The sequence below is a fragment of the Streptomyces sp. NBC_00554 genome, assembly GCF_041431135.1.
GTDB lineage: Bacteria > Actinomycetota > Actinomycetes > Streptomycetales > Streptomycetaceae > Streptomyces.
Genome location: NZ_CP107799.1, coordinates 9,420,098 through 9,477,768, shown reverse-complemented (window position 1 = coordinate 9,477,768; position 57,671 = coordinate 9,420,098). Strand labels below are relative to the sequence as shown.

The following is a 57,671-nucleotide window of genomic DNA, read 5'->3' as shown; positions in this document are numbered from 1 at the left end:
GGAGGAGTTGACCGCCTTGACCGCGTCGTAGCCGGAGTTGAGCAGCCCCGCGAGCTGCGCCCAGTTGCTCGTCGAGCCCTCGGACCAGAGCATGCCCCCGTTGATCTCGTTCCCGACCTGCACCATGTCGGCCGTGGTGCCCTGCGCCTTCAGGGCGTTGAGGACGTCGTACGTGTGGTTGTAGACGTCGGTCTTGAGCTGGCTGTAGGAGTGTCCGGACCAGGCGGCCGGCTTGGTCTGGGCGCCCGGGTCGGCCCAGGTGTCCGAGTAGTGGAAGTCGACGAGCAGTTTCATGCCCTGCGCCTTGACGCGCTTGGCGATGGCCAGCACACGCGCCTTGTTGTTGTAGCCGTCGGCGGGGTTCACCCACACCTTGAGGCGGGCGTAGTTCTGTCCGGCGGACTTGAGGATGGCGAGCGCGTCGCCGGTCGTGCCCGAGCTGGTCTTGTAGACACCGCCGAGGGCCTCGCTCTTGGCGAGTGACGAGACGTCAGAACCCTTGATGGCGAGGGCTGTCGAGCCCGACGCGAAGGTCAGGTCGTCGACGTTGATCCAATTGCCCGCGTTCGCATCGGAGTTGATGCTGATCGTGCACTGGTTGCTCGTCACGGCGATCGACGTGACGATCCGGATCCAGCCGCTGGCGGAGACCGGCAGGTCGGTGCGCTGCTCCGAACTCCCGCAGTTCTTCAGGGCGAGGTAGGCCGAGTTCTGGCCGCCGCCGGAACGCACCCACGCGGTGAGGGTGTAGTTCCCGTTGGTCAGCCCGGAGAGGTACTGGTAGGTCTCCACCTTGTAGGCCGAGGCCGACCAGTGCGTGAGGCGGTAACTCCCGCCGTGGCCACCGGACTCGGTGTACGAGGCGGCGTTCTGCCCGGCCGCCGAGTACGTCGACCAGCCGGTCGGCGTCGCCGTGGCGGCACCGTTCGACTCGAAGCCGCCGTTGGTGAGAGTGCTCGCCGCGTGAGCGGTCTGCGCGGGCAGCGCGGTGAAGGCGAGCCCGGCGGCCAGCGGCAGCAGCAGGGCCCTGAGTGTGCGTCTGGGATGGAACATCATCGTCCGTCGTCCCTTCGACGTGATGGGGATGGGCGCCCCGGGGTTGGGGCTTGAGGAGGGGGTTCTTCGCCCCCGCCGCCCCTACCCGTCCCGTCTTTGGGGGCTCCGCCCCCAAACCCCCGTTCGGCCTGAACGGCCTCGTCCTCAAACGCCGGACAGGCCGGGTATTTCAGCCCCTCCGGCGTTTGAGGAGCGGGGGGTCGGGGGCTGGCCCCCGAAAGGATGGGACGGGTAGGGGCGGCGGGGGCGAAGGCAACAAACCGGCTCAGCCGTCGAGCCGTACGACCCGGACCGCGCCCGCCGGTACCCCGAGTCGGCCCGCGGCACGTTCGCCCGTGAGGAGTTCGGTGCCGTGTGCCTCCAGCGGCACCTTGGCGTCGGAGGCGGTGTGGTTGATGGCGAACACGTAGGTGCCGGACTCGCCGGTGCGGCGCACCACTTCGACGTCGCGGGGCAGGTCGGCGCGCGGCGCGATCCGCGCGTCGTCGGCCGCCCAGCCGATCAGGGCGTCCAGGCCCTGGGCGCCGAGGCGGGTGGAGACGTACCAGGCGGAGCCCTCGCCGTGGCCGTGCCGGGTGACGGCCGGCCGGCCGGCGGTGAGTCCGTCGGCGTACGTCCACACGGTCTCGGCGCCGCGCGGGACGACGAACTCGGTCCATACATCGCCGGTGAGTTCGGAGCCGTCGGGCCCCGTGATCCGGACGTGGTCGCCCTGGAGGAGGGGCGAGAACTCCTCGACGGTCAGGCCGAGTACGTCACGCAGGGCACCCGGGTAGGGGCCCTCGTGCACGGCGTCGTGCTCGTCGACGATGCCGGAGAAGTACGAGACGACGAGAGTGCCGCCGTTCTCGACGTACTCCCTGAGGTTGCTCCCGGCGGCCTCCGTCATCAGATACAGCGCGGGTACGACGACAAGGGGATACGCCGACAAGTCGGCTTCCGGGTGGGCGAAGTCGACCGTGAGGTGACGGTCGTAGAGCGCCTCGTAGAACGCGTCGGCGCGCTCGCGCGGGTCGTGGTCCTCGCTGGGCCGCCACTGGAGGTTCTGCGCCCACCAGGACTGCCAGTCCCAGAGCACGGCGACGTCGGCGACGGTGCGGGTCCCCTTGAGCGGGGCCAACGAGTCGACGGACGCGCCGAGTTCGACGACCTCGCGCCACACCCGTGAGTCCGTTCCGGCGTGCGGCAGCATCGAGGAGTGGAACTTCTCGGCGCCGCGCCGGGACTGCCGCCACTGGAAGAACATGGCGCCGTCGGAGCCACGGGCGACGTGCGCGAGGGAGTTCCGGGCCATCTGGCCGGGGGCCTTCGCGGGGTTGCGCGGCTGCCAGTTGACGCCGGACGTGGAGTGTTCGAGCAGCAGCCAGGGGGCGCCGGCGCCGACCGAGCGGGTGAGGTCCGCGGCCATCGCGAGGTTCACGTGGGTGCGGCGGCCGTCGGTGATCAGGTAGTGGTCGTTGGTGACGAGGTCGACCTCGCGGCCCCACGCCCAGTAGTCGATCGAGTCGCACTGGCTCAGGGCGGTCATGAAGTTGGTGGTGACCGGGATGCCGGGCGAGAGGCGGTGCAGGATGTCCCGCTCGGCGACGAAGTTCTCGCGCAGGGTGGCGTCGGCGAACCGCTTGTAGTCGAGCGCCTGGGCCGGGTTGCCGACGGTCGGGGTCACACGCGGCGGGTTGACCTGGCCGAAGCCGGCGTAGCGCTGGCCCCAGAAGGCGGTGCCCCAGGCCTCGTTGAGCGCGTCGATCGTCTCGTACGTCGTAGTCAGCCAACGGCGGAAGTGCGCGGCGCAGCTCTCGCAGTAGCAGGCCGAGACGGGCACGCCGTACTCGTTGTGGACGTGCCACATGGCGAGCGCGGGGTGGCCTGCGTACCGGGTGGCGAGCTGGGTGGCGATGTTCGCGGCGGCCGCGCGGTAGTGGGTGTTGCTGTGGCAGATGGCGCCTCGTGAGCCGAACTCGTAGCGGGTGCCGTCTGCGGTGACCGGCAGCGCGTCGGGGTGCTCGCGGTAGAACCAGGCGGGCGGTGCCACGGTCGGCGTACCGAGGTCGGCGCGTATGCCGTTCTCGTGCAGCAGGTCGAGCAGGCGGTCCAGCCAGCCGAATTCGTAGGTGCCCGGCGTCGGTTCGAGGAGCGCCCAGGAGAAGATCCCGACGCTCACCATCGTGACGCCCGCCTCGCGCATCAGCCGGACGTCTTCCTGCCAGACGTGTTCCGGCCACTGCTCAGGGTTGTAGTCCCCACCGAAGGCGAGCCTGGTGAGGCCCCTGGGGGTGGTCTCCGGCATGGATCTCTCCCGTTTAATCGATCATTTGGGAACGTGCACACACATCGCCATCGGCGAGAGCCCAACATAACCGCACAGCAACAACCATTGACAAGTGTCCGGGATGTTTCTCTACTGTGAACGCTCACAGAAGCATGGCAGGTCGTCCGCAGCAGGCGGAGACCCAGGTCAGGGGAGAACTATCCATGCCCATCACGAAGCACAGCCGCCTCGTGGCCACCACCATCGCCGTCGCGCTCGGTGCCACCTCGCTCGCCGCCTGCGGCTCGTCCGACGACGACAAGAGCGAAGCCCAGTCCGGTCCCGCGTCTCTGACGTACTGGACCTGGGCCCCGGGCATGGACAAGGTCGTGGACCTGTGGAACAAGGGGCCGGGGAAAGAGCAGCAGATCACCGTCACGGTGAAGAAGCAGGCGTCCGGCGACACACTGGTCACCAAGATCCTCACCGCGCACAAGGCGAACAAGGCCCCGGACCTGGTCCAGGCCGAGTACCAGGCGCTTCCGACGCTGGTCAGCAATGACGCGCTCGCCGACATATCGGGCGATGTGAACGGCGCGAAGGACAAGTTCGCCGAGGGCGTCTGGCAGCAGACGACGCTGGGCACGGACGCGGTGTACGCGATCCCGCAGGACATCGGGCCGATGATGTTCTACTACCGCGAGGACCTCTTCAAGCAGTACGGCCTGACGGTCCCGACTACGTGGGAGGAGTTCGCGGAGACCGCCCGCGCGCTCAAGAAGAAGTCCCCCGACACGGACCTGACCACGTTCTCCGCCAACGACTCCGGCCTCTTCGCGGGGCTGGCGCAGCAGGCGGGCGCCAAGTGGTGGACGACCGAGGGCGAGAAGTGGAAGGTCGGCATCGACGACGCGGCGACGCAGAAGGTCGCCGACTTCTGGGGCGGCCTCGTCAAGGAGGGCGCGATCGACAACCAGCCGATGTACACGCCGTCCTGGAACAAGGCGCTGAACACCGGCAAGCAGATCGCCTGGGTCAGCGCGGTCTGGGCGCCCGGCACCCTCACCACCGCGGCCCCCGACACCGCGGGCAAGTGGGCGATGGCCCCGCTGCCGCAGTGGTCGGCCTCCGACAACGTCACCGGCAGCTGGGGTGGCTCGTCCACCGCGGTCACCACTGACTCCAAGAACAAGTCGGCCGCCGCGAAGTTCGCCGCCTGGCTGAACACGGACCCGACGGCGGTGGCCGCGATGGCGAAGGAGGGTGGCATCTACCCGGCCGCCACGAGCGCACAGACCGGTGGCGCGTTCGCCACGCCGCCGGCCTTCTTCTCGAACCAGGCCGACTTCTACACCAAGGCCTCCGAGATCGCGAAGACCACCGCGCCGTCCGCCTGGGGCCCGAACGTGAACGTCGCCTACACGACCTTCAACGACGCCTTCGGCGCCGCGGCCAAGAACAAGTCGGACTTCGGTGCCGCCCTGAAGACCATGCAGGACGACACCGTCGCCGACCTCAAGAAGCAGGGCTTCGGGGTCGCGGAGTGACCAAGGCACGCCGGAAGTCGTACGGGGTCAAGGGGGCCCCGTACGCTTTCCTCATCCCCGCGACGGTCCTCTTCGCCCTCTTCTTCGCGCTGCCCATCGGGTACGCGCTCTGGCTGAGCCTGCACAAGGTCCAGGTCTCGGGCCTCGGGCTCGGCGCCGGTGCCCGCAAGGAAGTCTGGGCGGGCCTGGAGAACTACACCGACGCGCTCACCGACTCCGAACTGCTCGACGGGGCGCTGCGCGTGGCGGGCTACGGCGCCATCGTGATCCCGGTGATGCTCGGCCTCGCGCTGCTCTTCGCCCTGATGCTCGACACGGACAAGGTGCGCCTCGCCCCCTTCACGCGGCTCGCGATCTTCCTGCCGTACGCCATTCCGGGCGTCGTCGCCGCGATGCTCTGGGGCTTCCTGTACCTCCCGGACGTCAGCCCCTTCTACTTCATCCTCGACAAGCTGGGGATGCCGCAGCCTGACCTGCTGGACGGCGGTCCGCTCTACATCGCACTGTCCAACATCGCGGTCTGGGGCGGCACCGGCTTCAACATGATCGTCATCTACACCTCGCTGCAGGCCATTCCGGCCGAGGTGTACGAGGCGGCGAAGCTGGACGGCGCCACACCGCTGCAGATCGCGCTGCGGATCAAGATCCCGATGGTGGCGCCCTCGCTGGTGCTCACCTTCTTCTTCTCGATCATCGCGACGCTCCAGGTGTTCAGCGAGCCGACCACCCTCAAACCGCTCACCAACTCCGTCTCCACGACCTGGAGTCCGCTGATGAAGGTGTACCAGGACGCCTTCAAGAACGGCGACATCTACTCCGCCGCCGCGCAGGCCGCACTCATCGCCGTCGTCACCCTCGTCCTGTCCTTCGGCTTCCTGCGTGCCGCGAACTCCCGTAACAAGCAGGAGGAAGCACGATGAGTTCTCTTGCCCTGCGTAAGGCCGCACCGGCCGCGGGTACCACCCCCGGGACCGCCCAGGGGCCGCCGCTGCGCCGCCGGATCGCCCTCGTCCCGACGCTGACGCTGCTGCTCGGCGCCCTCTACTGTCTGCTGCCGGTCGCCTGGGTGGTGATCGCGGCCACCAAGTCGGGCAGCGAGCTGTTCTCCACCTTCACCTTCCTTCCGGGCTCCGGTTTCACCGAGAACGTCAAGGATCTCAACGCCTACCGCGACGGCATCTACTGGAAGTGGATGGGCAACTCCGCCCTGTACGCCGGTCTCGGCGCCCTCCTGTCGACGGCCGTCTCGGCGGTCAGCGGCTACGCGCTCGCGATGTACCGCTTCCGTGGCCGCGAGACGGTGTTCAGCATCCTGATGGCCGGTGTGCTGATGCCGCCGGTAATCCTGGCCATCCCGCAGTACCTGCTGCTGGCGAAGGCGGACCTGACGGACTCGTACGCGTCCGTGCTCCTGCCGCTCGTCCTCTCCCCGTACGGCGTGTATCTCGCCCGGATCTACGCCGCCGCGGCCGTGCCCGGTGACGTGGTCGAGGCCGGGCGGATGGACGGCGCGAGCGAGTGGCGGATCTTCACGCGGATCGCGCTGCCGATGATGGTGCCGGGTCTGGTGACGGTGTTCCTGTTCCAGTTCGTGGCGGTGTGGAACAACTTCCTGCTGCCGTACATCATGCTCAGCGACGACGAGAAGTTCCCGATCACGCTCGGCCTGTTCACGCTTCTCGAACAGGGCTCAAACACCCCGGCGTTGTACACGCTGGTGATCACCGGTGCGCTGCTCGCGATCATCCCGCTGGTCGCGCTGTTCCTGGTCATCCAGCGTTTCTGGAGTCTCGATCTGCTGTCGGGAGCCGTAAAGTCGTGACCATGACCAACGCGGGGGGCCGGCGCAGACCGCCCACGATTCATGACGTCGCGCGCGAGGCGGGTGTATCGAGGGGCACGGTGTCGCGCGTGCTCAACGGCGGGCACTACGTCAGCCCCGCGGCGCAGGAGGCGGTCAACGCCGCCATCCGCAGGACGGGTTACGTCGTGAACCGGCACGCCCGCTCGCTGATCACCGGGCGTTCCGACTCGATCGGCTTCCTGCTGACCGAACCTCAGGAGCGGTTCTTCGAGGACCCCAACTTCAACGTCCTGCTACGTGGTTGCACGCAGGCGCTGGCCGCGCACGACGTTCCCCTCCTGCTGATGCTCGCGGGCACGCAGGACGAACGGCGGCGCATAACTCGGTACATCACCGCGGGCCATGTCGACGGGGTGCTGCTGGTCTCCAGCCACTCCGGCGACCCGGTGGCCGAGCAGCTGCGCGAGGCGGGCGTGCCGCTGGTCGCCTGCGGCAAGCCCATCGGCATGGGGTCCAAGGTCAGTTACGTCGCCGCGGACGACCGGGACGGCGCCCGTGACATGGTCAAACACCTGCGGTCCCTCGGCCGTCGCCGGATCGGCATGGTCACCGGCCCGCTCGACACCCCCGGCGGTGTCGAGCGTCTCGCGGGCTACCGGGAGGTGCTCGCCGAAGCGGGCATCGAGGCCGACGACCGTCTCGTCGTCTCCGGCGACTACAGCCGGGCCAGCGGCGAGGCGGGCGCCGAGCAACTCCTCACCCGGGTACCGGACATAGACGCCGTGTTCGTCGCCTCCGACCTGATGGCACAGGGCGTGCTCGCCGCGCTGCGCAAGGCCGGCCGCCGGGTACCCGAGGACGTGTCGGTCGGCGGCTTCGACGACTCCCCCGCGGCCACCGCGTCCACTCCCGCCCTCACCACCATCCGCCAGCCCTGGGACCGCATCAGCGCCGAGATGGTACGGGTGCTGCTCGCCCAGATCGGGGGCGAGGACCCTGCCGCGGTGATCCTGCCCACGGAGTTGGTACGGCGGGAGTCGACCTGAGAGGTGCGGTGACCGCGCCGCGAACACCGACAGGGCCAGGAGACAGGCGGTCGGTCGCGGCGCGGCTGCGCTGCTCCGCGCCCCAGGCGTCCGCGCGCTCACGCGTCAGTGCACCGGCGCCGTGCGCACCCTCGCGAACCACTCCGGCCTGGCGACGCATGTGTTGCGGCACCGGGAGACGGTGGGCTTCTTGGCTCCCGTACGCGATTCCGCGGGCCGGCGCCGCTAGGGCCTGTCTGACAATTCCCGTCTGCCGCGCGACGCCATGCACGCGCCCCCACCCTCGAACCGGCTTCGCCCGACTCGGGCGGGGGGACCCCCTTCGCCGCACCGGGCGCAGACCCAAGTACGTCCAGTACGAGGGTCAACGCCCGGCACGCCGAGAGCACGCACCTACTGCGACACGAACTGCTGCCGCAGCGGGCGCGAGGCCGCCCTCCGGGCGACGACGGGAATTGCCAGACAGACCCTAGGAGCCGGCTGACGTCACACGCGTCGCGGTCATCCTCCGCGGCGAGGCCGAAGCCGTCCGCTCCCGCGTCGCCGCCGCGCAGGCTTCCCTCGCCCTGATCCAGTGCGCGCCTCTCCAACGGCTCCGCCCACGCGAGGCGCGCCCGCACCGGTCAGGATTCGAGAAGCCACCCGGCGCTCCCCCGCCTTAGCGTGAAACCACCGACGGAATCCGCGTCGGTGGGACAGACAACGCGACAGACACGAGGAGTCGTCATGACCGCAGGCCTGAAGACCATCATCTACCCCGTCAAGGACATCGCGAAGGCAAAGGCCCTGTTCAGCGCACTGCTGCAGGTGGACCCGTACGTGGACGAGGCGTACTACGTCGGTTTCAAGGACGCCGGGCAGGACATCGGCCTGGACCCGAACGGCCACGCCAAGGGCATGACCGGGCCCGTTCCCTACTGGCACGTCGCCGACATCAAGGGAACTCTGGCGGGCCTGCTCGAAGCCGGTGCCGAGTCGCTCCAGGAGGTCCAGGACGTGGGCGGCGGCCGGCTGATCGCCTCGGTGAAGGACGCCGACGGGAACCTCATCGGGCTCCTCCAGGACTCGTCCGCCGAGTAGCGCGGCGGGCACCCGCCGAGCAGGGCGGCAACTGAATGCACCTGCACTAGTTGCACAATCAATGACTGGCCGGATCTCTGTTACCGTTGTGTTATGGCAGCGAAGACGCCCGACGTCCGGCTCGAGGACCAATGGCGGGACATCCTCTCGGTGCACGCGCGCACGATGTGCGAGATCGACCGCGCGCTGCACCCGTACGGTCTCGGCGCCAGCGACTTCGAGGTACTCGACGTCCTCGCCTCCGGCACGGCCGCGCAGCCCGGTGCACTCTGCCGTGTGCAGAACATCGCCGACCGGGTCCATCTGAGCCAGAGCGCCCTGTCCCGCCTCATCGGCCGGCTGGAGAAGGACGGCCTGGTGGAGCGCACCGTCTGCGTCGAGGACCGGCGCGGAGTATGGGTCGCGCTCACCGCGAAGGGACACGACCTGCACGCCGAGGTGCGCCCACTGCAACGCGCCGTCCTCGACCGCATGTTGAACGCGTAACACAGGTAGTCCCCCACCCCGCGTCACCGCAGAAGATCCCGCACCGCGTCGAACGCGGCCGTGACGGTCGCCGGGTCCGCGCCGGGGCGGGCCAGCGCGCTCATGGGGATCGGGGTGACCGGGGGCAGCCCGTCGTACGGGGTCAAGCCGTCCGGTGCGGGCCCGACCGCGGCGAGCAGGGCCACGCCCTGGCCGGTGCGGGCGATGTCGAGGACGCCCGCGAGATAGCCGGCGTCGCCGACCACCGTGGCCGCGACGCCGTGCGCGGCGAGAGTCGCGATGGCCCGGCGGCGGATCGCGCAGGGGTCCTCGATCGCGACCAGCGGGACGGGATCGGGCGTCCCGGGCGGCGTCCAGCCGGGCGTGGCGTGCCAGGTCAGCGGCAGTCCGCCGACCGGGGTGCCCTCGGTGGCGGCGGCCTCGGTGACGTACACCGCGACGTCCACGCTCCCCCGCTCCACGGCCTCGACGAGGCGTGCCGAGCGGTCGATACGGAAGCGCACCCGGCAGCCGGGCCGCACCGCCTGCACGGCGGCGGTGAGCCGGGGCAGGAACTGGTCGGCGGCATGCTCGGTCGAGCCGATGGTGACGGTGTCGCCGTCCACGTCGAGGAGGGCACGCACGGCTTCGTCGTGGACGGCGAGGATACGGCGGGCCTGCTCCACCAGCAGGCGTCCGTCGGGGGTGAACCGCATCCCGCGGCCCTCGCGCTCGACGACCGGGCGGCCCAGCGCCTTCTCCAGCCTGCGCACATGCTGGCTGACCGCGGACTGGCTGAGGGCGAGGGAGTGGGCCGCGCGATGGAAGCCGCCGCAGTCGGCTATCGCGGTCAGGCTGCGCAGGGCCACGATGTCGAGGACAGGTTGGGGCATGCGGTGACGGTAGCCCGATTCCGGCACCGATCTCGATTGCTGATCGATTTCGATGCGGAATCGTCGTTGGACGTATCCGGCCACGTCCGGTCATGATGAGTCCATGCTTCACGCCACCGCTTCCGCTGCCTTTCTGACGCAGCGCCGAGTCATCGACTTCGGCGTGGCGAGCAGCGCGCGTTGTCGCTGACCTGCTGAAGCACTTCGCCGACCGTCACTGACGAGTACGGCCCACCGAGCTTCCTTCCCGTTTCTCTCCCGAGTCGCGCCCTGTCGTACCTGACACGTGACAGCGGGACCTGAGACGCGCGCTCGCACCCCTGCATGTTCGCCCCCCACGCATGCCCAGCCGTCCAAGGGAGTCGCCCCCTCATGCCCGCATCCCCGCCCCCGTCCTCCTGGAACGAACCCGAAGGCCTCGCCGCCCGCGGCACGCTCATCGTGCTGGCCGGGCGCGGTGAGCACGGCGGCGTGTACGAGCGGTTCGGCCGCCGGCTCGCCTTCGACGCCTACCGCGTACGCGCCCTCGGTGATCCCACCACCGACCCCTCGGTGCCCGACCAGGCCGCCAAGCTTCTCGCCGACGAATCGCTGCCCGGCCCGAAGGTGCTGGTCGGTTCGGACAGCGGTGCCCGGTACGCCGCCCACCTGGCCGCCGAGCAGACGCCGGGGATCGACGCGCTGATCCTCGCCGGACTGCCCACCGGCCCCTGGGAGTCGGGCAGTTGGGAAGCCGAGTTCGAGGCGCGCACCGCCTGCCCCACCCACCAGGGCCGGCTCGCGAACGACCCGGAGTTCCGGCGCGGAGCCCTCGGCGCGACGGCCGCTCTGCCGGAGCTGCGTCTCGATCTCGTAGGCGTCCCGGTGCTGGCCCTGCACGGCACGGACGACAAGGTCAGCCCCCTCGACCAGGCGCTGAGCGCGTACGCCGGCCATCCCGGAGTATGGACCGTGACCTTCAACGGCGGCCGTCACGACGTACTCAACGACGCGCTGCACCGCACGGCCGCCGCCGCGGTCGTCCTCTTCCTGGAACGCCTGCGCCTCTCCCCCGAACTGCCCCTGATCGCCGAGGGCCTCGCATGACCGCCCGGGTGACGACGACGGTCGCCGAGCTCGACACTCTGCTGCGCTCCGCCGAACCGCCCGCGGTACTCGACGTCCGCTGGGCGCTCGGCGACCCGCACGGCCGCGACCACTTCGCGGCCGGGCACGTACCGGGTGCGGTGTACGTCGATCTGGACACCGAGTTGGCCGCGCCGCCGAGCCCGGAGGGCGGACGCCATCCGCTGCCGGATCTCGCGGATCTGCAGGCGGCGGCACGGCGGTGGGGTGTGCGGGACGGGCAACCGGTCGTCGTGTACGACGACTTGGGGAACACGGCTGCGGCCAGGGCGTGGTGGCTGCTGCGCTACGCCGGAGTGGCCGAAGTGACGCTCCTGGACGGGGCGTTGGGCGCCTGGCGGTCGGCCGGACTGCCGCTGGAGTCCGGCGCCCCCGCCGATCCGTCGCCGGGTGATGTCGTCCTGCGTCCCGACAGGCTCCAGACCGTCGATGTGGACGGGGCCGCCGATCTCGCCGCGACAGGACTGCTGTTGGACGCCCGCGCGGCCGAACGCTACCGCGGGGAGGTGGAACCGGTGGACCCGCGCGCGGGCCACATCCCGGGCGCGGTCTCCGCGCCGACCGGGGAGAACCTCGCGGCGGACGGCACCTTCCTGCCCGCCGAGGTGCTGCGCAAGAGGTTCGCGGACAAGGGCGCCGACGCGACCTCGCGCATCGGTGTCTACTGCGGCTCCGGCGTCACCGCCGCCCATCAGATCGCCGCACTCGCCATAGCCGGTTACGAGGCGACGCTCTTCCCCGGCTCCTGGTCCGCCTGGTCCGCCGATCCCGCACGCCCCGCCGCGACCGGCCCGTTGCCGTCCTGAGGCGACGCGAGAGGAACCCCCGCCATGACGACGAAACCCCTGGCCACGGCACCACCCGTACCGGCCGGCCCGACCCCCGACGCACCCTCCGCTCCGGCCCCGAAGACCACACCCCGGGTCACCATCCGAGGCACCGCCCGCACCGCCCGCCGCTTCACCGTCCCCCGCTCCGTACGCCGCGCCTCCGGCCCCGTCGGCCTCGTGCTCCTGTGGTTCCTGACCTCGGCCACGGGCGTCCTCCCCGAATCCGTCCTCGCCTCTCCCGTCGACGTACTGCGCCAGGCCGTCGACCTGACCAGGAACGGTGAACTGCCCAGCGCCATCGCCGCGTCGGGACGCCGGGCCGCCATCGGCTTCCTGATCGGCGCGACGATCGCGCTGAGCCTCTCCCTGCTGGCCGGTCTCTTCCGGCTCGGCGAGGACGTCATCGACTCGTCGATGGGCATGTTCCGGGCGATCCCGTGGGTCGGTCTGATCCCGCTGTTCATCGTCTGGTTCGGCATCGAGGAGACCCCGAAGATCGCGCTCGTCGCCCTCGGTGTCACCTACCCGCTGTACTTCAACATCTACGGCGGCATCCGCTCCACCGACGCCCAACTCGTCGAAGCGGCACGGATGATGGGGCTCGGCAGGCTGGGCCTGATCAAGTACGTGATCCTCCCGAGCGCGCTCCCGGGGGCACTCGTGGGCCTGCGGTACGCGCTCTCCACCGCCTGGCTCGCACTCGTCTTCGCCGAGCAGATCAACGCCGACGCGGGCCTCGGCTATCTGATGAGCAACGCCCAGCAGTACTTCCGCACGGACATCATCGTGCTCTGCCTCGCCGTGTACGCGCTGCTCGGTCTGGCCTGCGACTTCGCCGTACGGGTCCTCTCGCGCCGTCTGCTGACCTGGCGCGCCAACTTCGAGGGCGAGGCCTGATCATGACCAACAGCGTGGAAATACGGGGGCTTTCGCGGGCCTTCGACGGCAACACCGTCCTGCACGACCTCGACCTCGACATCCGCGAGGGCGAGTTCGTGGCCCTCCTCGGACACAGCGGCTGCGGCAAGTCGACGCTGCTGCGCATCCTCGCCGGGCTCGACGACGAGATCGGCGGCGAGGTGACCGTGCCCGCGCGGCGCAGCGCCGCGTTCCAGTCGCCCCGCCTGCTGCCCTGGCTGAAGGTGTGGCGCAATGTCGTCCTCGGGCTGCCCGGCCGCCCCGACCGCGCGCTGGCCAACAGGGCGCTGGACGAGGTCGGCATCGCGGAACGGGCCACCGTCTGGCCCAAGACCCTCTCCGGAGGTCAGGCGCAGCGCGTCTCACTCGCCCGCGCTCTGGTCCGCGAGCCCGAACTCCTGCTCCTGGACGAGCCGTTCGGCGCGCTCGACGCGCTGACCCGGGGCAAGGTGCAGCAGCTGGTCGGCGAGCTGTGGAAACGGCACGGCTGCGCGATTCTCCTGGTCACGCATGACGTGGAGGAGGCGCTGCTGCTCGCCGACCGGGTGCTGGTGATGGACGAGGGCCGCATCGCCCACGACCTCACCGTCGACCTGCCCCGCCCCCGGGATCTCACCTCTCCTGAGTTCGTCACCCTCCGCGCCCGCCTCCTCGGCTGGCTCGGCGTCACCCCCACCCTCGAAGGGACCCCCTCGTGATACGCAGACTCGCAGCCGCCGCATTGAGCCTGACCGCCCTGCTGGCGCTGACCGCCTGCGGCGCCGACTCATCGGCGGACACGGCCACCAGCCAGGACGAGGTCACCCTGACCATCGGCGACCAGGCGAAGACCCTCCAGACCATCTTCGCCGCCTCCGACGCGCTCAAGGGCGCGAAGTACAAGGTGAAGTGGGCCGAGTTCGAGGGCGCGGCCCCGCTCTACCAGGCCGTCCAGGCGAACGCCGCCGACACCACGTACTCCGCCGACCTGCCCGCCCTCCAGGCACTCAGCGGCGGCGTGAAGTTCAAGAACGTGGCGGCGCTCAAGAACGACGGCCATCACACCGCGCTCATCGTCCCCAAGGGCTCCGACGTGAAGAACGTCAAGGACCTGAAGGGCAAGACGGTCGTGGTGTCCTCGGCGAAGGGCAGCATCGCCGAGTACCTGCTGGCCAACGTGCTCCAGCAGAACGGGCTCAAGTACTCCGACGTGAAGGTGCAGTACCTGCTGCCGACCGACGCGCAGGCGGCCTTCGCCTCCGGGAAGATCCAGGTCTGGGCGACCTTCGGGGTCTACCAGGCCGTCGGCCTCCAGCAGGGCGGCCGGGTCCTCATCGACGGCGCCGACGGGCGCATCAGCGGGTACGGCTTCATCGGCGCCTCCGAGAAGGCCCTGGCGAGCCCGGCGAAGAAGACCGCGCTCGGCGACTTCCTCAAGCGGCTCGGCACGGCCCTGGAGTGGACGAGCACGCACCAGGACGCCTACGCGGACGCCATCGTGAAGCTCAACGGCGCCGACGCCTCGGTCGCCAAGACGCTCGCCTCGGCCGCGTACAGCAAGGTTCTGCCGATCACGTCCGAGGTGAACGGGACGGTCCAGGGCGTGGCCGACCTGATGAACGGCATCGGCGTGCTGGAACCGAACGTCGACGTGGCGAAGTCCGCCGACACGTCCGTCCTCAAGTGACCAGTGACCTTGGAAAGCAAGTCACCTGTGGCCGCACGTCGCCTTCACTCGCCCGTTGCCTGTGACTGCAAGCCGCCTTTGAAAGCCAGGAGTTCACCATGCCCGTAGAGTTCATCAGCGCCGTCCACACCGACTCGGGAGCGAACGGCCCCGCCGCCGGCGCGCGCACCGGCTTCGACCCCGACTACGTACGCCGTTACGCCCGCGCCCTGGACGACGGCGGCTTCGACCACACGCTGGTCGCCTACCACTCGGCCTCGGCGGACGCCCTCCAGCTGGCCCAGTTCGTCGCCACGCACACCGAGCGCATCCGGCCGGTCCTGGCGCACCGGCCCGGCGTCATCTTCCCCACCCACGCGGCCCGCGCCTTCGCCACGCTGGACCGGATCAGCAACGGCCGGCTGTCGGTACACATCATCTCCGGCGGCAGTGACGAGGAGCAGCACCGGGAGGGCGACTACCTCAACAAGGCCGAGCGGTACGAGCGTTCGGACGAGTACATCCAGATCCTGCGGAAGGTGTGGACGGCGGACGGGCCGGTCTCGCACGAGGGCAAGCACTACAGGTTCGAGGGATTCCACTCCGACGTACGGCCGGTGAACGGGCTCGTCCCGATCTCGGTGGGCGGCTCCTCGCAGGACGCCTACCGGGTGGGCGGGCAGCAGGGTGACATCTTCGGGCTGTGGGGCGAGCCGTTGAAGGAGACGGCGGAGCAGATCGCCGCCGTGAACGCGGTCGCGGACGCCGCCGGGCGCCCCCACCCCCGTATCTGGGTGTCGTTCCGCCCGATCATCGCGCCCACCGACGAGCTGGCCTGGGAGAAGGCGCACCGCACACTCGGCGTGCTCAAGGAGCAGGCCTCGGGCACGGAGCTGCTGCGCCACTACAAGACGAGCGGGCGCCCGGCCAACGTCGGCTCGCAGCGGCTCCTCGACATCGCCGAACGCGGCGAGGTCCACGACCGCTGCCTGTGGACGGCCCCGGCCGTGGCGACGAACGCCGCGGGCGCCTCGACCGCACTGGTCGGCTCCCCCGAGACCGTTGCCCAGGCGCTGCTCGACTACGTCGACATCGGCTGCGACCTGCTGTCGATCCGGGGCTACGACCCGCTCAACGACGCGATCGACTACGCCCGTTACGTCCTCCCGCTGGTCCGGCAGGAACTCGCCCACCGCGCCGCCACCTCCCAGGCCGCCTGAACCCATGGAGCTTCCGTGTTCGCTCGCACCCCCAAGCGCGTCCTGCGCACGACCGCCGCCGCGCTGCTCCTCGCGCTGACCGCCGCCTGCGGAACCCAGGCGCAGGCCGAGTCGTCGTCCGACGTTTCCACGGTCACCCTGCGCGTCGGCGCCACCGGCTGGAAGAACGAGGAGGCGATCCTCAAGTTCGCCCACCTCGACGACACCCCGTACAAGGTCAAGTGGAGCCTCTTCCAGGGCGGTGACCAGCAGCTCCAGGCCATCCGGGCCGGAGCGCTCGACCTCGCCTCCTCCAGCGAGATCCCGCCGGTCTTCGCGGCGGCGGACGGCAGACCCAACTTCAAGGTGGTCGCCGTACAGCGCGGTTCGACACTCAATCAGGAGGTCGTCGTCCCCAAGGGCTCCGAGGTGACCGACATCGCGGGCCTGAAGGGCAAGAAGGTCGGCTACGTCCAGAACACCACCGCGCACTACTTCCTGTACGAGCTGCTGAAGCAGGCCGGCCTCAAGTGGTCCGACATCGACGCCAAGCCCCTCCTGCCCAACGACGGGCTCGCGGCTCTGAACGGCGGCGGCATCGACGCCTTCGCCTCCTACGGCACCTCGATCATCACCGCCCACCAGCAGGGCGCCACCACAGTCGGCTCGGGCAAGGACATCCTGTCCGGCAACTTCCTCTGGTCGGCGCGCGACAGCGTCCTGGACAACTCCGCCCAGAGCGCCGCCGCGGCCGATCTCATCGCCCGGATCACCCAGGCGTACGCGTACGTCCGTGACGGGCGCGAGACCGAATACGCCAAGGTGATCGCGGACGCCACCCACCAGCCCGAGGCCCAGGCGGAGAGCGACTTCCGCGCCCAGCAGGCGCAGCGCCCGACGCAGGCCAGGACGGTCGGCGACGACACGATCGCCTCCCAGCAGAAGGTGGCGGACGTCTTCACCGAACTGGGCGCCCTGAAGTCGCACTTGGACGTCGAGTCCTTCTGGTCCACCGAGCTGAACTCCGACCTGAAGAAGGCCCTGTGACCTCGCGGGTGACGGCACGGCTAGCCGAACTGGCCCCGGAATACGACCAGTCGGCCGCCTTCCCGGCCGAGTCCCTCCAGGCCGTCCACGAAGCCGGACTGCTCACCGCCACCGTCGGCGAACGCTACGGCGGCCAGGGCGGCAAGGTCGCCGAGACCGCGCGCATCCTGCACACCCTCGGCCAGGGCGACCCCTCCGTCGCCCTGATCACGGCGATGACCCTCAACACCCACGCCCGCCAAACCGTCCAGCCGCACTGGCCCGACGAGCTGTACGCGCGCGTACTCAAAGAGTCCGAGGAGCGGCCCGTTCTCATCAACCACGCGCGCGTGGAGCCCGATCTGGGCTCCCCCGCGCGGGGCGGACTGCCCGCCACCCTCGCGCGCCGCACCGCCGACGGCTGGTCGGTCAGCGGCACCAAACGGTTCGTGACGGGGGCGGACGGCCTCGACTGGTTCCTGGTGTGGGCCACGACGGACGAACCCGAGCCCCGCGTGGGCACCTTCCTGGTCCCCGGCGGCTCCCCCGGCATCGAAATCAGCGGCCGCTGGGACCAGTTGGGGCTGCGGGCCAGCGGCAGCCACGACGTGACCTTCCACGAGGTGGAGATCCCGCACGAGCATGTCGTGGGCCTCGGCCCGCACGGCCCCGCCTCCGAGCAGGACAACCGGGCGGGAGCGGCGCTCCATCTCCCGCTGGCCGCCCTCTACTTGGGCGTCGCCCGGGCGGCGCAGGCCTTCTTCCACACCTTCGCGCACACACGGGTGCCCGCCAACCTCGGTCATCCGGTGGCCCGTACGGAACGCTTCCGGCGGACGGCCGGGGAGATCGAGGTGCTGCTCGCCGGCGCCGAGCAGCTGGTGTTCGGCGGTGCCGACCGGGTCGACGCGGGTGATTCCTCGTACACCCCGGAACAGGCACTCGGCGCGCGCGTGCTGGCCGACCGGCACGGCGTACGGGCCGTGGAGCTGGCCGTGCGGCTGCTCGGCAATCCGGGCCTGGCCCGTGGCAACCCCCTGGAACGGCACTTCCGCGACATCCAGTGCGCGCCCGTGCACGCGCCTCAGGAGGACATCTCCCTGCTCGCGATCGGAACGAAGGCGTTGAGCAGGGCGACGGAATCCAAGGCAGCGACGGAACCCGACGAAACGAAGGCACCGAACCCGTGACAGCACCAGCGACCACCACGTCGGCCCAGCTCCTTGGCCTGCTCGCCCGTGATCTGGCCCCCGACCGGCTGACCACCGACCCGGCCACGCTGACCGCGCACGCCACCGACCGCTCCGGCACGCGTCCCGACGGCAGCCCGCTCGCCGTGGTCCATGCCCGGCGGACCGAGGACGTGACGGTCACCCTCCGGCACGCGCACGCGCTGCGCGTGCCGGTGGTTCCGCGCGGTGCGGGCACCGGGCTGTCGGGCGGGGCGACGGCAGGCGAGGGCGCGCTCGTCCTCGATCTGTCCGGGATGAACCGCATCCTCGAACTGTCGCCGGACGACCAGCTCGCCGTCGTCGAACCCGGTGTGATCACGGCCGAGTTGGACCGGGCGGCCGGCGCCCACGCCCTGCGCTACGCGCCCGATCCGGCGAGCGCGGCCATCTCCACGATCGGCGGGAACATCGCGACCAACGCGGGAGGTCTGCGCTGCGCCAAGTACGGCGTCACGCGGGACAGCGTGCTCGGTCTTGAGGCGGTGCTCGCGGACGGCACCGTCGTGCGCACCGGCCGCCGTACGGTCAAGGGCGTCACCGGCTACGACCTCACGGCGCTGCTCACCGGCTCCGAGGGCACCCTCGCGGTGATCACGTCGGCGACGCTGCGGCTGCGCCCCGTCCCGGTGGCGACGGCCACGCTCGCCGCGTACTTCGCCTCCTTCGAGGAGGCAGCCGAGGCCTCGTACGCGATCGGGCGGGCCGGAGTCGAGCCCGCGCTTGCGGAACTGGTCGACGGGCCGGTGCTGGGCGCCATCGACCCGGCGCTGCGGGAGCGCGGCGCCGCCCTGCTGCTGGTGCAGTGCGACGGCGCGGGAGCGGCGATCGAGGCGGCGACCGTCGCCCGGCTCCTGTCACCGCTGGCGACGACGGTCGAGACGACGACGGACCCGGCCGAGGCCGACGCGCTGCTGGCCGCCCGCCGTCTCGCGCTGCCGGCGCTGGAGCGCCTGGGCCGTCCGCTGATCGAGGACATCGCGGTACCCCGCTCCCGCCTCGCGGAGGCGGCCCGTGAGATCCGCGCCATCTCCGCACGCCATGACGTGCCCGTATTCACGATCGCGCACGCCGCCGACGGGAACCTCCACCCGATCATCGTGGTGGACCCGTCGCTGCCCGTCCTCCCGGACGCCGCCTGGGAGGCGGCAGGAGAGATCTTCGCGCTGGCCCTGCGCCTCGGCGGCACCCTGACGGGCGAGCACGGAGTGGGGGTCCTGAAGCGGCAGTGGGTGGCGGACGAGCTCGGGCCCGCGGCCCACGCACTGCAGCGGCGTCTCAAGGACGCCTTCGACCCGCGCGGGATCCTCAATCCCGGCAAGAGTCTCTAGGCGCCCTACCCCAGCGGCCTGGCCAGCAGGGTGCGTACGCCCTCCGAGGTGAGGGTCAGACCGTGTGCCGAACTGGCGTCGATCGAGAGCGCCAGGTCACTGGCCGGCCACTGGGAGGCCAGCGCGCCCAGCGGCACCATGCGGTAGCGGGAGACGGACGGGAGCAGCTCTGCCATCTCCAGCTCCGAGGTGAAGACCGGCACGACCTGCTCACCGCCGGGCGCCTCCAGGACGGGCAGCGCCACGGCCGAGGGGTCGGCCACGTCCTCCTCGCTGACGTCGTCCGGCACGGGGACCAGCACGTCGCTGCCGGCGAGGGTGGCCAGGGCCTCGGCGTCCTCGGTGTTCACGGCGAGCGTGTCCAACGCTTCCTGGGCGGGTGTCGCGGGCGCGGTGTGGTTGTTCGAGGGGGTGTCCATGGCAAATCCCGGGGTAGTACGGACGGGCCGCCCGGGACGGGGACCGCCCCGGGCACACCCTCGTCGCGTACCCATCCGGGGCGGAGGCAACCCTCGTGCTTTCCATCAGGGAATTCGCTCAGCGGCTTCCCTCGGCGGCTTCGCTCGACGTCTTCACTCAGGGCAGCAGCGGGATGTCGTCCGAGGGCAGGCCGAGGCGGTCGCGGCCGACCCGCCGGTACAGCGGCTCGGCCATGGTGGGCCCGACATGCGTCCAGCACGTGGCCGCGTCCCGGAAGTACCGCTGCATCCGCTCGCCGTCGCGGGCGTACCGGGAACCAGCCGTGCGGAAGAGGATGCCCTGCAGTACGTCCCACGCCATCCGCCCGGCGGTGAGGAAGACGAGCGCGAGCCGGTTGTCCTCGGCGCTGGTGAACGGGGCCTCGCCCGAGACATTGCGGCGGCAGACCTCCATCCAGTCCTCCGCGTTGCGCAGCAGCGCCGCCTCGGCCGTGTGGATCGCGCCCAGCGCTTCTCCCAAATGCCGTTGGTAGTCGTGGAGTTCGGAGCGCGTACGGGTGGGGTCCGCGATCAGCGGGCGTTCGGCGATGATCCGGGCGTACTCGTCGGCGGCCGCGTACGCGGTGCCGATCATGATGGCGGCCAGCTCACCGTGGTAGAAGCTCGGCGAGCGCCCCGCGTACATGGCGTTGCCGTGCAGTTTCGAGCCGGGGGTACCGCCCTCGACGGGCAGGTCGAGCAGGCTCATCTCCCGGGTGAAGTACGTGGGGACGCGACCCTCGTCGATGCGGATGCTGTTGGATCCGCTGCCGCGCAGGCCGAGAGCGCCGTGCCAGTCGTCGACCACCGTCCAGATCGCGCGCGGCGCGAGGAACAGGACGAAGGGTCCTGGCGGGTCGCCTGGTTTCTCCGGTGCGCGCAGGGTCTGGCCGAGGTAGTGCGTGGAGTAGGGCGCGCCGGACGAGTACGGCCAGGTCCCGTCGAGTACGACGTGACCGTCGCCGTCGGGCCGGGCGACGCCGATCGGCACGACCGTGGACGCGGCCCGGAACTCGCCGTCGTCGCCGAAGATCTCGTCCTGCGCCTTCTCGTCGAAGAGGCCGGCGACCTGGAGGACGTGGGCGGCGGTGAGCGACAGGGCCCAGCCGGTGGAGGGGCAGCCGCGCGCGGTCTCGGTCACCACGCGGTAGAAGGTCGGCAGACCGAACTCGTAGCCGCCGTACCGGCGCGGTTGCAGCACCCGGTAGAAGCCGGCCCGCAGGAAGTCGTCGTGGGTGTCCTTGGGGTAGTGCGTCAACCGCTCGGTCTCCGGCTGGCGTTCGAGCAGTGCGGGTCGTAACTCCACGGCGCGCTCGATCAGTTCACGTTCGGTGAGCGCGGGTTCGGGAACGGCGATCACGGTGCCTCCTAGTGGGCGAGTCCGTCAGCGCGCGGCGGTACTGGCGATTGAACACGGCGAGGGGCGCCCGGGTACCGACCGGATACCGCCAACCAGGCGCATCCGAGTGAATCGGCGGTGGTGCGGAGGCACTTCGTGGCGGGACGTGCTTCGCACGCCGTCCGAAGGCGTCATTCGTCGCGGCCGATCACGGGTAGCTGTAGGCGCGGAGCGTGACAGTCCGGATGCGTTCTGTCACCCACGCAACAGGAGAGAAGGAACCCATGTCGGTCGAGAGCGATACGGCGCCCGCGGAGGGCGCCGAGGAGCGGGAGCAACAGAGCCTCGGAACCGCCGCGGCACGGAACCTGACGACGACGACCAAGTCCGAGCCCCAGATGCAGGGCATCAGCTCACGGTGGCTGACGCGCATGCTGCCGTGGGTGGACGTGCCGGGCGGCACGTACCGCGTGAACCGTCGGCTGTCGTACACGGTCGGCGACGGGCGGGTGACGTTCGTGAAGACCGGCGCGCGGGTCAGGATCATCCCCGCGGAACTCGCCGAACTTCCGCTGCTGCGCGGGTTCTCGGACGGCGACACGCTGGGCGTGCTGGCGGAGCAGTTCGTACAGCGCGAGTACGAGCCCGGCCAGCTCGTGGTGGAGGCCGGCGGCCCGGCCGACCATGGCTTCCTCATCGTGCACGGCAAGGTGGAGCAGGTCGGCGCGGGACCCTACGGGGACGAGACGATCACCGGTCTGCTGGCCGACGGTGACACGTTCGGCGGTGAGGTCCTCGCCGGCGCGGACGGCACCTGGGACTTCACGGCGCGCGGCGACGGCCCCCACGGTCCTGGCGCTGCCGCACGCGGCGTACCGGGCGGTGGCGGAGCGGTACGAGGGGCTGCGGGCGCATGTCGAGAGGATCGGCTCCGACGGACACCGGCCGAGCAACCGGTCGGGCGAGGCCGACATCGCGCTCAGCTCGGGGCATGTGGGCGAGGCGGAGCTCCCTGGCACGTTCGTGGACTACGAACCGGGGCCGCGCGAGTACGAGTCGGAGGTGGCCACGGGATCGAGGAGGCGTTCCTGACCGCGTACAAGGAAGGAAGCTTCCACTATCTGGTGATCGCGGCGGAACGCATCTGACGGGGCGTGGGGCCCGGACCTTTCAAGTCCGGGCCCCACACGGCTACTTGAGGTACGGCCCGTCGCTCCCGATCTTCCCGGGACCGTTCAGCACGTACACCCGGAGGTTGCCCTTGCCGGGAGCCGTGACGGACAGCGTGCCGTTCGAGACGGTCTTCACATCACCGGTGACGGCGTCCGTGTAGGTGCCGTTCGGGATGCCGGTGTACGTCGCGGCGCCGGTGACCGTGACGAGCGCGAAGCTGTCCGTCGAGCCGCTGGTGTAGCGGCGCTTGAAGGCCATCGAGCCGCTGATGCCGTCGGTGGAGTACTGGCCCATCTGCAGGGCGGGGATCGCCCGGCGGATCTGGTTGAGCCGCTGGATGTGCTTGACCAGTGGCTGGGCCAGCGTCGTGGCGACCTGGCCGCTCGCCGTGTCGGCCTTGCCGAACTCGGAGGCCGTGACGCTTCCGGCGAGCTGGTCGCCGTAGTAGGCGCGGCCGGTGGACGCCAGTGGGCAGGTCGGACCGCAGTCGATCTGCTTGCCGGCCTGGAACTCGGTCTCCGAGCCGTAGTAGAGGGTCGGGATACCGCGGAAGGTCCACATCAGCGCCATGTTCTCGGCCCACGCCTCGGTGCCGCCGCTGTAGCGTGTGCTCGACTTGTTGGGGCCGTAGTCGTGGCTGTCGACGTAGACGACGTTGTACGTGGCGTCGTTGACGGAGTCGTCGGAGTCCTTGCCGTTGTTGTAGGCGTTCTGCGCGTCACCGAAGTTCATGTGCATACGCATGTCGATGATGTTCATTCCGGAGAACTGGCTGCGGTCCGGCGTGTGGTAACTGTTGCCGCTCAGGAAGGCGTTGGTGGACGTCGGCTGATTGCCCGTGCCGAGGTTGTTCTCGTAGGTGAACTGCTCGATGGCCGCGGTCTCGTCGTCGGCGCTGTACTCCTTGCGTTCCTTCCAGGTGTAGAACTGCGCGGAGTGGTTGACCGAGCCGCGGTTCCACTTGTCGTTGACGAAGGCGGTGACCTCGCCGAAGACGAAGAAGTTCTGCGCGGCGGTCGTACCGAACTTCTGGGTCACGCGGTCGTAGATGGCGGGCAGGAAACGGCGGTTCCAGGTGACGCGCGGGATGTGTACGGCGGTGTCGACGCGGAAGCCGTCGACGCCCATGTCGATGTACTTGTCGTAGGCGCCGATCAAGTAGTTCTGGACGGCGGTGTTCTCGGTGTTGAAGTCGGCCAGGTCCTCGTGCAGCCAGCAGGAGCGCGCGTCCTCGCCCTCCCAGTTCCCGATCCAGCACTGGTGGTAGTACGCCTTCGGGAACATGCCGGAAGTGGGGCTGGGCCACTGGCAGTTGTAGAGCGTGTAGCCCTCGGAGCTCTTGCCGCCGGTCGCCTTGCCCCAGTTGACGCAGGTGTTCCCAGAAGGCTCGGCGGTCGACCACAGGTCGCCGTTGTAGTACGACTTCCCGGACTTGGGATCGACCGTCAGGCCGTCGTACTCGAAGCCCTCGTTCTTCTCGTCGTAGTACCAGCTCCACTCCGAGTCGCGGACGCCGTAGACGGTCGGGGTGAACAGGCCCTTGGCTCCCCAGCGGGAGCTGTGGTTGTAGACCACGTCCTGGTAGATCTTCATGCCCTTGGCGTGCGCCGCGTTGATCAGGTCCTGGTAGGAGGCGCCGGCGGACTCCAGACGCGGGTCGACCTTGTAGAAGTCGTAGCCGTGATAGCCGTGGTAGTCGTAGTCCGAGCGGTTGAGGACGACCGGTGTGACCCAGACCGCCGAGAAGCCGAGCGCCTTGATGTAGTCGAGCTTGTCGACCAGGCCCTTGAAGTCGCCGCGGAACATGGGGTCGTTGTTGGCCGCGTTCCCGGACTTGACGTGCTGGCTGCCGCCGCGGTTGTTGGAGCTGTCGCCGTCGTAGAAGCGGGCGGTGAGGACGAAGTAGATCGGGTCCTTGCGCGGGTCGGTGCCCAGCGGGGTGCCGGAGGCCGGTTCGGGTGCCTCCTCGCCGGTCGTCGCGGTGGCCGCGGCGGAGGCGGGCGAGGTGTTGTCGGCCGCGTCGACGGCCTTCACCGTGTACGTGTAGCCGGTCAGCTCCTCAAGTCCCGTGTCGGAGTACACCGTTGAGCCCACGTCGGTGACGACCGTGCCCTTGGTGCCGCCCGTGCGCGTGATCTGATACTTCGTCACCGCTGTGTTGTCGGTGGACGCCTCCCAGGAGATCACGATCGAGGTGTTGGTGGCGCTCGCGGTGACATTGGTCGGGGCGGTCGGTGCCTCGGTGTCCGGTTCCTCGGCGGCGCACGGGTCCTCGGCGTCCGTGGTGATCGTTCTGTCCTGCACGGTCGTGGTGCCGGTGGGGAGGGTGTAGTCGGCGCTGTTGTTGTTGTCCCAGACGCCGTTGCCGTTGTTGAAGGCGGCTTTCAGCGAGGTCGCGGTCCCGATGTCGAGGGTCTTTTTCCACCAGCCCGTGCAGGCCGTCTCCATGCCGACGCCGGGGACCGTCGTCCAGGAGCCGCCGGTGGGCGCGTAGTGGATGTTGGCGGTGGTCCAGCCGGAGGTGGCCGTCGAGTAGTAGACGGTCGCCTCGTTGCCCTCGACCGGATCGGTGCCGGCGCACGGGTCGCTGTGGGCGATCACGCCGTCCTTGACGGTGATGTCGCCGGTGCCCAGCGCATAGTTGGCGCCGCCGTTGTTGTCCCAGGTGCCGTTGCCGTTGTTGAAGGTGGCCTGCAGACCGGCGGCCGAGCCGAGGTCGACGGTCTCCTTCACCCAGTCCGTGCAGGCCGCCTCCATCTGCACGCCCGGCACGGTGGTCCAGGAGCCGCCGTCCGGTGCGTAGTGGAGATAGGTGGCCGGCCAGTTCTTGGTCTTCGTGTAGTAGAAGACGGTCGCGGTGTTCGTCGCCTCGGCTGCCGTCCTGCCCATGGGCGGGGAGCCGACGTCCGGCGGGATCCCTCCGACCAGCAGGGTCGCCGCCGCGAGCGCCACGATCGGGAACGGGGACGTGCGTCTCATGAGCGACTCCAATGCGGCCCGGCGGGTGGGGAGTTGCACTGCAAGAAGAACCGGAAAGTTCCTGAAATCTCTTGCAGCGCGGAAGCTACAGGGACATGACAGGCACGTAAAGGGATCGCACAAGGTTCGGGGCGCAGGGTGAGAATCGACCAGTAGTGGTGACCGGCGCCCACGCGCGGGCCGCGCACCCGCGCCTAGCGTGGCCGCATGCCGATGCAACCCTGGTTCTCCGATGCCAAGCTGGGCATCTTCATCCACTACGGCGTGTACGCCGTGGACGGATGGGCCGAGTCCTGGTCCTTCTACACGGGCGAGGTCACGCACGAGCAGTACATGAAACAGCTCGACCGCTTTACCGCTTCGCATTACGACCCGGCGGCCTGGGCGGCGCTGTTCGCCCGTGTCGGCGCCAAGTACGCGGTGCTGACCACCAAGCACCACGACGGCGTCGCCCTGTGGGACACCGACCACCGGAACCTGGACGTGGTCCGGGATACACCGGCCGGCCGGGACCTGGTCACCGGCTTCGTCGACGCCCTGCGCGAGCGTGACCTCAAGGTCGGCCTCTACTACTCGCACTCCGACTGGAACCACCCCGACTACCCGAGCGTCCGGCACGTCAGGCCGGGCGAGTCCCCCAGCCCCTTCTCCCATGCCGAGCCGGGCAAGGAGGACCCGGCAGCCTGGCAGCGCTACCTCGCCTACCGCGACGGTCAGGTCGGTGAACTCGTCGACCGCTTCCGCCCCGACCTGCTCTGGTTCGACGGCGAGTGGGAGCGTACGGAGGAGCAGTGGCGGATGCGCGAGCTGGCCGAGCTGATCCTCGCGGGCAACCCGGACGCGATTCTCAACGCCCGCATGCTCAGTCACGGCGACTACGCGACCCCCGAGCAGGGCGTCCCGCTCCAGGCCCCGGACGGTCCCTGGGAGCTGTGCCTGACGATCAACGACTCATGGAGCTACCGGCCCACCGACCACGACTACAAGTCGGTACGCCAGCTGGTGCGCTACTTCACCGAGACGATCGGCATGGGCGGCAACCTGCTGCTCGACGTCGGCCCCATGGAGGACGGGACGATCCCGGCGGAACAGGTCGAACGCCTGGAAGGCCTGGGCGCGTGGATCTCGCGACACGCCGACGCCGTGTACGGGACGGTCGCCGGGCTGCCGCCCGGCCACCACTACGGCCCCAGCACCCTGTCCGCCGACCGTCGCACGCTGTACCTGACCTGCTTCGACGTGCCGCGCGAGGCCGTTTCGATCCGCGGGCTGCGCAACGCGGTGCGCCGGGTGTCCGTGCTTGGCACGGGTGCCGAGCTGGGTCACCACGTCACCGGTGGCCTGGACGCGGTACCCGGCGTGACCTGGATCGACGCCCCCGCCGCGGCCGACCTCGACGAGTACGCCACCGTGCTGGCCGTCGAACTCGACGGTGAGCTGGACCTCTACCGGGGTACCGGGCGCGACTGACGGAGGAACTCGTCGAGCGCGTGTGCGTCGGGCGCGGTGGCGGGCCCGGACCGGGTGACCGCCACCGCGGCGGCCGCGTTGGCGCGGAGCGCGGCGTCGGACGGGGTCAGCCCCTTGGCCAGCGCGGCCATGAAGACGCCGGTGTGCGCGTCGCCCGCGCCGTTGAGGTCGACGGCCCCGACGGTGAAGCCGGGCACCGCGGAGAGAGTGCCTTCGTGGTGCAGGAGACAGCCGTCCGGGCCGGTACGGATCAGGGCCGAGCCGTGCTTCAGACGTGACCGGACGGCCACGGCCGCGGCGGAGGGGTCGTCGATCCCGGTGAGAAGCAGGGCCTCCCGGGCATTGCAGGTCCACCAGTCGGCGCGCGCCAGGAACAACTCCAGGGCGGCCGAGGGGATTTCGTCCACCAGCGGCCCAGGATCGACGATCACGGTGACGTGCTGGTCGAGGCGAGGCACCCATTGGGTGAGGGCACCACGGTTAGCCTCGTGCAGCAGGCTGTATCCGGAGATGTAGACGAAGTCGTCTGGTCCTGGCCGCAGTTCGGCTAGATCGTCGACGGTCAGCGTGGCCTCGGCACCGGGGCTCGTGACGAAGGTGCGCTCACCTTCGGCGTCGACGAGGCAGACGACGAAACCGGTGTCGAGGTCCGCGCGGGGTGCCGACAGGACATCGATGCCCTCCGCGCGGAGCGCGCTCCGGGCACGGTCGCCGAACGGGCCCGTGCCGTGGGCTCCCGCGTAGGTGACGGGCAGGCCCTGGCGGGCCGCCGCCGCCAGGACGTTGAAGCCGCCGCCCGGCGTCCGCTCGGTCCGGGTGGCGAGAACGTCGCCGCCGCGTTCGGGCAGGGCGGGAACCTCCAGGACCAGGTCCATGACCACATTGCCGAGGTGCAGGAGGCGGGTCACGGTCGCCCCCGCAGGGTCAGGAGCGCGGCGGCGGTCGCGTCCAGGTCCAGCTGCGGATTCACTCGTACCAAGGTCGCCCGCGCCTCGGCCGGGAAGGCGTCCACGCCGTGGCAGGCGCCGCCGACGGCGCCCGCGATCGCGGCGATGGTGTCGCAGTCGCCGCCGACGGACGCGCCGAGCAGCACTGCCTGCCACGGGTCGTCCGGGCAGGCCGCCAGGACGGCGAACGCGGCGGGCACGGACTCCTGGGTCGCGAGACTGGTGCCCACCAACGCGTAGACCCGGTCGCAGACTTGGGCCGCGTCGAGGCCTCGCACCAGCTCGGTGGCCCACACGATCCGCTCGGCCACATCGGCCGCGGCCACCCAGTGGCCACGATCCGCCGCCGACCGCGCGGCCCGCACGGCGACTTCGACCGCCTCCGGAACCGACGCACCGTCAAGTCCCGCGCTGACCGCGGCGGCCACGGCTGCGGCGCCCGCGAGCGCGACCCCCGTGTTGTGGGTCAGCCTGCTGGCCTCCACGACCCGGTCCACCAGCGCGACCGGATCCGTCGAGGCCACGGCGATCCCCACGGGTGCGATCCGCATCGCCGCGCCGTTGGTGGTGCCGTACCGCCCGACCTCGTCCACGGGCGTGCCCGCCAGGACCTGTTCCACAGCGCGCTTGGTGGAGGGGCCGAGCAGGTCGAGGGAGCCACGGGCCCGCATGCCCTCCTCCCAGGCCACCAGGCGCCGCGCCAGCTCCGCCGGGTCGACACTTCCCTTGCCGTCGAGCAGCAACCGGGCGAGCAGGAGGGCCTGTTCGGTGTCATCGGTGATCGCCCCGGCCGGCATCCCGGCGGCCAGCGGGTGGTCGGGGGCGGCGGGGTGGAAGCCGGTCAGCATCGGTCCGTACCGGGCGACGATCTGCGGGCGCGACAGCATCTGGGTCGGCATGCCGAGGGCGTCACCGAGGGCGAGCCCGTACAGGGCTCCGGCGGCGCGGTTCTGGAGGGTCATGGGTACTTTCCGTAGGGAGTCGGCCGAAGGGAGGGGTCAGCCGAACTCGAGGGACAGCTGGAAGTGGTCGGGGTCGAGCAGGCTCTCGACGTGTTCGACGAACGCGCCGTCGACCGCGCGGCTGGTGCGCCGCGTGTCGAGGAACCAGTCGCCCGGTTCACGGCGCAGCAACTCCGCCTCCCGGACGTCGATCCGCCGCCCGGCCAGCCGCTGTTCACCGTGGTCGGGCCGCAGTCCGGCCCGCAGCAGCACCTCGGTGAGGGAGAGCTCGCCGAGGCCCTGCCCCGGCAGTTCCCTGACACCGGGAACGGGCGGCAGACAGCTGCGTTCGTACGAGATCACCGAGCCGTCCGCGACGAGTTCCCGGATCCGCTCCACCCGTATGAACGTCTGTGTGTCCAGGGCGAGTCGACCGGCGAGCTCCTTGTCGTGGACCTCCCGTACTGCGAGGGTCCGCACGCGCGTGTCGATGCCCTGGACGGCCAGGGCGTGCGCCCAGCCGAGCCGGTCGTCGAGCGGGCGGCCGTCGAAGAGCACGTAGGAACCCTTGCCGGTGCGGGTGGCGATCAGGCCCGCGTCGTTCAGCTCGGCGAGTGCGGCGCGCACCGTGGTGCGGCTGACGCCGAAACGCTGGGCCAGGGCGTGCTCGCCCGGCAGTTGCTCCCCCGTCGGCCGGTCCCCGCTGCGGATCTCCTTGGCGAGTACTTCGGTGATCTGCTGGTGCTTGAGGCGGACTCCGGTCATGCCGCGCCCCCGGCGAGCACCTCGTCGACGGTGACGACGCGGATCAACGGCCGGTACAGGTCCAGCACATGGAGGGCCTTGGCGTGCGAGTCGTCGTCGACACCCGCGCAGGCGTCGGCCACCACCAGCACCTCCACTCCGGCATCCGCGGCCGCGAGGGCGGTGGACAGGACGCAGCAATCGGTGCTGACTCCGGCCAGGACCATCCGCCCGTCGGTGCCGACGCGTGCGGCGAGCTCGGGGGTCCACTTGCCGAAGGTGGTGGCGTTCACGAAGTGCCGTGCCTGTTCGGCGAATTCGTCCGCCAGCTCCCACAGCCGGGCGTCGGGTGGCTGCAGCGCGAAGGGCCACTGGTCGTAGTACGCACGCCAGGCGCCGACGGGTTTCTCGGGCGCGAGGAAGCGGGTGAAGGTGACGCGGTCGCCGAAGGCCGGCAGCAATCGGCGTACGCCTTCGGCGGCTTCGTCGAAACGGGGCGTCGCCCAGGGGCTGTCCGGTTCGGCGAAGACGCGCTGCATGTCGATGACGGTGAGCTGACCGTGAACCTGTTCGTCACTCATGCTGCGCTGAGCACCTCCTCGCTGGGCTTCTGCTGCTCCTGGGCGCGCACCCGGCCGCGGCCGAGGGCCAGCGTGCCGAGGAATCCGACGGCGAGGGCCAGCAGGACGCCCAGGTTGGCGTAGGCCCAGGCGCCCGTCTTGCCGCCGAGTCCGAACGGGTCGAGCAGATAGCCCTGCCACTCCAGCCAGCTCGCGGCCGAGTTGGTGACCAGGCCCCAGCCCAGGGCGGTGGCGGCAACGGTGAGCAGCAGCGGCTGGAGCGGGACATCGCCGTACCGGCCGCTGGTGCGGAACAGGTCACGCTCGTCGTAGTCACGGCGGCGCATCACCAGGTCGGCCAGCATGACCCCGCACCAGGCCGCGACGGGGACGCCCAGCGTGGTGAGGAAGCCGATGAACTGGCCCAGGAAGTTGTCGCTGAAGAAGACGATGTAGACCGAACCCGCGATCATCAGGACTCCGTCGACGAGCGCCGCCAGATAGCGCGGCACGCGCAGACCGGCGGAGAGCAGCGCCAGGCCGGACGAGTAGATGTCCAGGACCGCTCCGCCGACCATGCCGAGCACGGCGACGACCGCGAAGGGGATCAGGAACCAGGTGGGCAGGATGGTGGTCAGCGCGCCGATCGGGTCGATGGCGATGGCCTGGCTGAGGTCCGCGGAGGAGCCCGCGAGGAGCAGGCCGAAGAGCAGCAGGAGCAGCGGCGCCACCGAGCCGCCGACGGTGGTCCAGCCGATGACGCCCCGACCGGAGGAACCGCGCGGCAGATAGCGCGAGTAGTCTGCGGCGGCGTTGACCCAGCCGAGTCCGAAGCCGGTCATCATGAAGACCAGCGCGCCGATGAACTCCTGTCCGGAGCCCGCCGGTACGGCGCTGACGGTGCTCCAGTGGATGTGGTCGGCGACCAGCGCGATGTAGACGACCGTGAGCACCCCTGTGACAACGGTGATCACCGTCTGCAGGCGCATGATGACGTCGAAGCCCATCACGCCCCCGATCACGATCAGCGCGCCGACCAGGATCAGGGCGATCACCTTGGTCTCGGTGCCGCCGCCCCAGCCGAGCCGGCCGAAGACGGTCGCGGTGGCCATCGTCGCGAGCGCGCAGAGCACGGTCTCCCAGCCCACGGTCAGCACCCAGGAGATCACCGAGGGCAGCCGGTTCCCACGGACGCCGTAGGCGGCGCGGCTGAGCACCATGGTCGGCGCGGATCCGCGCTTGCCCGCCACGGCGACGAAGCCGCAGAGCAGGAAGGAGAACACGATGCCGATCGATCCGGCGATCAGCGCCTGCCAGAAGGAGATGCCGAAGCCGAGCGCGAACGCTCCGTAACTCAGGCCGAGAGCACCGACGTTGGCTCCGAACCAGGGCCAGAACAGTGTCCGGGGAGTGCCCTTCCGTTCGGCGTCGCCGATCACGTCGAGGCCGTGTGTCTCCACTTGGAGCTGTCGGCCCGCGGATCTGTTGTCCGGGGATTCGCGGGTGTCGTGGGATTCCGTCATCGTCGACCTACCTGTCTAGACGTGTTCAGTGGAGGTTAGGTCGACCGCCATGAGGCGTCAAGGGGCGCGAGCGAATGGGAAGCCTGCCCGCGGACGTTGCACCTCACGGTGAGAAGCTGTGCCGGAACCGGCGTACTGAAGGTGGAGGGGCATTCAGCCACCGAGCCCTTCCTTACCGGAGGTACCTCACCCGTGACCATCACCAAGGCGGTCCCGCCCCCGGTCGAGCACCGCGACGCGGGCGATCGGCAGGGCCGGCGGGGCTGGCACCTCAGCTCCCCCCTCGTTCTGACCATGCTGCTGCTTGTGCTGGTCACGCTGCAGGGTTCGATCCGGCAGGCGCTGTCCGCGCCGGTGATGCAGAGCTGGATGACCGTGTTCGTCGCGGTGATCATCCAGGCCCTGCCTTTCCTCGTCCTCGGTGTGCTCCTGTCGGCGGTCATCGCGGTGTTCGTCCCGCCCTCGTTCTTCGCCCGCGCCCTGCCGAGCCGGCCCGCCCTGGCGGTGCCGGTCGCCGGGATGGCCGGGGCGGTCCTGCCCGGCTGCGAGTGCGCCTCCGTGCCGGTGGCCGGGGCACTGGTGCGCCGGGGCGTCGCACCCGCGGCGGCGCTGGCGTTCCTGCTGTCCGCGCCGGCGATCAACCCGATCGTGCTGACCGCCACCGCCGTCGCGTTCCCGCGCAATCCGGAGATGGTCCTCGCCCGGTTCGTGGCCAGCCTGCTCGTGGCGTGCGCGATGGGCTGGCTGTGGCAGCGGCTGGGGCGCGCGGACTGGCTGCGCCCGCCGGCCCGCCCGGCGCACGACGGCCTCGGCAGGGGTGCGGCGTTCTGGGGGTCCGTACGGCACGACGTGATGCACGCGGGCGGCTTCCTCGTCGTCGGCGCGATGGCCGCGGCCACGCTCAAGGCCGTCGTACCGGAGAGCTGGCTGCAAGCCGCGGCGGGCAACTTCCTGGTGTCGGTCCTCGCCCTGGCGGTCCTCGCGGTCCTCCTTTCGATCTGCTCCGAGGCCGACGCGTTCGTGGTCGCCTCGCTGACCCAGTTCTCGCTCACCGCCCGCCTTGCGTTCCTCGTCGTCGGGCCGATGATCGACCTGAAGCTGTTTGCCATGCAGGTCGGCACCTTCGGCCGCGGGTTCGCGCTGCGGTTCGCCCCCGCCACCTTCACCCTGGCGATCCTCATGTCGCTCCTCGTCGGGGCGGTGCTGCTGTGAACCGGCAGGCGCAGGCCGCGGTCCTGTTTCTCGTCGGCGCGGCGGTTCTCAAGGCCGGCTCCAGCGACCTCTATCTGCGGTACGTCAAGGCCGGGTTGCGCCCGTTGCTGCTGGGAGCCGGCGTCGTTCTGATCGTCACCGCCGCCGCGACCGTGTGGTACGAGCTGCGGCAGGGGCGCGCGCCCGAACAGGACCATGACGACGAGGAACACGGCCACGCGCCCGAACAGGACCACGACGACGAGGAACACGGCCACTCCCACCGCGAACCCCGCATCGCCTGGCTCCTGGTCCTCCCCCTTCTCGCCCTCATCCTGGTCGCGCCACCCGCCCTGGGCTCCTACAGCGCGATGCGCACCGGTACGGCCTTGCAAGCCCCCTTCGGCTACGCCGCCCTGCCCGCCGGCGACCCGATTCCGCTCAGTCTGGTCGACTACGCCGGCCGCGCGGCCTACGACCACGGGCGCACCCTCGGCGACCGCCAGGTCAAGGTCACCGGCTTCGTCGCCCTGGACCACGACGGGACCCCCTACCTCGTCCGCATGGCCCTCAACTGCTGCGCCGCCGACGCCCAACCAGTCAAGATCGGCCTGACCGGGCGGATTCCCCCCGTCCTGCAACCCGACTCCTGGCTCGAGGTCACCGGTACCTACACCAGCGAGCGGACCAAGGACCCGGTGAACGACGGTGTCATCCCCTTCATCAAGGTCGGCGAGGCCAAGCCGGTCGCGGCCCCACGCGACCCGTACGACGAGAGCTGGAACAACTGAGCGCTTCTCCGGCGAACGGCGGGCCGACCGGCCGTTCCATGGGGAGTTCCCCGATGCCGTACGGCGGAGGACCGGGCTAAGCAGAGAGCAGCCCGTTTTCTCCCCAGCCTCGCCTTCGGGATGGTGCTCATGGACACCCACGGTTTCAACGAGGACATGTACGAGCGAGTGCAGGCCGCCCGGCAGCAGCATGACGACGCGGCAGCCGACCGATACACCGACGCGCTCCCGCAACGTGAGGAAGCCGAGCGGCTGGCCGAGCAGGGGGTGTCCCTGCCGGACACCGAACCCCAGCTCCAGGCCCGCGCGGAACACCTGATCAGCGGGGGCGCGCTGCCCATGGAGACGGTGATGTCCCTCGTCTCGCAGGAAGGGCCGGGACGGCGGCTGCTTGAGCGCATCATCGGTGCCTCCAAGGACCTCCAGGCGGTCAACTTCCTCTCGCGCGGCTCGCGTGCCGCCGCGACCGTGGGCCGCATCTCGGTGTCCGACAACGGCCGCATTCTGCCGCTGGGAACGGGCTTCCTCGTCTCCCCGGATCTGCTGATGACCAATCACCATGTGCTGCCGGACGCGGACATGGCCGCACAGGTCGTCGTGGAGTTCGCCGCCGAGACCGGAATCGACAACGCCCCGGCCCAGCCGGCCCTGTACCGGCTGGTCGCGGACTTCGGTCCCATCACCGACGCGGGTCTTGACTTCTCCCTCGTGCGCGTCGCGGCGGGGGCGGACGGGCGCCCGCCGGGTTCGCAGTTCGGCTGGAACCGGCTCATCGAGGCGCAGGGGAAGCTGGTGGTCGGCGAGTCCGTCAACATCGTGGGGCACCCGAGCGGCCGGCTCAAGGAGATCGCCATCCGCCGCAACGAACTGCGGGTCCAGCTCGACGACTTCCTGCAGTACGACACGGACACCGAGCCCGGGAACTCCGGTTCGCCCGTGTTCAACGACCAGTGGGAAGTGGTCGCGCTGCACCATGCCGGTGTCCCCCGCAAGGACGCCCAGGGCAGGGAACTGCGGCGCGACGGCACCCTCGTACAGCCCGGCGACCCGGACGACCTGGTGGACTGGGCCGCCAACGAGGGCGCTCGGGTCAGCCGCATCGTGGCGAGCCTGCGTGCCTCACTGGCCGGGACCGCACGCGAGCAGGTGCTCGGGGACCTGAGCCTGCTCCCCGCCACCGCCCCCACAACCGTGCCCGCCACCGAGGCACTCCGGGCGGGAGCCGCCGCGGCCGCTCCGCTGCGCCGGGGGCTCAGGGGCCGAACGGGAGCGTTCGCGGGGCGCAACAACCTGCTGTTCCTGCATGGACGGGGCCAGGAGAAGGCGGACCCGGAGGGCATGCGTCGCTCCTGGACGGCAGGGCTCAACCGGGGGCTCACCCTCGCCGGTCTGCCGACGGTGGATCCGGTCGACGTATGGCTCCCGTTCTACGGCAACCGCACCGCCGGTACGTCGGGCCGCGAGGCGCTGCTCGGCGACGAGTCGACGCTCGGGTACGCCTCGGCCGCCCCGCCGGTCGACCCCACGGCCCGGGTGCTCTACGAGCAACTGGTCCGGGAGGCCGCGGTGAAGGCCGGTATGCCGGAGGAACTGCTCACGGCACAGGAGGGGTTCAGCCTGCCGGGCGGCGCGTCCGGCGTGCTGCGACGCTCGTTGGCATGGCTGGCCGCACGCACGGATCTGGACGCCTTGTTCGTGTCGGCCGTCCTGGGCGATGTAGCCCGCTACCTCGACAACCGGGAGACCCGGCAGGCGGTCCTTGACGCCGTGCTCGAGAGCGTGCCCGACTCGGGCGGACTGACCATCGTCGCGCACAGCCTCGGAACCGTCGTGGCCATGGATCTGCTGACGCAGCTGGACACCGCGGTCGACGTACGGCTCCTCGTCACGGCCGGCAGTCCGCTCGGTCTGGACACCGTGTACGAGCGGCTGCTCGCCCCGAAGCTGCGGCGTCCGGAGAGGGTGGGGCGCTGGGACAACGTCTGGAGCCCGGCCGACCCGGTCACGATCGGATGCCCGCTGCGTCCCCGGTGGGGTACCGACATCCATGAGTCCGTCGTCACGAACCCGCGCGAGCAGGCGCACGACATCGACGAGTACCTGGCGCATCCGGACGTGGCCGGGGCGGTGGTGCGGGGACTACGCCCGTGAACTCCCCCGTCGACAGCTCCGGTTGACCGGACCGCTCCCGTGACCCCGGCCGGGGTCACGGGAGTCGCGTCGCAGGTCAGCGCACCACGTCCGCGTGTACCAGGTACCCAGCCAGTTCGGACCGCGACCGCACGCCGAGTTTCCGGTAGACGCGGGTCAGATGGGCCTCGACGGTCTTGCGCGACACGAACAGGGCGGCGGCCGCCTCACCGTTGCTCAGCCCGTCTCCGACGGCCAGCGCCACCTGCAGTTCCTGGGCTGTGAGCCTGTCGATCCGCGGTTCCGGTGCCCTTGTGTCGGCGGCCCGGTGTCCGGCCGCGGCGAGTTCCACGGCCGCCCGGGACCGCCAGGAGCTCGCGCCGAGGCCGGCGAAGGCCAGCTGGGAGGCGAGGAGCAGCCCCCGGGCCGCCTTGGGCCGCCGGAAACGGCGCAGCAGCTCTCCGCACACCAGCTGGGTCCGCGCCAGCTCGAAGGTCATCTCCTCGCGCACATGGACGCGTTCAGCAGTCCTGAGCCATCCCTCCGCCTCGTCCGCGGACTCGGAGAGCATGATCCTGCAATGCGCGTGGGCGGCCGCCGGCCAGGCGAGTCCCGTGGACCGGGCCAGGCCCTCGATCCAGCCGGCGAGCCGGACCGCGCTGTCCCGCTCCCCGGTGCGGACGTACGCCTCGGCGAGCTCGGTCAGGAACGGCATCAGGTTGGGGTTGCCGAGTCCCATCTCGTCCGCGAGCGACAGGGCTCGTTCCAGGTGCCCGGCAGCCGCCTGCGGCTCCCCTCCGGTGAGCGCCGCCGAGCCCAGTGCCGCCTGGGCGAAGAGTTCAAGGCCGCGCACCTTGCCGCAGTGCCGCTCGTAGGCCGTAATACGGTCCTCACAGCCCGCCCGGTCGCCGCGCAGCCCGTCGAGCCGCGCCAGCAGGAGCAGCGCGTACCCGGTCATCGCCCGGTGCCCGAGTTCCTGGGCCCAGCGCAGGGCTTCGGCCCCGGCGGCTCTGGCCATCGGCCAGCGACTCCACGACATCGCCTCGCACCGACCGACCAGGGCGTACGGCAGCAGGGCGGGAACCCCGTCGCGCCTGGCGCCGTCGATGACCGCGTCGAGCACCGCCGTCGCCGCCTCCCTTTCGTCGACCCAGGAGAGCGCCTGGCCGATCTGCACAGCCAACTGCTGCTCCTCCAAAGGCCAGTTGCCGTGCAGTGCCGCCCGTCCGGCAAGCAAAAGGCCGCGGCCTTCGGGCACCTTCCCGGCGAGTGCCAGCGCACAGCCCCGCATCACGTTGGAGAGGTGCCGGGACGAGCGTGCACTCGACTCCGCACCGGCCTCTTCTTCGAGTAGGTCGGCCAGGGCGGCGGCGCGCGCCGAGGTGTCCACCGCCCGGCCGATCCGGCCGTCCATCGTCGCGGGCAGGGTGGCCGCCCCGTACAGGGCGCAGGCTCGGAAGCGGTCCACCGGCTCCACGGCCTCGGCCGCGGCCACCAGGGAACGGTGGGCCCGGCCGGGATCGCCGAGCCAGCCGCAGGCCTGGCCGCGCAACAGCTCGATGTCGGCGGTCAGCCGTACGTCCTCGCTCCAGCGCAGGGCCTGTTCGCACCAGTCGACGGCATCGCGGGAGGCCCCTCCGTAGAAGGCGTCCCGCGCCGCGTTGAGCAGGCGCTCCGCCCTGTCGGCGGCCGAGGGCGACAGTTCCGCGGCGCGGTGCCAGGCGTGCGCCGCAGCACCGAGTGCGCCGCGGCGACGGGATCGTTCGGCCGCGTCCGCCAGTGCCGAGGCCACCGTCTCGTCCGGACCGGCCGCGGCGGACGCGAGGTACCACGTCCTCACCTCCCCGGCCGAGAGATCCGCCAACGTCCGGTACGCGCGCAGCCGTTGGGCGACCGAGCAGTGCCTGAACACCAGGGGCCTGAGCACCGGATGCCGCAGTTCGTAGCCGCGCTCCCGGGCACGGATCAGCCCGCTCTCCTCGGCCTCGTCGAGGGCACCGAGTGACAGCCCGTTCACCGCCAACGCCCTTTCCAGCAGGGAGAGTTCGGGGACACGGCAGGCGGCGACGTACAGGAGGGCGGTGCGCGTGTCAGGTGACAGGTTCCGCATCCGCCCCCACCAGGCCCGTTCGACCATCGGCCCCGGCATCTCCCAGGCCGTGTCGGCCAGTTCGTCGCCGCGTTTCCTCGCGTCCTCGAGGGCCGCCGCGTACTCCACCAGGACCAGCGGATTCCCCGAGCTGAGCCGGACCAGGCGGGTGACCGCGGGCTCCTCGGGGTCGACTCCGCCACGCTCCAGCAGTCGCAGGCAGTCGTCCTCCTCCAGGGGCGCGATGGTCAGCCTGGGCACGTCCTCCCAGGTGACGTCGTCGTCGGAAGCCGGCCGTGCGGCCATCACCAGGGCCACTCGCTCTGTGGCGAGACGGCGTGCGACGAACTGGAGGGCCCGTCTCGACGAAGGGTCCGACCAATGCAGGTCGTCCACGAGGAGCACCAGCGGCTCGGCCTCCCCCGCGGCGGCGAGTACACCGAGCGTCCCGACGCACACGGCGTACGGATTCGGCTCATCGGCCTCCATCAGCGCGAAGCACGTCTCCAGCGCTCTGCGCTGGGTCGACGGCAGTTCGGCGAAGTGCGACCGCAGCGGCAGCAGGAGGTCGGCGAGCACGGTGTAGGGCAGCACCGCCTCCGACTCGACCCCGCGAGTCCGCAGGACCCGTATCGCCTGCAACACGGCCCCGCACGCGGGCTGGGTCCGTACCGGCTCCGACTCGATCCCGCGCTCAGGCCGGGCCCGTACCGGCTCCGACTCGGTCCAGCGCTCAGGCTGAGCCCGTAAGGCCCCTGCCCCGCCCCCGCGTTCAGGCAGGTTCCTGCCGCGTGCCCGCCAGGCGACATAGTCGAGCATGTTGGTCTTCCCGATGCCGGGGTCACCCCGCAGCAGCAGCGCGGCCCCCCGGTCGGGCAGCGAATCCAGCAACCCGTCCAGCAGCGCACACTCCCGTTCGCGCCCGACCGGTACCCGCACCCCGTAGCCGTCCGCGACCCACTCTTCGCGGAGACCACCTCGCAGCGTCGGCTCGTTCATGATTCCCCCGTATGCGCGCCACCGCCGCGGCTGCGCGCCCGACCAGAATGCTCCCCTCGCGTCGGTCACCGGGAGTCACCGGCAGCCGTTCATCCCGCTCTACGCCATCCGGCGGATGCGCTTGTCCCGCACGGAAGTTGGGGACTTCCCCGATGCGCGGTGGCCCGAGCACGCGGTCAGCTGTCGGAAGGTGCGTGCTCTCCGGAGGAGGCGTCTTGGTGGTTGCTCAAGGCCGGCTGGACGTCGTCGAGCTCAAGGTGACCGTGTCCCCGGAGCAGGCGCGTCGCGCGGGGATCTGGGATGCGGTCCTGGGGCGGGGCCTGGACCGGCGCATCTGGTTCTGCGAGCAGTCCGACGCCTGTCCCGCCCGGCTGCCGATGCTGGACTCCGGCGTCATCCTGCGCCTGCGTGAGACACGGGCGCGGCCCGACGACACCACCGTGCGGCTGCGCCCGTGCCGTCCCTCCCTGCTGACCGCTGACTGGGTCGCGCCGAGGGACACCGGAATCGACCGGCTGGACTTCACATCGGACTGGTCCGGCGAGGGACGGATGCTCTCCGTGTCCGTCAACGCCCGCCACCCGGCAGGTACGGTGGCACGCGCCTTGGCCCAAGGTCCTCCTCCGGAGGCCCTGTTCACCGACGCCCAGCGGAGCTTTCTCGCCGACTGCGCGAACGGTCCGGTGCCGCTCGGCCACCTGACAGTCCTGGGCCCGGTCGAGGCGCGCTGGTGGCCCTCCGTCATCTGGTCCCATATGCCGCTCGCCGTCGAGCGCTGGGTGGCGACTTCCGCGTCGGGGGCCCGCCTGGACGTCGTCGAGCTCTCCCGCCGTGTCGGACGTCAGGGCGCGGAGATAGCCCAACTCGCCCTGGAGAGCGGTCTGCGCCGACGCGGCGTCGACCCGGCGGACTGCGAGCCGGGGTCCAAGACCAGACGCGTCCTCGAACTACTCACGGCGACACCGTAGGGGATTCCCCCAAGTCCACACCCGCTCGCGCAAGGCCCGCTGATGGGTGGACCTTGTCAGCCCCTGCGCCGCAGTCGCGCCGACAGATGGTGCTGCAACGGCTGACCTACCGCCTCGAGGTCGTGGTCGAACGTGAGCGTGCCCTCGTCGGTCAGCGTGTAGCGGCGGCGCGTGGCGCCGACCTTCTTGGCGGTGGGGGCGACGGCCACCTCGTGGGTGGAGAGGTCGACCGTGTTGTCGGTCGCGCGCCCGACCATGATTTCCGCGATGCCGGTGGGCTGGGTGATCAATGCCTCCACCCGGCCGTCGGGCTGAAGTCGCCACCAGCCGCTCTCCCGAGCCGACGGACGCAGCGGCGCGCCATCGGCGTCCAGCAGCCAGGCCCGGGCCTCGTAGTGCAGGAAGGGGCGGCCGTCGTGACTGAAGGTGACCTCCTGCGCGTACGAGAAGTCCCCAGTCAGAGTCGGGTACCCGCCCTGGCCCCGGCCGTGCCAGAAACCCAGCAGGCCGAGCACGGGCTCCAGCAGTGCGTGCGGTGCGGGCGCCTCGTCCGGTCGGTGACTGTCGAGGTACGGGTACTCCGGTGCGGGGTCGAACACGCTGTGCGCTCCTGGGGTCGGTGCGGGGCCCTTGGGCTGGGGGCCGGGTGGCAGCCTAAGCTGCCGATCGGAAACTCAGGGTGTTCAACCTTCCGCGCCGAAGTGGCTGCCGGTGATTTCTCCGTCCTCCGTGCTCGCCGCGGCGACACACCGGAAGATCCTCAGACCGTCCGCCCACTGCTCGGCGCTCGGCGGAATTATGTCGGCCCGCCACTCCGCGGTCACCTCCCGGCCCTCGCCCGACCTGGACTCGAGCATGACGTCCTGCGAGCACAGCGACCGGACGTCGGGGTGCTTGATCAAGTCCCGGGCGTTGTTCGTCATTCCGTCTTCGGGCAGCGGGGCGATGGCGAAGGTCTCCCAGACGTGTTTCACCTGGCAGTCCTCGCGGCTGACGGTGATGGTCCCCGAGATGTCCGTGATGCCGCTCCAGCACTCGGGGGTCGTGACACACCGGCCGCCCAGTGCCTCGACCGCTGCGGCCGGGCAGTTCTGCGTGCTGGTCGACACCCCACCGAAACCCGCGTTCCCTGCGGTGCTCGCGCCCGTGGACGGAGTCGCGGTCGGGGAGGTCGCAGGGGGGCCCGAGGACCCGCCCTGGTAGTTGATCACAGTGACCGACACGCTCACCGAGACCGCCACCACCGCCAGCACGGCGATCAGCCGGGGGCGGTTTCTGTTCGGCTTCGGGCCGCCCGACCCCGTCACCGTGGCCGTCGGTCCCTCCCCGTCCGGTCGATCCGGCAGTCCGGGAGCCACCGTTGGGGGCACGGAGTCCTGCAGGGCGTAGTGCGACGGCACGGCGTCCCGGTCGGCGGGGACTGTGGCCGTCGCGGGGGGCGCCTGCGCGAACCCGCTCCGCTGGACGGTGCCCGTGTTCACGGCGGCCAGGGCGTCACGCAGCACGCCGGCGTCGGAGATCCGGTACGCCGGGTCCACCGCCAGGGCGTGTCTGAGGACCTCGTTGAGCCCAGGCGGCACTCCGGGCAGGTCGGGGTAGGGCCAGGTGTGACGCACGATCAGCTCGGCGAGACTGAGCTGACTGCCGTCCTCGGGGAAGTGCGGAGGGCGACCGAGGAGCAGGGCGTAGACCGTCGCGGCGAGTGAGTACACATCGCCGGCCTGGGCCGGTTCGGCCATGTGGAAGGCCTCGGGTGGCGCGTACGCCGGCGTCAACGCCTCCCGGGTGACCGAGAGTTCCCGGTCGGGCCGGGGCATGGCGGCCAGTCCGAAGTCGGTGAGGGCGACCCCGCCGTACCGGTTGATCATGATGTTGCCCGGTTTGATGTCGCGGTGGAGCACCCCGGCGGCATGGGCCGCGGCCACCGCGTCGGCTATGCCCACGCCGATGTCGCAGGCCTCCTTGACGGACAGCGGTCCGTAGCGGTGCAGCCGGTCGCCCAGCGAGCCGCCGGGACACAACTCCAGCACCATGTACGGGCGGTTGTCGCCGAGTACCCCCGCGTCGTACACGGGCACCACATGCGGGTGCCCGGACAACTGGCCGGCCGCGGTGACCTCCCGCATGAAGCGCTGCCGGTCCCGGGGCGAGGCCAGCATTCTGCTGTCGACCTTGAGCGCCACCTCGCGGCCCACGGCAAGTTGGGACGCCCGGTACACCGTGGCGAAACCGCCCTGACCCAGGACCTCCTGGATCTCGTAGCCGGACAGTTCCAGTCGTTCGAACCCCATCGTGCCGTCATCCCCCAGCGCGAAACCACCCGCGGCAGAGTGTCTGACCGGGGACGCGCCGACTCTAGCGGAGGCCTCCTGCACCGGTGTTCTTCATAGCTTGCACAGTGCGCCGCAACACCGGTCCCGCACGACTCTCGCCGCTGTGGGCACCATCTGCTAGCGTCTCGCTAAATCGTTCTAGTTGCGCCCCGTCGGTGAGCAACGGGATGACCCCAGAGAGTCGACAGCGCCGTCGAGTGGGAGTTGGGAATGAACAGGCTTGCGCAGCAGCGCAGTACATACGAAGCGGCCCTCCGGCTGAACGAGGCACCGTTCATCACGGAGAGGCCGGCCCTGTTCAGCCCGGCCGCCGCCGCCCAGGACGCGGCCAACACACGGGGCACCTTCGGCCGCTTCGCGCAGATCCTGCTCCCGGAGGAGTACACGGGGTGGGGCGAGGAGAGCACCGCCCACGTCGAGTCCTGCTACATCGGCGACTGGACCTCGCTCCACAAGGTGCGCCTCATCGGCCCGAAGGCTCTCGACTTCCTCGGCTGGCTGGGCATGCGGGATCTGTCGCGCTTCGAGACGGGGCAGATCAAGCACCACGTCCAGCTCGACGAGAACGGCTGGGTCGCCTCCGAGGGTGTCCTGTGCCGGGTCGGCGAACAGGAGTTCGTCTACACCGCCGGGAGCTGCGACTGGCTGCTGTGGCAACTCGGCCAGGGCGGCTGGGACGTGGCGGCGACCGACATCAGCCCCGATCAGTTCATCTTCGGCATCCAGGGCCCGGCGTCGCTGTTCACGCTCGAGAAGCTCACGGGAGAGAGCCTGCGCGACATCGACTTCGGCCGCAGCAGGATGTCGCAGGTCGGCGGGATCCCGGTGCGGGTGCTGCGTACCGGGATCTCCGGTGAACTCGGGTACGAACTGCACGGGTCGACCGAGCACGCCAACGAGATCTGGTCGGCGGTCGTGGCGACCGGGCAGGGGTTCGGCATCCGGCAACTCGGCTTCCGGGCACAGCCCGTGCAACACATCGAGGCCGGTATCGCGACGAACGGGCTCGACTATCTGCCGGCGTCGATCCTGACGCCGGGCGCACCGAGGCAGTTCCGGAGGGGGACGCCCGGCGGCAGCTTCGTCCCCGTCAACGGCGTGACCGACTACTTCCGCAAGCCGGGCGAACTCGGCTGGGGTTTCCGTCACGGCGTCCCCGACCGTGACTTCCTCGGCCGTGACGCGCTGGCCGCGGACGCCGCGAAGGGCGCTCCCGCGCGGGAGTTGGTCGGTCTGCTGTGGAACAGTCAGGACGTCGCGGGCGTCTTGACGTCACTCGTGGGCGACGGCGAAGTACCCGAGCAGATGGAGATCCCGCGCCGCCGCGGTCCGAGCTTCGACCAGGTCCTGATCTCCGGTCACCCGGTCGGGGTTTCCACCGGCCGGACACTGAGCCCGAACCTGCGCGCCACGATCTCCCTCTGCGTGATCGACCCCGCGTCCGCGACACCCGGCACGGAGGTCCTCGTACTCTGGGGCAGACCGGGAACACCACAGCGCGAGATCCGGGCGACGGTCACCGCGCTTCCCTTCAAGCCGGACAACCGCCGGACCGACGTCAACAAGCTGTGACGGGTCCCGCCTTCGCGTCAGCCGCGGGAAGAACGCGGCTGCTCACTGACGAACCGTCAGCGAGCAGCCGTACTCCTCAAGCCGAGTCCCGGGCGAGCACTCGCCCGGGCACCTGGGTGATGTCCCCGGCGTCGAGGCCGAGGGCCGCGCGCGCGGCGCGCCGTCCGTGGGCTTCGGCGTCGATGTGGACGGTGGTGAGCGCCGGTGTGACAAGGGCGCCATACTCCGTGTCGTCGTATCCGATGACGGCCCAGTCGTCAGGCGCCGTCAGCCCGAGGTCGTGCAACGCCGTCAGGGTGCGCAGGGCGACGTCGTCGTCGAAGGCAGCGACCGCCGTCACTTCGCTGTGCGCGACTCTGAACGCCTCAACGGCCTTGGTACCGGCCGCCCTTGGGCGCGGGACGACGAAGGGTGAGAGCGGAGGGAGTCCCAGCGTGCTCGCGGTCTCGTTGGCGAAGCGCAGCCGCAGGCCGGTCAGTGGGGATTCATCGTCCGGCAGTGCCATGGCGATGTTCGTATGGCCCCGGTCGGCGAGGTAGCGGATCTGCAGGGCCGCGTGCCCGGCGAAGCCGTTCTTCCAGTCCTCGGCGCTGGGCTCGTGACCGGCCAAGTAGGGCTCGGCGAACCACAGTACGGCCCGTGGCGTGATGCTATCGAGCACTTGCTGGGTGGCCTCAGGCGCGGAGTGTCCGTGCCGGACGAACAGAACGTGGCCGTGCGCGGCGAGTTCCTCGTCCAGACCCCGGACGTAGCTGCGCGAGTAGTTGCCCTCAAGACCCCAGTCCACGTTGAGCACAACGATCCGGGACGATCCCTCGCGCAGCGCCCTCGCGATCCCGTGCGGAACGTAGCCGAGTTCGCTCGCGGCCTGTCGTACGCGCTCACGCGTGGCCGGCGAAATCGTCTGGTTGGGGTCGTCGTTGAGTACGAAGCTCACGGTGGCCCGCGACACACCGCTCGCCGCGGCCACGTCGTTGAGCGTCACGCGCCCTGAACCAGCCATCACCACGCTCCGGATCAATGTGCCGCACCACTGCCGGGCCGGGGCCGACGCGCAACCCGATCCAGCCCCGTCGAGTTCCTGCAGAGAGATCATTGCACGACTCTCGCCAACGCCGTACCCCTCTGCTAGCGTCCAACTAGATCGATTTAGCTAACTGCGCCTGCCACTGAGGTAGATCGATTCAGCTGGTTCCTACGGCGCCAGTTGGACCGATCCACCGAGTCGCCCCAGGCAGGCGGTGATGAGAGGAGCCGCATGGCAGCCCCCAGTCTTCAGGACGGCATCGACAAGGCGGGATCGCCCGTCAAACTGCTGTGGAAGCCGAATGCCGCACCCTGGCTCCCGGAGGTCGTCGAGCGCGAGTACACCGGCTGGCGTCAGGAACAGGCCGCGTGGCACGAGAGCGTCGCGATCCTCAACCTCTCCCACCACATGTTCGACATGTTCATCGAGGGACCCGACGCCACTCGTCTGCTCGCGGACGTGGGCGCGAACAACTTCGAGAACTTCGCCGTCGGACAGGCCAAGCAGTACATCCCCGTCACGAAGGACGGGAACATCGTCACGGACGGAATCCTGTCCCGCGACGGCGAGAACAAGTACACCCTCAGCGGCGTACCCGCCGCGCAGCACTGGGTGCAGTACCACGGGGAGAAGGGCGGGTACGACGTCACCTACGCCACCGACCCGTCGTCGGCCTTCCGCAAGGGCGCCGACCCGAAGCTCTTCCGGTACCAGATCCAGGGGCCCCTGGCGAGCGATCTCGTCGAGCGCGCCTTCGGCGGACCGCTGCCTCCCACCAAGTTCTTCCACTCCTCCCCCGTGACGCTGGACGGCATGGACTTCCACGCCCTGCGCCACGGCATGGCCGGACAGGCCGGTTACGAGTTCATCGGCCCCTGGCAGCACGCCGAAGCGGTGAAGGAAGCTCTGCTGCGGGCCGGCGAACCGCTCGGCCTCGTCCAGGTGGGCGCGTTCGCGTACGCCACGCCGAGCGTGGAGAGCGGCTGGATCCCCTCACCGGTGCCCGGCATCTACACCGACCCGGACCTGCTCGACTACCGCAAGCACATCGCCCTGTATGGCGTGGAGGGGCAACGGCCCCTGGGCGGCAGCTTCTTCTCGGAGAACATCGAGGACTACTACTGCTCCCCGTACGAGCTCGGCTACGGAAAAATGATCTCGTTCAACCACGATTTCATCGGCCGTGACGCCCTCCAGAAGGCCAAGGACAACGTCTCGCGCAAAAAGGTCACGCTCATGTTCAACACCGACGACGTGCGCAAGGCCTTGGGGGACGACCCCGGATTCGTGCTCAGCTACTCGCGCAACCGGGTGGAGTCGGGCTCCGCACTCGTCGGCATGACGTGCCAGACCGCCAGTCTGGACCCGGTGGGCACGATTCTGTCGCTCACCCTGATCGACAAGGAGTACGCCGAGCCGGGCACCGAAGTGTCGGTCGTGTGGGGCGAGCACCCCGGACCCGGGACGGCCCCCGACGCGGACCTCGGCTTCCCGCGCATCCGCGCCATCGTCCAGCCCGCACCGTTCAACCAGCACGCGCGCACGCTGTACCGCCGTAACGCCTGAGTCCGGCTGCTTCGACCGGACTTGCCCAGCGGCCGTGGCGGCGGGGGAGTCAAGCGGTCGGAGGCCGCGCCCGGACGGCAACGGGCATCCGGATATGCGCCTGGCCGCCGCGCGCGGGCGGTCAGGCGGTTCGGGTTCGCCCGGGCGCCAGTGACGTACCCGCCAAGCAGGTCGAGTGTCTCCACGCGCAACCATTCACGTCCCACGCCACGACACAGTCGAGTCACCGCGGCGACGGACGCGAAGGCACCAACGGAACGCGGAGGAACACGACTTGAGTGGACTTGCTCCTCTCGCCCGCTTCGGTGGACTCGTCGCGACCGGTCTCCTCGATGTGACCTGCGACCCCTCCGCCCTGGACTCCACCGGCTTCTGGGCGGTCTCCGCCGACTTCGAGGGACGCCTCGTCTGCGCCCGCTTCCGCGACATACGCAAGGAACCCGTACCCGCACCGGTCCCCGGACAGTGGCAGGGACCCGCGACCGGCGACTGGACGTCATCACTCGACCACGCCGCGTACACCGCAGGCGTACGCCGCATCCGCGCGCACATAGCAGCCGGCGAGGTCTACCAGGCCAACCTCTGCCGCATCCTGTCCGCACCCCTCGCCCCCGACGCCGATGTCGACGCCCTCACCGCCCTCCTCGCCCGCGGCAACCCGGCACCGTACGCCGGAACGATCCGCCTGCCCGACCACGGCGTCGAAACAGCCACCGCCTCCCCCGAACTCTTCCTGCGCCGCGACGGCCGGACCGTCGAATCCGGCCCCATCAAGGGCACCGGACGCACTGAGGCCGACCTCCTGGACAAGGACTACGCCGAGAACGTCATGATCGTGGACCTGGTCCGCAACGACCTCGGCAAGGTCTGCGCCACCGGCACCGTCACCGTCCCCGACCTGTGCGCCGTCGAGAAACACCCCGGCCTCGTCCACCTCGTCTCCACCGTCCACGGCCAACTCCGCGAGGACGCCGGCTGGCCCGAACTCCTCGCCGCCGCCTTCCCGCCCGGCTCCGTCACCGGCGCCCCCAAAACCAGCGCCCTGCACATCATCAACACCCTGGAGACCGCACCCCGCGGCCCCTACTGCGGAGCCATCGGCTGGGTCGACGCCGACCACCACACCGCGGAACTCGCCGTCGGCATCCGCACCTTCTGGACCGACCGACAGGCAGGAATGCTGCGATTCGGCACCGGCGCCGGCATCACCTGGGGCTCCGACCCCGACGGAGAATGGCGCGAGACCGAACTCAAGGCCGCCAGACTGCTGGGCCTCGCTTCCGGCGCGAACCTGAACGCAATTACTCACGACGACCACTAGAACGATTTAGTCGGCACTGTTAAGCTTCTCGCTAGATCGATTTAGTCGCATTCTGTCGACTGTCGGATCAAGGCGCCCTACGGCCGCAACGCCTGAACGGAACACCCGAGAGTGAGCTACGGGCCGCGCCCCTCATGGGCCGGCGCGACGGGCCCATGCGCCCTCACCCGAGCCTCTCGGAGAACACACGCAGCACGGAGAACGATGTGAACAAGGAGCACCATGGATTCCGTCTCCACGGCCTCAGTGTCGGCCGTTGCCTCTCTGCTGGAGGACTTCTCCCTTGAGATGACGGGCAAGGACATCGCGAAGCTGGAAGAGGCCCGCGACACGATCCCGCCCGGCACCCGTATCAACGTGACGTTCCTCGGCAACGAGGATCTGGGCATGCGGCTGGACGCCGCGAGGGCGGTCAAGCGGCTCGGGTTCGTCCCCGTACCGCACATCTCGGCCCGCCGTCTGCCGTCACAGACAGCGCTGGAAGAGTTCCTGGCCGCACTCCAGGCGGACGGCACCGCCGACAACGTCTTCGTCGTCGGCGGCGATCCCGCCAAACCCCAAGGCCCGTACGACGATTCCCTCGCCGTGATCCGTGGCGGACTGCTCCAGAAGTACGGCGTCCAGCATGTTGGCGTCAGCGGCTACCCCGAGGGCCACCCCGCCATAACGGGCCCAGCGCTCTGGTCGGCCATCGAAGGCAAGGCCGCCGCCTTCAGGGAACAGCGGCTGCCCGGCAACGTCATCACGCAGTTCGGCTTCGACGTGGACCCCGTCCTCACCTGGGTCGAGTCCCTTCGCACCCGGGGCATCGACCTGCCCGTCCGGATCGGCGTGCCCGGACCCGCAGGAGTCAGACGCCTGATGACCTATGCCGCCCGTTTCGGCGTCGGGGCGAGCGCGGGGATCGCGAAGAAGTACGGGTTCTCGATCACCAACCTGATGGGCACAGCCGGCCCCGACCGGTTCCTCCGGGCCCTGGCCGAGAACTACGACCCCCGCCGGCACGGCGAACTCAAGCTGCACTTCTACACATTCGGCGGCCTGAAGACCACCTCCGAGTGGGTCGCCGATTTCCGCACCGCCGACTTCCGCAACAAGGAGAACTGACGTGACACTCACGCAGGAGACGTCGGCGCGCACCATCACGCGCAAGCCCGTTCCCCACCACGCTTCGCTGATCGTCAAGGGCAGGGACCGGACGGGCATCGTCGCCGCCGTCGGTGCGTTGCTCAGCCGCCACGGCGCGAACATCGTCTCCCTCGACCAGTACTCCGACAACCCGCAGGGCGGTGCCTTCTTCCAACGCACCGTTTTCAGCCTCGACAACCTGCAGGCGGTACTGCCCGCCATCGAGCACGACCTGCAGGAACGTCTTCCCGGAGATTTCGAGCTGGAGTTCACACTCCGGGACCTGTCGGTGCCCAAACGCGTCGCCATCTTCGCCTCGAAGTCCGACCACTGCCTGCTCGACCTGCTGTGGCGCCACCGGCGCGGCCAACTCCCCGTCAACGTCTCGATGGTGATCTCCAACCATCCCGACACGGCGGAAGAGGTACGGGGTTTCGGCATCCCCTTCTTCCATGTGCCGTCGATGGGCCCTGACAAGTCCGCCGCCGAGGCCGAGCACCTGCGACTGCTGCGGGGCAACGTCGACTTCATCGTCCTCGCCCGCTACATGCAGATCATCTCGGGAGACTTCATCGAGCAGGTCGGCGTGCCGATCATCAACATCCACCACTCGTTCCTGCCCGCCTTCATCGGAGCCGGGCCCTACGCCAAGGCGAAGGAACGCGGCGTCAAACTCATCGGCGCGACGGCCCATTACGTCACCGAGGACCTCGACGAGGGGCCGATCATCGAGCAGGACGTCGTCCGCGTCACCCATGCCGAGACCGCCGCCGACCTCCAGCGCCGCGGCGCCGACGTGGAACGGGCCGTGCTCTCGCGCGCGGTGGAGTGGCACAGCCAGGACCGGGTCATCCGCCACGGCAACCACACCATCGTCTTCGCCTGACCGGCATGCCGGAGCCCGAACAGAAGGTGACTGCACCGCAATGACAACAAAGATCGACGGCAAGAAGATCGCCCAGGAGATCCGGTCGAGAGTCGCCGAGGAGGTCGCTGTCGTCACCGACGGCGGCGTGCCGGGTCTGGCGACCGTCCTCGTCGGCGACGATCCCGCCAGTGCCGTGTACGTCGCCAACAAGCGACGCGCGATCCGGGAGGCGGGGATGCGGGACTTCCACAAGTCGTTGCCCCGGCACTCCACACAGGACGAGGTCGCCGCGGTGATCGACGAGCTGGCAGCCGACCCGGACGTCTCAGGCATCCTGCTTCAACTCCCCCTGCCCCAGGGGCTCGACGCCTCCTCGTTGATCAACCGCATTCCGGTGGGCAAGGACGTCGACGGTCTGACCACCTTGAGCGCCGGCCTGCTGGCCCGCGGCGAGTACGGTCTCCGCCCGTGCACCCCCAGCGGGGTGATCGAACTTCTCGACGCGGAAGGGGTCGCGATCAAGGGCGCTCACGCGGTCGTGGTCGGACGCTCCGAACTCGTCGGCCGCCCCATGGCCCAACTGCTTCTCCAGCGTGACGCCACGGTCGTCGTCGCCCACCGGCACACGACCGACCTCGCCGCCGTGACCCGCGCCGCCGACATCCTCGTCGTCGCCGCCGGCGTCCCCGGGCTCATCGGCCCCGAGCACGTCAAACCCGGGGCCACGATCATCGACGTCGGCATCCACAAGACCGACTCCGGACTCACCGGCGACGTACGCGCGAGCGAACTCCACGACATCGCCGCCCGCATCACCCCCGTACCGGGCGGAGTCGGCCCCATGACGATCGCCATGCTCATGGTCAACACCCTGCGCGCCTACGCATGGGCAAGGCGTTCCGCTTGAGCGACCGGCTCACGTTCGCGTTGCGCGACGCGGACGTGGGTGAAACACGCACACTCGGCCCCGGAACTATGTTGTCCCACCACATGTGCCGTTGACGTGCTGCTTTCTACGTTGTGCCGGTACGTACACGTCCCCGCCCAACGCCTGGAAGTGGTGCACATGGCCTCCGCAGCAACCGCTCCCCCACCACCGGCCAGCCTCAAGCGCATCGTCGCCGCGAGCCTGATCGGCACCACCATCGAGTGGTACGACTTCTTCCTCTACGGCTCGGCAGCCGCGCTCGTCTTCAACAAGCTGTTCTTCCCCGGCTCCGACCCGCTCGTCGGCACATTGCTGTCCTTCCTGACGTACGCCGTGGGGTTCGCGGCCCGGCCGCTGGGCGCGCTTGTCTTCGGGCACTTCGGCGACCGGCTCGGCCGTAAGAAGCTGCTGGTGCTGAGCCTGCTGCTGATGGGCGGGGCCACCTTCGCGATCGGTCTGCTGCCCACGCACGCGACCATCGGCGCGGCGGCGCCGGTGCTGCTCACCGTTCTGCGGCTGGTGCAGGGCTTCGCGCTCGGCGGGGAGTGGGGCGGCGCCGTCCTGCTGGTGTCCGAGCACGGTGACGCGAAGCGGCGCGGATTCTGGGCCTCATGGCCGCAGACGGGGGCGCCCGCCGGACAGCTTCTGGCGACCGGCGTGCTCTCGCTGCTGACCGCCACGCTGTCGGACGCCGCCTTCGTCTCCTGGGGCTGGCGCATTCCGTTCCTGCTCTCCGGCGTCCTGGTGATCGTCGGTTTGTGGATACGTCTGTCTGTCGATGAATCCCCCGTTTTCAAGCAGGCGTTGGCACAGGCCCAGGCTCGCAGGGCGGAGCAGCCGGCCGACGTGGAGAAGCTGCCGCTGGTCTCCGTGCTGCGTCATCACTGGCGTGATGTGCTGGTCGCGATGGGCGCCCGCATGGCGGAGAACATCAGCTACTACGTGATCACCGCCTTCATCCTCGTGTACGCCACCACGTCGGCCGGCGTGTCCAAGCAGACGGCCCTCAACGCCGTACTCATCGCGTCCGCGGTGCACTTCGCGGTCATCCCGGCCTGGGGCGCGCTCTCGGACCGGGTCGGCCGCAGGCCCGTCTATCTGCTGGGCGCCGCCGGAATCGGCCTGTGGATGTTCCCGTTCTTCTCCCTCATCGACACCGGCGGTTTCGGGAACATGGTCCTCGCCGTCACCGTGGGCCTGGTGCTGCACGGCGCCATGTACGCGCCCCAGGCCGCCTTCTTCTCCGAGATGTTCGCGACGCGGATGCGCTACTCCGGAGCCTCCATCGGCGCCCAGTTCGCCTCCGTCGCGGCGGGCGCGCCCGCACCGCTCATCGCGACCGCGCTGCTGTCCGACTACGGCAGCTCCACCCCGATCTCCCTGTACGTGATCGGGGCGGTCGTGGTGACACTGATCGCGGTGGGAGTCGCCAAGGAGACACGGCACCGCGATCTGTCGGACATGGAGCCCTCCGCCGCGGAGTTGCCGACGACGGCCCCGGCAGTTGACGCGCGTACGGCGTGATCCCCGCCCCAACCGACCCCCGTCGCCCATGTGCGTGCGGGGGTCGAGGCCGTGCGGCTCAGTGTGGTGCGGTGGACGACAACCGGTGCAGCCGCAGGGCGAGTTGGACCTCCAGGGCGCGGGCCGGGCTCTGCCAGTCGTCCCCGAGCAGCCGGCCCACGCGCTCCAGCCGCTGCGCGACCGTGTTCACGTGCACATGCAGGTCGTCCTTGGTCCGTGCCGGACTCATGCCGCACGCAAAGTACGCGTCGAGGGTGCGCAGCAGGTCGGTACCACGTCGTTCGTCGTACGCGACGACCTGGCCGACGGTGCGGTCGACGAAGCCGGAGATGTCGCGGTCGCCGGCGAGCAGCAGCCCCAGGAATCCGAAGTCTTCGGCGGCGGCGCCGTCTCCGGCGCGGCCGAGCAGGCGCAGAGCGTCCAGGCAGCGCTGTCCCTCCGCATAGGCCGCGGCCACGGCGCCCGGGCGGGTGGCGAGTTGCTGGACGAGCTGCTCGACGGGCGCGGAGGCGCCGACAGTGACCTTCTCGTGCACGGCGGTGCCCAGGTGCTTGGCCGTGCGACGGGCCAGGTCCGTCGCGGTGTCGCCGGGGCGGAGGGGCAGCAGCAGGACGGTGCCGCCGTCGCGGGCCGCGGCGAGTCCGTGCCGGGTGGTGGCCAGATGGGAGGCGGCGGACCACAGGCGTCTGCGGGCGGCCGCCTCCTGGTCGGCGTCGGCGGCCGGTGCCTCGAGCCGGGCGGCCAGCACCACATGGGTGCCGTCGAGATCGGCGCGCAGTCGGGCGGCACGCTCGCGCAACAGGCGCGGGTCGCGGTCGCGGGCGTCCAGGAGGTCGTCCAACAGCTCGCCGCGGACGCGCTGTTCGGCCTCCGAGGCCGAGCGTCTTGCGAGCAGCAGGAGTGAGGTGACCATCGCGGCGCGTTCCAGGGTGCGTTGGTCGACGGGGTCGAGTCCCGGATGGCCGCGCAGCACCAGGGCGCCGAGCAGCTCGCCTCCGGCCGCCACGGCGGCGACCCAGTCGTACCCGTGTCGCACCGCGTGGCCCTCGGCCCGGGATGTCTCCAGAGCGGCGGCGGGTGCGGCGCCGGACTCGGTGAACTCGACCGTGCCGTCGAGGACTTCGGACACCGCGGCGGCCACGTCATGGACTCCGCCGCCGCGCAGCACGAGTTCGGCGAGCCGGTCGTGGACGTCGGACGCGCGCTCGATCACTCCGCTGCGGTCGCGGATGATCTCGTTGGCGCGGCCCAGCCGGTCGAGGGCCGAGCGGGTCTCCGTGAGCCAGTTCGCCGTGTCGATGGCCGCGGCGGCGAGGGCCGCGAACGAACCGAGGAGGGCGATCTGCTCCCGCTCGAAGACCCGTGCGCGGCGGTCCGCGGCGAACAGCACGCCGATGACCTGGGGCCCGATCATCAGAGGCACACCGAGGATCGCGACCAGGCCTTCGTCCCGTACGCCCGCGTCGATGGTCCGGGTGTGCTGGAACCGCTCGTCCTTGAAGTAGTCGTCGGTGACATAGGGGCGGGCTGTCTGCGCGACGAGCCCGCCGAGCCCTTCGCCCATGCCGAGCCGCAACTGCTGGAAGCGCGCGGCGACGGAGCCCTCGGTGACTCTCATATAGGTGTCGCCCCTGCCCTCGTCGTTCAGGCTGAGATACGCGACGTCGGTGCCGAGCAGTGACCGGGCCCGCTGCACGATCGCCTGCAGCACGGCGTCGAGGTCGCGCAGGCCCGCCAGATCGTGGGCGGTCTCGAAGAGCGCGGAGAGCTCCGCCTCGCGGCGGCGCCGTCCCTCCATCTCCGAGCGCACGCGCAGCGCGAGCAGTTTTGCCTGTTCGAGGGCGGCGACGCGCTCGGGCGGGCGGCCCTCGGCGCGGGCGAGCAGCACGGGCTGCTCGTACGCGTCGGCGGACGCGCCTCTGGCCAGCAGCTCCAGAAACGGCGCCTCGGCGCTGTCGGCTGCGGGCTCGGCGGGCTCGGCGGACTGCGTGTGATCGCGGGACATGCTCCCAGGATCACCCATCGGCGGATCGGCGCCGCCGGCCTGTGGATAACTCACGATAGGCACCCGTCGCACCCGCTCAGTGAGCGGTCCAGCCGCCGTCCAGCGCCAACGAGGTACCGGTGATGAACGACGCCTGCGGACCGCACAGATACGCGACCGCCTCGGCGACCTCCTCCGGTTCGATGAGGCGCTTGACCGCGCTGTCCTGGAGCAGTACTTCGGCGAGTACCCGCTCCTCCGGGATCCCGTGCGCTGCTGCCTGGTCGGCGAGCTGCTTCTCGACCAGGGGGGTACGCACATAGGCGGGGTTCACACAGTTCGAGGTGACTCCATGGGGGGCGCCTTCCAGGGCGGCGGTCTTGGAGAGCCCTTCCAGGCCATGTTTTGCGGCTACATACGCCGACTTGAACGCCGATGCGCGCAGCCCATGCACGGACGACACATTGACGATGCGGCCCCAGCCCTGCCCGTACATATGCGGCAGCGCGCCGCGGATGAGCCGGAACGGTGCCTCCAGCATCACGGTGAGCACGGTGTGGAAGACGTCGGGCGGGAACTCCTCGATGGGGCGGACCAGTTGCAGCCCGGCGTTGTTCACGAGGATGTCGGTGCCCTCGGCGGCCTGCTCCGCCGCGTCGAGGTCGGTGAGGTCGAGGACGTGCGGCTCGACGGTGCCCGCGAGACCCTGGGCCAGGTCGGCGAGCGTGTGCAGACCCGCGGCGTCCCGGTCGACCGCTCGCACCTTGGCCCCGGCGGCGGCGAGCCGCAGCGCGCAGGCACGGCCGATACCGCCGGCGGCACCGGTGACGAGCGCGGTACGGCCACCGTGGTCGAGTGCGGAGGCTGGGGTTCCCGGGTGGGGGCTGGGCGAGGTCATGTCTCGACCCTAAGCAGCGCCCGGGCCCCAACCGATGTGGTCATCCCACACACTTCACACTCAGGTCGTAGGGTCAAACCATGTGGGTGCGTCGGACAGTGCCTGCTTGATCCGAAGCTGGCAGAACTCGTTCAGCTCCGGCAGTGCGTCCACGTCGAACCAGCCGACGTCCAGCGACTCGTCGTCGTTGACACGCGCCTCACCGCCGACAGCCCGGCACCGGAACGTGATGTCCATGTACTGACAGATGTCGCCGTTCCCGTAGGTCACCGGCGCAAGGGCCTGGACGAGCACGACCCGCTCGACGACGCATCGCACCGCCGTCTCCTCGAAGACCTCCCGCACCGCTGCGGCAGCGGGCTGCTCCCCCGGGTCGGGGATGCCACCGATCACCGACCACTTGCGTGTGTCGGAGCGGCGCCCCAGCAGCACTCTGCCCGCGTCGTCGAAGACGATGGCGGTGACTCCGGGCAGCCAGAGCAGCTGGTGACCGGCGGTGGCCCGGATCGTGTGGATGAAGTCAGGAGTAGCCATGCACCGACCCTAACGGCCCTGTTCCGCAGCTCCGTTGCGGTCCGGGAACGCCACGCTAAACACTGTTGTCGCGTCGTCCGCGCACCGTCGTCGCCACCGCCCAGCCGAGCCCGCCCGCCGCGATCAGCACCAGGAGCATCTCGGGAAGGATCCCGAGCCGCGTGGCAGGGGTCTCCGAGGAGCGCAGCGGCACCTTCTGGACGAGCGAGTCCGCCACGAACATCCCGGTCTTCTGGGTGATCTTCCCGTCCGGCATGATGATGGCGCTGACGCCGCTGGTCACCGGCACCGTGACGGTGCGGCTGTGCTCCACGGCGCGGACGCGGGACATGGCGAGCTGCTGGTAGGTCATCTCGCTGCGGTCGAAGGTCGCGTTGTTGCTGGGCACCGAGATCATCTGGGCGCCGTCCGTGACGGTGTCCCGCACGGCCCAGTCGAAGGCGGCCTCGTAGCAGGTGGCGAGGCCGACCTTGGTGCCGTCCATCGTGAACACGCCCGCCTTGGTGCCGCGGCTGAAGTCCTGGCTGACCATGGACGTCCAGTTGCTGTTGATGGCCCCGATGAGCGAACGCAGCGGGAGGTACTCGCCGAAGGGCTGGACCTGCCGCTTGTCGTAGGTGTCGACCGCGCCCTTGTCCGGGTCCCAGAGGATCTGCTCGTTGTAGAGCTTGCCGTCCCGCTCGACGACACCGCCGACCGAGATGGGGGCGTCGATCGCCTTGGCCGCGGCGTCGATCACGACGCGCGCGTCGGGGTTGGTGAACGGGTCGATGTCCGAGGAGTTCTCCGGCCACAGCACGAAGTCGGGCTGGGCGACCTTGCCCGCCTTGACCTCGGCGGCAAGCCGCTCGGTCTCCCGCGCGTGGTAGTCGAGCACGGCACGTCGCTGGGCGTTGAACTCCAGCCCCGCACGCGGCACATTGCCCTGGATGACCGCGACGGTCGCCGTGCCGTCCTCGGCCTTGTCACTCACCAGCGACCGCGCTGCGAGCGCTCCGGCCACGGGGACGACGATGCTGAGCAGTGCCACCGCGGCGGCACCGCGCCGCACTACCCGGGTGCGGCGGCCCTCGAGAACCAGGCGCACGACGTCGTACAGCCCGAAGCCACAGAGCACGACCGCGAAGCCGAGCACCGGCGTGCCGCCCACCGCGGCGAGCGGAAGGAAGACACCGTCCGCCTGCCCGAAGGCGATCTTTCCCCAGGGGAACCCGCCGAACGGCACGCGCGCGCGTGCCGCCTCGCCCGCGATCCACAGCGTCGCCGCCCACAGGGGCCAGCCCGGCAGCCGGGAGACGGCGGTGATACCGGCGGCGACAAGTGCGACGAACACCGATTCCGCGATGACGAGAGCGATCCACGGCCCGGGGCCGACCTCGACACCGGTCCACACCAGCAGCGGCAGCAGGAACCCCAGACCGAACAGATAGCCGAGCCCGAGACCCGCCTTCCAGGTTCGTCCGCGCAGCGTCCAGGCGAAGACCGCGAAGGCCGGAAGGGCCAGCCACCACAGAGTGCGCGGCGGGAAGCTGACGTACAGCAGCACGCCGGAGAGCACCGCGGAGGCGGCCGGAACGAGACGGCGGGCGAGTCTGGCCCCACGCGATTCGGGCGCGGCCTGGGGTTCGAGCTGCTCCGGCTCGTCTACGGATGTCGCGGTGGCGGTCACTCCGGGAGTGTACGGCGCGTGACCTGGGCACCGACAGCGCGGTCCATCCCGTGGGAGCCGACAGCCCGGCGGAAAACCGCGGCCCGGCGGAGCGCTCCCCCCTCGCATCTGCCGCAACGTTCCTGCGCAACTTGTCCACAAACTGGCGCATCACCCGTTACGGTGTGCCCGAGCCTCTGACGTGCGGCCGGAAGCGGCCTCGACGGCCGGGGCCCGTCACAGTCGGGGGGCGACGGGGTGGGGTCCACGAGGATGACTTCTGCGGCCGATCCCGCGGCCGCGGGCGACAGACGCAACGCATCCGACGTCGCGGGCGTGATCGTGCTCGCGGCGTGCGCGATCTGGTCCTTGGTCACGGCGGGCGCGCACGACGGCCGGCCCGAGGGCGTACTCCTGGCGATACTCGCCGTGGCAGCCGGTTACGCCTCCGGACGGATCCTCGGGGCTCTGCTGCCGGTCGCAGCGCCCTGCGCGGGCGCGCTCGCCGGACTCGGCCTCGCGGTCACCGCCCCGCACACCACTCCCGGCCCGCAGATCACCTCGCCGCTCGGACACAGTGGCGCCACGGCCGCGCT

At 70.3% G+C, this 57,671-nt stretch carries 47 protein-coding genes and 1 pseudogene (2 of these 48 running past the window's edge); 29 read left to right on the top strand and 19 right to left on the bottom strand.

Going from position 1 to position 57,671, the window contains the following annotated elements; genetic code table 11:
- Positions 1 to 1,053, bottom strand: partial view of an arabinogalactan endo-beta-1,4-galactanase gene (locus OG266_RS42110; protein ID WP_371553158.1) — the 5' portion only. It extends 516 nt beyond the left edge of the window; the window shows 1,053 of its 1,569 coding nt (coding positions 1–1,053); its start codon is at positions 1,051 to 1,053; the stop codon falls past the left edge of the window.
- A gap of 268 nt (positions 1,054 to 1,321) precedes the next feature.
- Positions 1,322 to 3,343: a beta-galactosidase gene (locus tag OG266_RS42105; protein ID WP_371552142.1), complete on the bottom strand. Its 2,022-nt coding sequence runs from the start codon at positions 3,341 to 3,343 to the stop codon at positions 1,322 to 1,324.
- A gap of 185 nt (positions 3,344 to 3,528) precedes the next feature.
- On the opposite strand from OG266_RS42105, the gene OG266_RS42100 reads away from it, so the two are divergent.
- From OG266_RS42100 to OG266_RS42075, 6 genes are all read left to right on the top strand, one after another.
- Positions 3,529 to 4,851 (top strand): ABC transporter substrate-binding protein, encoded by a 1,323-nt coding sequence (locus tag OG266_RS42100; RefSeq protein WP_371552141.1) that lies wholly within the window; start codon positions 3,529 to 3,531, stop codon positions 4,849 to 4,851.
- Positions 4,848 to 5,771, top strand: a complete 924-nt coding sequence (locus OG266_RS42095; protein ID WP_266469831.1) for a carbohydrate ABC transporter permease — start codon at positions 4,848 to 4,850, stop codon at positions 5,769 to 5,771. The genes OG266_RS42100 and OG266_RS42095 overlap by 4 nt, the downstream gene beginning before the upstream one ends.
- Positions 5,768 to 6,673: a carbohydrate ABC transporter permease gene (locus tag OG266_RS42090; RefSeq protein ID WP_266469830.1), complete on the top strand. Its 906-nt coding sequence runs from the start codon at positions 5,768 to 5,770 to the stop codon at positions 6,671 to 6,673. The genes OG266_RS42095 and OG266_RS42090 overlap by 4 nt, the downstream gene beginning before the upstream one ends.
- A complete protein-coding gene (locus OG266_RS42085) occupies positions 6,670 to 7,701 on the top strand; it encodes a LacI family DNA-binding transcriptional regulator (RefSeq protein ID WP_371552140.1) in 1,032 nt (343 codons plus the stop codon). The genes OG266_RS42090 and OG266_RS42085 overlap by 4 nt, the downstream gene beginning before the upstream one ends.
- Positions 7,702 to 8,427: 726 nt before the next feature.
- Positions 8,428 to 8,781, top strand: a complete 354-nt coding sequence (locus OG266_RS42080; protein ID WP_371552139.1) for a VOC family protein — start codon at positions 8,428 to 8,430, stop codon at positions 8,779 to 8,781.
- Positions 8,782 to 8,874: 93 nt separating this feature from the next.
- On the top strand, positions 8,875 to 9,267 hold the full coding sequence (locus OG266_RS42075) for a MarR family winged helix-turn-helix transcriptional regulator (protein WP_371552138.1): 393 nt from the start codon (positions 8,875 to 8,877) through the stop codon (positions 9,265 to 9,267).
- 23 nt (positions 9,268 to 9,290) lie between these two features.
- On the opposite strand, the gene OG266_RS42070 is transcribed toward OG266_RS42075, so the two are convergent.
- Positions 9,291 to 10,139 carry a LysR family transcriptional regulator gene (locus tag OG266_RS42070; protein ID WP_266469824.1) on the bottom strand — a complete coding sequence of 283 codons (849 nt, stop codon included), beginning with the start codon at positions 10,137 to 10,139 and terminating at the stop codon, positions 9,291 to 9,293.
- A 372-nt stretch (positions 10,140 to 10,511) separates the two neighbouring features.
- Here OG266_RS42070 and OG266_RS42065 point away from each other — a divergent pair, with 372 nt between their 5' ends.
- From OG266_RS42065 to OG266_RS42025, 9 genes are all read left to right on the top strand, one after another.
- Positions 10,512 to 11,225, top strand: coding sequence for an alpha/beta hydrolase (locus OG266_RS42065; RefSeq protein ID WP_371552137.1), 714 nt, complete (start codon positions 10,512 to 10,514; stop codon positions 11,223 to 11,225).
- Positions 11,222 to 12,070, top strand: a complete 849-nt coding sequence (locus OG266_RS42060) for a sulfurtransferase (protein WP_371552136.1) — start codon at positions 11,222 to 11,224, stop codon at positions 12,068 to 12,070. Before OG266_RS42065 ends, OG266_RS42060 begins: the two co-directional genes overlap by 4 nt.
- 24 nt (positions 12,071 to 12,094) lie before the next feature.
- Positions 12,095 to 12,991, top strand: a complete 897-nt coding sequence (locus tag OG266_RS42055) for an ABC transporter permease (RefSeq protein WP_266469818.1) — start codon at positions 12,095 to 12,097, stop codon at positions 12,989 to 12,991.
- A 2-nt stretch (positions 12,992 to 12,993) separates the two neighbouring features.
- Positions 12,994 to 13,710, top strand: a complete 717-nt coding sequence (locus tag OG266_RS42050) for an ABC transporter ATP-binding protein (protein WP_371552135.1) — start codon at positions 12,994 to 12,996, stop codon at positions 13,708 to 13,710.
- Positions 13,707 to 14,678: an ABC transporter substrate-binding protein gene (locus tag OG266_RS42045; protein ID WP_371552134.1), complete on the top strand. Its 972-nt coding sequence runs from the start codon at positions 13,707 to 13,709 to the stop codon at positions 14,676 to 14,678. The genes OG266_RS42050 and OG266_RS42045 overlap by 4 nt, the downstream gene beginning before the upstream one ends.
- A 98-nt stretch (positions 14,679 to 14,776) precedes the next feature.
- Positions 14,777 to 15,877: an LLM class flavin-dependent oxidoreductase gene (locus tag OG266_RS42040; RefSeq protein WP_371552133.1), complete on the top strand. Its 1,101-nt coding sequence runs from the start codon at positions 14,777 to 14,779 to the stop codon at positions 15,875 to 15,877.
- Positions 15,878 to 15,892: 15 nt separating this feature from the next.
- On the top strand, positions 15,893 to 16,903 hold the full coding sequence (locus OG266_RS42035) for an ABC transporter substrate-binding protein (RefSeq protein ID WP_371552132.1): 1,011 nt from the start codon (positions 15,893 to 15,895) through the stop codon (positions 16,901 to 16,903).
- Entirely contained in the window at positions 16,900 to 18,072 is a 1,173-nt protein-coding gene (locus OG266_RS42030; RefSeq protein WP_371552131.1) for an acyl-CoA dehydrogenase family protein, read from the top strand. Before OG266_RS42035 ends, OG266_RS42030 begins: the two co-directional genes overlap by 4 nt.
- Positions 18,069 to 19,442: an FAD-binding oxidoreductase gene (locus OG266_RS42025; RefSeq protein WP_371552130.1), complete on the top strand. Its 1,374-nt coding sequence runs from the start codon at positions 18,069 to 18,071 to the stop codon at positions 19,440 to 19,442. The genes OG266_RS42030 and OG266_RS42025 overlap by 4 nt, the downstream gene beginning before the upstream one ends.
- 5 nt (positions 19,443 to 19,447) lie before the next feature.
- Here OG266_RS42025 and OG266_RS42020 read toward each other — a convergent pair whose 3' ends face one another.
- On the bottom strand, positions 19,448 to 19,861 hold the full coding sequence (locus OG266_RS42020) for an SseB family protein (protein ID WP_266469805.1): 414 nt from the start codon (positions 19,859 to 19,861) through the stop codon (positions 19,448 to 19,450).
- Positions 19,862 to 20,018: 157 nt separating this feature from the next.
- Positions 20,019 to 21,260 carry an acyl-CoA dehydrogenase family protein gene (locus OG266_RS42015; RefSeq protein WP_371552129.1) on the bottom strand — a complete coding sequence of 414 codons (1,242 nt, stop codon included), beginning with the start codon at positions 21,258 to 21,260 and terminating at the stop codon, positions 20,019 to 20,021.
- Between the two features lie 263 nt (positions 21,261 to 21,523).
- On the opposite strand from OG266_RS42015, the pseudogene OG266_RS42010 reads away from it, so the two are divergent.
- Positions 21,524 to 22,307: pseudogene (locus OG266_RS42010) on the top strand (cyclic nucleotide-binding domain-containing protein); the annotation flags it as partial.
- 123 nt (positions 22,308 to 22,430) lie between these two features.
- On the opposite strand, the gene OG266_RS42005 reads toward OG266_RS42010, so the two are convergent.
- Complete coding sequence (locus OG266_RS42005) at positions 22,431 to 25,391, bottom strand: carbohydrate binding domain-containing protein (protein WP_371552128.1); 2,961 nt, start codon at positions 25,389 to 25,391, stop codon at positions 22,431 to 22,433.
- A gap of 207 nt (positions 25,392 to 25,598) precedes the next feature.
- Between OG266_RS42005 and OG266_RS42000 the strand changes: the two genes are divergently transcribed.
- Complete coding sequence (locus tag OG266_RS42000) at positions 25,599 to 26,861, top strand: alpha-L-fucosidase (protein ID WP_371552127.1); 1,263 nt, start codon at positions 25,599 to 25,601, stop codon at positions 26,859 to 26,861.
- Here OG266_RS42000 and OG266_RS41995 read toward each other — a convergent pair.
- From OG266_RS41995 to OG266_RS41975, 5 genes are read right to left on the bottom strand one after another with little or no spacing between them, the layout of a single operon-like run.
- The gene (locus tag OG266_RS41995) at positions 26,837 to 27,769 is read right to left on the bottom strand and encodes a PfkB family carbohydrate kinase (RefSeq protein WP_371552126.1); all 933 of its coding nucleotides are present in this window, start codon (positions 27,767 to 27,769) and stop codon (positions 26,837 to 26,839) included. The genes OG266_RS42000 and OG266_RS41995 overlap by 25 nt on opposite strands.
- On the bottom strand, positions 27,766 to 28,770 hold the full coding sequence (locus OG266_RS41990) for an ADP-ribosylglycohydrolase family protein (RefSeq protein WP_371552125.1): 1,005 nt from the start codon (positions 28,768 to 28,770) through the stop codon (positions 27,766 to 27,768). The genes OG266_RS41995 and OG266_RS41990 overlap by 4 nt, the downstream gene beginning before the upstream one ends.
- 36 nt (positions 28,771 to 28,806) lie before the next feature.
- Positions 28,807 to 29,514: a GntR family transcriptional regulator gene (locus OG266_RS41985; protein WP_371552124.1), complete on the bottom strand. Its 708-nt coding sequence runs from the start codon at positions 29,512 to 29,514 to the stop codon at positions 28,807 to 28,809.
- On the bottom strand, positions 29,511 to 30,074 hold the full coding sequence (locus OG266_RS41980) for a cysteine hydrolase family protein (RefSeq protein ID WP_371552123.1): 564 nt from the start codon (positions 30,072 to 30,074) through the stop codon (positions 29,511 to 29,513). Before OG266_RS41980 ends, OG266_RS41985 begins: the two co-directional genes overlap by 4 nt.
- Positions 30,071 to 31,576, bottom strand: coding sequence for a cytosine permease (locus tag OG266_RS41975; protein ID WP_371552122.1), 1,506 nt, complete (start codon positions 31,574 to 31,576; stop codon positions 30,071 to 30,073). The genes OG266_RS41980 and OG266_RS41975 overlap by 4 nt, the downstream gene beginning before the upstream one ends.
- Before the next feature lie 192 nt (positions 31,577 to 31,768).
- On the opposite strand from OG266_RS41975, the gene OG266_RS41970 reads away from it, so the two are divergent.
- From OG266_RS41970 to OG266_RS41960, 3 genes are all read left to right on the top strand, one after another.
- Positions 31,769 to 32,788 carry a permease gene (locus OG266_RS41970; RefSeq protein WP_329549269.1) on the top strand — a complete coding sequence of 340 codons (1,020 nt, stop codon included), beginning with the start codon at positions 31,769 to 31,771 and terminating at the stop codon, positions 32,786 to 32,788.
- A complete protein-coding gene (locus OG266_RS41965; RefSeq protein ID WP_371552121.1) occupies positions 32,785 to 33,558 on the top strand; it encodes a TIGR03943 family protein in 774 nt (257 codons plus the stop codon). Before OG266_RS41970 ends, OG266_RS41965 begins: the two co-directional genes overlap by 4 nt.
- 129 nt (positions 33,559 to 33,687) lie before the next feature.
- A complete protein-coding gene (locus OG266_RS41960) occupies positions 33,688 to 35,709 on the top strand; it encodes a serine protease (RefSeq protein WP_371552120.1) in 2,022 nt (673 codons plus the stop codon).
- A 76-nt stretch (positions 35,710 to 35,785) separates the two neighbouring features.
- Here OG266_RS41960 and OG266_RS41955 read toward each other — a convergent pair whose 3' ends face one another.
- Positions 35,786 to 38,776 (bottom strand): LuxR C-terminal-related transcriptional regulator, encoded by a 2,991-nt coding sequence (locus OG266_RS41955; RefSeq protein WP_371552119.1) that lies wholly within the window; start codon positions 38,774 to 38,776, stop codon positions 35,786 to 35,788.
- A gap of 215 nt (positions 38,777 to 38,991) precedes the next feature.
- Here OG266_RS41955 and OG266_RS41950 point away from each other — a divergent pair, with 215 nt between their 5' ends.
- Entirely contained in the window at positions 38,992 to 39,744 is a 753-nt protein-coding gene (locus tag OG266_RS41950) for a hypothetical protein (RefSeq protein ID WP_371552118.1), read from the top strand.
- Positions 39,745 to 39,800: 56 nt separating this feature from the next.
- Here the strand turns inward: OG266_RS41950 and OG266_RS41945 are convergent, their stop codons facing one another.
- Entirely contained in the window at positions 39,801 to 40,343 is a 543-nt protein-coding gene (locus OG266_RS41945; protein WP_371552117.1) for an FABP family protein, read from the bottom strand.
- A gap of 84 nt (positions 40,344 to 40,427) precedes the next feature.
- Positions 40,428 to 42,035, bottom strand: coding sequence for a serine/threonine-protein kinase (locus OG266_RS41940; RefSeq protein ID WP_371552116.1), 1,608 nt, complete (start codon positions 42,033 to 42,035; stop codon positions 40,428 to 40,430).
- A 252-nt stretch (positions 42,036 to 42,287) separates the two neighbouring features.
- Here OG266_RS41940 and OG266_RS41935 point away from each other — a divergent pair, with 252 nt between their 5' ends.
- Positions 42,288 to 43,649, top strand: a complete 1,362-nt coding sequence (locus OG266_RS41935; RefSeq protein WP_371552115.1) for an aminomethyl transferase family protein — start codon at positions 42,288 to 42,290, stop codon at positions 43,647 to 43,649.
- 76 nt (positions 43,650 to 43,725) lie between these two features.
- Here the strand turns inward: OG266_RS41935 and OG266_RS41930 are convergent, their stop codons facing one another.
- The gene (locus tag OG266_RS41930) at positions 43,726 to 44,652 is read right to left on the bottom strand and encodes a LacI family DNA-binding transcriptional regulator (RefSeq protein WP_371552114.1); all 927 of its coding nucleotides are present in this window, start codon (positions 44,650 to 44,652) and stop codon (positions 43,726 to 43,728) included.
- 255 nt (positions 44,653 to 44,907) lie between these two features.
- On the opposite strand from OG266_RS41930, the gene OG266_RS41925 reads away from it, so the two are divergent.
- The 6 genes from OG266_RS41925 to OG266_RS41900 all read left to right on the top strand — a co-directional run bounded on the left by OG266_RS41925 (position 44,908) and on the right by OG266_RS41900 (position 52,011).
- Positions 44,908 to 46,242, top strand: a complete 1,335-nt coding sequence (locus OG266_RS41925; RefSeq protein ID WP_371552113.1) for an aminomethyl transferase family protein — start codon at positions 44,908 to 44,910, stop codon at positions 46,240 to 46,242.
- Positions 46,243 to 46,516: 274 nt separating this feature from the next.
- Complete coding sequence (locus tag OG266_RS41920; protein ID WP_371552112.1) at positions 46,517 to 47,563, top strand: chorismate-binding protein; 1,047 nt, start codon at positions 46,517 to 46,519, stop codon at positions 47,561 to 47,563.
- 222 nt (positions 47,564 to 47,785) lie between these two features.
- The gene (locus OG266_RS41915) at positions 47,786 to 48,670 is read left to right on the top strand and encodes a methylenetetrahydrofolate reductase (RefSeq protein WP_371552111.1); all 885 of its coding nucleotides are present in this window, start codon (positions 47,786 to 47,788) and stop codon (positions 48,668 to 48,670) included.
- Position 48,671: 1 nt separating this feature from the next.
- Positions 48,672 to 49,577 (top strand): formyltetrahydrofolate deformylase, encoded by a 906-nt coding sequence (gene purU / locus OG266_RS41910; RefSeq protein WP_371552110.1) that lies wholly within the window; start codon positions 48,672 to 48,674, stop codon positions 49,575 to 49,577.
- Positions 49,578 to 49,617: 40 nt separating this feature from the next.
- Positions 49,618 to 50,466, top strand: a complete 849-nt coding sequence (gene folD, locus OG266_RS41905; protein WP_371552109.1) for a bifunctional methylenetetrahydrofolate dehydrogenase/methenyltetrahydrofolate cyclohydrolase FolD — start codon at positions 49,618 to 49,620, stop codon at positions 50,464 to 50,466.
- A gap of 159 nt (positions 50,467 to 50,625) precedes the next feature.
- Positions 50,626 to 52,011 carry an MFS transporter gene (locus OG266_RS41900; RefSeq protein WP_371552107.1) on the top strand — a complete coding sequence of 462 codons (1,386 nt, stop codon included), beginning with the start codon at positions 50,626 to 50,628 and terminating at the stop codon, positions 52,009 to 52,011.
- A 58-nt stretch (positions 52,012 to 52,069) separates the two neighbouring features.
- Here OG266_RS41900 and OG266_RS41895 read toward each other — a convergent pair whose 3' ends face one another.
- From OG266_RS41895 to lnt, 4 genes are all read right to left on the bottom strand, one after another.
- A complete protein-coding gene (locus OG266_RS41895) occupies positions 52,070 to 54,016 on the bottom strand; it encodes a helix-turn-helix domain-containing protein (RefSeq protein ID WP_371552106.1) in 1,947 nt (648 codons plus the stop codon).
- Between the two features lie 76 nt (positions 54,017 to 54,092).
- On the bottom strand, positions 54,093 to 54,893 hold the full coding sequence (locus OG266_RS41890) for a 3-hydroxybutyrate dehydrogenase (RefSeq protein WP_371552105.1): 801 nt from the start codon (positions 54,891 to 54,893) through the stop codon (positions 54,093 to 54,095).
- 60 nt (positions 54,894 to 54,953) lie between these two features.
- Complete coding sequence (locus OG266_RS41885) at positions 54,954 to 55,427, bottom strand: NUDIX domain-containing protein (RefSeq protein ID WP_371552104.1); 474 nt, start codon at positions 55,425 to 55,427, stop codon at positions 54,954 to 54,956.
- Between the two features lie 55 nt (positions 55,428 to 55,482).
- Positions 55,483 to 57,096: an apolipoprotein N-acyltransferase gene (lnt, locus tag OG266_RS41880; RefSeq protein WP_371552103.1), complete on the bottom strand. Its 1,614-nt coding sequence runs from the start codon at positions 57,094 to 57,096 to the stop codon at positions 55,483 to 55,485.
- A gap of 252 nt (positions 57,097 to 57,348) precedes the next feature.
- Between lnt and OG266_RS41875 the strand changes: the two genes are divergently transcribed.
- A protein-coding gene (locus tag OG266_RS41875; RefSeq protein ID WP_266469750.1) for an O-antigen ligase crosses the window boundary here: on the top strand, positions 57,349 to 57,671 show its start. 763 nt of this gene lie beyond the right edge of the window; only the first 323 of its 1,086 coding nucleotides appear in the window; the start codon lies at positions 57,349 to 57,351; the stop codon falls past the right edge of the window.

Excerpts from the sequence above, each read along its gene's own strand:
- OG266_RS42055 (WP_266469818.1), top strand. The coding sequence starts at position 12,095 with ATGACGACGAAACCCCTGGCCACGGCACCACCCGTACCGGCCGGCCCG.
- OG266_RS42065 (WP_371552137.1), top strand. The coding sequence starts at position 10,512 with ATGCCCGCATCCCCGCCCCCGTCCTCCTGGAACGAACCCGAAGGCCTC.
- OG266_RS41925 (WP_371552113.1), top strand. The coding sequence starts at position 44,908 with ATGGCAGCCCCCAGTCTTCAGGACGGCATCGACAAGGCGGGATCGCCC.
- OG266_RS42080 (WP_371552139.1), top strand. The coding sequence starts at position 8,428 with ATGACCGCAGGCCTGAAGACCATCATCTACCCCGTCAAGGACATCGCG.
- OG266_RS42090 (WP_266469830.1), top strand. The coding sequence starts at position 5,768 with ATGAGTTCTCTTGCCCTGCGTAAGGCCGCACCGGCCGCGGGTACCACC.
- OG266_RS41885 (WP_371552104.1), bottom strand. The coding sequence starts at position 55,427 with ATGGCTACTCCTGACTTCATCCACACGATCCGGGCCACCGCCGGTCAC.
- OG266_RS42060 (WP_371552136.1), top strand. The coding sequence starts at position 11,222 with ATGACCGCCCGGGTGACGACGACGGTCGCCGAGCTCGACACTCTGCTG.
- OG266_RS41895 (WP_371552106.1), bottom strand. The coding sequence starts at position 54,016 with ATGTCCCGCGATCACACGCAGTCCGCCGAGCCCGCCGAGCCCGCAGCC.
- OG266_RS42100 (WP_371552141.1), top strand. The coding sequence starts at position 3,529 with ATGCCCATCACGAAGCACAGCCGCCTCGTGGCCACCACCATCGCCGTC.
- OG266_RS41930 (WP_371552114.1), bottom strand. The coding sequence starts at position 44,652 with ATGGCTGGTTCAGGGCGCGTGACGCTCAACGACGTGGCCGCGGCGAGC.
- OG266_RS42050 (WP_371552135.1), top strand. The coding sequence starts at position 12,994 with ATGACCAACAGCGTGGAAATACGGGGGCTTTCGCGGGCCTTCGACGGC.
- OG266_RS41960 (WP_371552120.1), top strand. The coding sequence starts at position 33,688 with ATGGACACCCACGGTTTCAACGAGGACATGTACGAGCGAGTGCAGGCC.
- OG266_RS41990 (WP_371552125.1), bottom strand. The coding sequence starts at position 28,770 with ATGACCCTCCAGAACCGCGCCGCCGGAGCCCTGTACGGGCTCGCCCTC.
- OG266_RS42000 (WP_371552127.1), top strand. The coding sequence starts at position 25,599 with ATGCCGATGCAACCCTGGTTCTCCGATGCCAAGCTGGGCATCTTCATC.
- OG266_RS42105 (WP_371552142.1), bottom strand. The coding sequence starts at position 3,343 with ATGCCGGAGACCACCCCCAGGGGCCTCACCAGGCTCGCCTTCGGTGGG.
- OG266_RS41900 (WP_371552107.1), top strand. The coding sequence starts at position 50,626 with ATGGCCTCCGCAGCAACCGCTCCCCCACCACCGGCCAGCCTCAAGCGC.
- OG266_RS41975 (WP_371552122.1), bottom strand. The coding sequence starts at position 31,576 with ATGACGGAATCCCACGACACCCGCGAATCCCCGGACAACAGATCCGCG.
- OG266_RS41955 (WP_371552119.1), bottom strand. The coding sequence starts at position 38,776 with ATGAACGAGCCGACGCTGCGAGGTGGTCTCCGCGAAGAGTGGGTCGCG.
- OG266_RS42070 (WP_266469824.1), bottom strand. The coding sequence starts at position 10,139 with ATGCCCCAACCTGTCCTCGACATCGTGGCCCTGCGCAGCCTGACCGCG.
- OG266_RS41980 (WP_371552123.1), bottom strand. The coding sequence starts at position 30,074 with ATGAGTGACGAACAGGTTCACGGTCAGCTCACCGTCATCGACATGCAG.
- OG266_RS42040 (WP_371552133.1), top strand. The coding sequence starts at position 14,777 with ATGCCCGTAGAGTTCATCAGCGCCGTCCACACCGACTCGGGAGCGAAC.
- OG266_RS41890 (WP_371552105.1), bottom strand. The coding sequence starts at position 54,893 with ATGACCTCGCCCAGCCCCCACCCGGGAACCCCAGCCTCCGCACTCGAC.
- OG266_RS42075 (WP_371552138.1), top strand. The coding sequence starts at position 8,875 with ATGGCAGCGAAGACGCCCGACGTCCGGCTCGAGGACCAATGGCGGGAC.
- OG266_RS41940 (WP_371552116.1), bottom strand. The coding sequence starts at position 42,035 with ATGGGGTTCGAACGACTGGAACTGTCCGGCTACGAGATCCAGGAGGTC.
- OG266_RS42005 (WP_371552128.1), bottom strand. The coding sequence starts at position 25,391 with ATGAGACGCACGTCCCCGTTCCCGATCGTGGCGCTCGCGGCGGCGACC.
- OG266_RS41985 (WP_371552124.1), bottom strand. The coding sequence starts at position 29,514 with ATGACCGGAGTCCGCCTCAAGCACCAGCAGATCACCGAAGTACTCGCC.
- OG266_RS41915 (WP_371552111.1), top strand. The coding sequence starts at position 47,786 with ATGGATTCCGTCTCCACGGCCTCAGTGTCGGCCGTTGCCTCTCTGCTG.
- folD (WP_371552109.1), top strand. The coding sequence starts at position 49,618 with ATGACAACAAAGATCGACGGCAAGAAGATCGCCCAGGAGATCCGGTCG.
- OG266_RS41935 (WP_371552115.1), top strand. The coding sequence starts at position 42,288 with ATGAACAGGCTTGCGCAGCAGCGCAGTACATACGAAGCGGCCCTCCGG.
- OG266_RS42020 (WP_266469805.1), bottom strand. The coding sequence starts at position 19,861 with ATGGACACCCCCTCGAACAACCACACCGCGCCCGCGACACCCGCCCAG.